The 57671-nt window shown below is 69.2% G+C and carries 49 protein-coding genes (1 of these 49 running past the window's edge); 27 read left to right on the forward strand and 22 right to left on the reverse strand.

Features of this window, described 5'->3' with window-relative positions:
- Positions 1-614: 614 nt before the first annotated feature.
- Together AS029_RS07940 and AS029_RS07945 are read right to left on the reverse strand one after the other, a co-directional pair.
- Positions 615-2381: an ATP-binding protein gene (locus AS029_RS07940; RefSeq protein ID WP_058232070.1), complete on the reverse strand. Its 1767-nt coding sequence runs from the start codon at positions 2379-2381 to the stop codon at positions 615-617.
- A gap of 77 nt (positions 2382-2458) precedes the next feature.
- Positions 2459-3106, reverse strand: a complete 648-nt coding sequence (locus AS029_RS07945; RefSeq protein WP_058232071.1) for a Maf family protein — start codon at positions 3104-3106, stop codon at positions 2459-2461.
- A 201-nt stretch (positions 3107-3307) separates the two neighbouring features.
- On the opposite strand from AS029_RS07945, the gene AS029_RS07950 reads away from it, so the two are divergent.
- From AS029_RS07950 to AS029_RS07965, 4 genes are read left to right on the forward strand one after another with little or no spacing between them, the layout of a single operon-like run.
- Entirely contained in the window at positions 3308-4567 is a 1260-nt protein-coding gene (locus AS029_RS07950) for a class I SAM-dependent RNA methyltransferase (protein ID WP_058232072.1), read from the forward strand.
- Positions 4568-4625: 58 nt separating this feature from the next.
- A complete protein-coding gene (locus AS029_RS07955) occupies positions 4626-5294 on the forward strand; it encodes a response regulator transcription factor (protein ID WP_058232455.1) in 669 nt (222 codons plus the stop codon).
- Positions 5287-6543 (forward strand): sensor histidine kinase, encoded by a 1257-nt coding sequence (locus tag AS029_RS07960; protein ID WP_175456642.1) that lies wholly within the window; start codon positions 5287-5289, stop codon positions 6541-6543. Before AS029_RS07955 ends, AS029_RS07960 begins: the two co-directional genes overlap by 8 nt.
- The gene (locus AS029_RS07965; protein WP_082642224.1) at positions 6540-7574 is read left to right on the forward strand and encodes a hypothetical protein; all 1035 of its coding nucleotides are present in this window, start codon (positions 6540-6542) and stop codon (positions 7572-7574) included. Before AS029_RS07960 ends, AS029_RS07965 begins: the two co-directional genes overlap by 4 nt.
- A 297-nt stretch (positions 7575-7871) precedes the next feature.
- On the opposite strand, the gene AS029_RS07970 is transcribed toward AS029_RS07965, so the two are convergent.
- Both AS029_RS07970 and AS029_RS07975 read right to left on the reverse strand, forming a co-directional pair.
- A complete protein-coding gene (locus tag AS029_RS07970) occupies positions 7872-8108 on the reverse strand; it encodes an acyl-CoA carboxylase epsilon subunit (RefSeq protein ID WP_058232073.1) in 237 nt (78 codons plus the stop codon).
- A complete protein-coding gene (locus AS029_RS07975) occupies positions 8105-9694 on the reverse strand; it encodes an acyl-CoA carboxylase subunit beta (protein ID WP_058232074.1) in 1590 nt (529 codons plus the stop codon). The genes AS029_RS07970 and AS029_RS07975 overlap by 4 nt, the downstream gene beginning before the upstream one ends.
- Positions 9695-9841: 147 nt before the next feature.
- On the opposite strand from AS029_RS07975, the gene AS029_RS07980 reads away from it, so the two are divergent.
- The 11 genes from AS029_RS07980 (at position 9842) to AS029_RS08030 (ending at position 22501) form a co-directional block, all read left to right on the forward strand.
- Positions 9842-10624: a biotin--[acetyl-CoA-carboxylase] ligase gene (locus AS029_RS07980; protein WP_058232075.1), complete on the forward strand. Its 783-nt coding sequence runs from the start codon at positions 9842-9844 to the stop codon at positions 10622-10624.
- A 58-nt stretch (positions 10625-10682) separates the two neighbouring features.
- Positions 10683-11237: a PH domain-containing protein gene (locus tag AS029_RS07985; protein ID WP_058232076.1), complete on the forward strand. Its 555-nt coding sequence runs from the start codon at positions 10683-10685 to the stop codon at positions 11235-11237.
- Between the two features lie 291 nt (positions 11238-11528).
- Positions 11529-12662 carry a 5-(carboxyamino)imidazole ribonucleotide synthase gene (locus AS029_RS07990; protein WP_058232077.1) on the forward strand — a complete coding sequence of 378 codons (1134 nt, stop codon included), beginning with the start codon at positions 11529-11531 and terminating at the stop codon, positions 12660-12662.
- A gap of 101 nt (positions 12663-12763) precedes the next feature.
- Entirely contained in the window at positions 12764-13231 is a 468-nt protein-coding gene (purE, locus tag AS029_RS07995) for a 5-(carboxyamino)imidazole ribonucleotide mutase (RefSeq protein WP_058232458.1), read from the forward strand.
- Positions 13228-14691, forward strand: coding sequence for an LCP family protein (locus AS029_RS08000; RefSeq protein ID WP_058232078.1), 1464 nt, complete (start codon positions 13228-13230; stop codon positions 14689-14691). Before purE ends, AS029_RS08000 begins: the two co-directional genes overlap by 4 nt.
- Entirely contained in the window at positions 14688-15791 is a 1104-nt protein-coding gene (locus AS029_RS08005; protein ID WP_058232079.1) for a glycosyltransferase, read from the forward strand. The genes AS029_RS08000 and AS029_RS08005 overlap by 4 nt, the downstream gene beginning before the upstream one ends.
- 42 nt (positions 15792-15833) lie before the next feature.
- A complete protein-coding gene (locus AS029_RS08010; protein ID WP_058232080.1) occupies positions 15834-16784 on the forward strand; it encodes a glycosyltransferase in 951 nt (316 codons plus the stop codon).
- A 127-nt stretch (positions 16785-16911) separates the two neighbouring features.
- Entirely contained in the window at positions 16912-19092 is a 2181-nt protein-coding gene (locus tag AS029_RS08015) for a glycosyltransferase family protein (protein WP_167345247.1), read from the forward strand.
- A 10-nt stretch (positions 19093-19102) separates the two neighbouring features.
- Positions 19103-20341 carry a glycosyltransferase family 9 protein gene (locus AS029_RS08020; RefSeq protein WP_167345248.1) on the forward strand — a complete coding sequence of 413 codons (1239 nt, stop codon included), beginning with the start codon at positions 19103-19105 and terminating at the stop codon, positions 20339-20341.
- A gap of 62 nt (positions 20342-20403) precedes the next feature.
- The gene (locus tag AS029_RS08025) at positions 20404-21888 is read left to right on the forward strand and encodes a PfkB family carbohydrate kinase (protein WP_058232083.1); all 1485 of its coding nucleotides are present in this window, start codon (positions 20404-20406) and stop codon (positions 21886-21888) included.
- A gap of 31 nt (positions 21889-21919) precedes the next feature.
- On the forward strand, positions 21920-22501 hold the full coding sequence (locus AS029_RS08030) for a D-sedoheptulose-7-phosphate isomerase (RefSeq protein ID WP_058232084.1): 582 nt from the start codon (positions 21920-21922) through the stop codon (positions 22499-22501).
- Here the strand turns inward: AS029_RS08030 and AS029_RS08035 are convergent.
- Entirely contained in the window at positions 22458-23081 is a 624-nt protein-coding gene (locus AS029_RS08035; protein WP_167345249.1) for a D-glycero-alpha-D-manno-heptose-1,7-bisphosphate 7-phosphatase, read from the reverse strand. The two genes, AS029_RS08030 and AS029_RS08035, sit on opposite strands and share 44 nt — an antisense overlap.
- Before the next feature lie 58 nt (positions 23082-23139).
- Here AS029_RS08035 and AS029_RS17780 point away from each other — a divergent pair, with 58 nt between their 5' ends.
- From AS029_RS17780 to AS029_RS08070, 7 genes are all read left to right on the forward strand, one after another.
- Positions 23140-24588, forward strand: coding sequence for an LGFP repeat-containing protein (locus AS029_RS17780; protein ID WP_058232086.1), 1449 nt, complete (start codon positions 23140-23142; stop codon positions 24586-24588).
- A 117-nt stretch (positions 24589-24705) separates the two neighbouring features.
- The gene (locus tag AS029_RS08045) at positions 24706-25224 is read left to right on the forward strand and encodes a hypothetical protein (RefSeq protein ID WP_139168067.1); all 519 of its coding nucleotides are present in this window, start codon (positions 24706-24708) and stop codon (positions 25222-25224) included.
- On the forward strand, positions 25221-27887 hold the full coding sequence (locus AS029_RS08050) for an LGFP repeat-containing protein (protein WP_058232088.1): 2667 nt from the start codon (positions 25221-25223) through the stop codon (positions 27885-27887). Before AS029_RS08045 ends, AS029_RS08050 begins: the two co-directional genes overlap by 4 nt.
- A gap of 225 nt (positions 27888-28112) precedes the next feature.
- A complete protein-coding gene (locus AS029_RS08055) occupies positions 28113-28379 on the forward strand; it encodes a hypothetical protein (protein ID WP_058232089.1) in 267 nt (88 codons plus the stop codon).
- Positions 28376-29500, forward strand: coding sequence for a glycosyltransferase family 2 protein (locus AS029_RS08060; protein WP_058232090.1), 1125 nt, complete (start codon positions 28376-28378; stop codon positions 29498-29500). Before AS029_RS08055 ends, AS029_RS08060 begins: the two co-directional genes overlap by 4 nt.
- Positions 29497-30741, forward strand: a complete 1245-nt coding sequence (locus tag AS029_RS08065) for an acyltransferase family protein (protein WP_058232091.1) — start codon at positions 29497-29499, stop codon at positions 30739-30741. The genes AS029_RS08060 and AS029_RS08065 overlap by 4 nt, the downstream gene beginning before the upstream one ends.
- 9 nt (positions 30742-30750) lie before the next feature.
- Positions 30751-31614 carry an NAD-dependent epimerase/dehydratase family protein gene (locus AS029_RS08070; protein WP_058232092.1) on the forward strand — a complete coding sequence of 288 codons (864 nt, stop codon included), beginning with the start codon at positions 30751-30753 and terminating at the stop codon, positions 31612-31614.
- A gap of 42 nt (positions 31615-31656) precedes the next feature.
- On the opposite strand, the gene AS029_RS08075 is transcribed toward AS029_RS08070, so the two are convergent.
- From AS029_RS08075 to AS029_RS08140, 14 genes are all read right to left on the reverse strand, one after another.
- Positions 31657-32886 (reverse strand): ABC transporter ATP-binding protein, encoded by a 1230-nt coding sequence (locus AS029_RS08075; RefSeq protein WP_058232093.1) that lies wholly within the window; start codon positions 32884-32886, stop codon positions 31657-31659.
- A gap of 4 nt (positions 32887-32890) precedes the next feature.
- A complete protein-coding gene (locus tag AS029_RS08080) occupies positions 32891-33802 on the reverse strand; it encodes an ABC transporter permease (protein WP_058232094.1) in 912 nt (303 codons plus the stop codon).
- A 91-nt stretch (positions 33803-33893) separates the two neighbouring features.
- The gene (locus AS029_RS08085) at positions 33894-35294 is read right to left on the reverse strand and encodes a sugar nucleotide-binding protein (RefSeq protein ID WP_058232459.1); all 1401 of its coding nucleotides are present in this window, start codon (positions 35292-35294) and stop codon (positions 33894-33896) included.
- Between the two features lie 5 nt (positions 35295-35299).
- Positions 35300-36298 (reverse strand): dTDP-glucose 4,6-dehydratase, encoded by a 999-nt coding sequence (gene rfbB / locus AS029_RS08090; RefSeq protein ID WP_058232095.1) that lies wholly within the window; start codon positions 36296-36298, stop codon positions 35300-35302.
- Positions 36298-37167, reverse strand: coding sequence for a glucose-1-phosphate thymidylyltransferase RfbA (gene rfbA, locus AS029_RS08095; protein WP_058232096.1), 870 nt, complete (start codon positions 37165-37167; stop codon positions 36298-36300). Before rfbA ends, rfbB begins: the two co-directional genes overlap by 1 nt.
- A 93-nt stretch (positions 37168-37260) precedes the next feature.
- Positions 37261-38394 carry an NAD-dependent epimerase/dehydratase family protein gene (locus tag AS029_RS08100; RefSeq protein WP_058232097.1) on the reverse strand — a complete coding sequence of 378 codons (1134 nt, stop codon included), beginning with the start codon at positions 38392-38394 and terminating at the stop codon, positions 37261-37263.
- A 4-nt stretch (positions 38395-38398) separates the two neighbouring features.
- A complete protein-coding gene (locus tag AS029_RS08105) occupies positions 38399-39340 on the reverse strand; it encodes a UDP-glucuronic acid decarboxylase family protein (protein WP_058232098.1) in 942 nt (313 codons plus the stop codon).
- A 49-nt stretch (positions 39341-39389) separates the two neighbouring features.
- Positions 39390-40271, reverse strand: coding sequence for a glycosyltransferase family 2 protein (locus AS029_RS08110; RefSeq protein ID WP_058232099.1), 882 nt, complete (start codon positions 40269-40271; stop codon positions 39390-39392).
- A 38-nt stretch (positions 40272-40309) separates the two neighbouring features.
- Positions 40310-41371 (reverse strand): glycosyltransferase family 4 protein, encoded by a 1062-nt coding sequence (locus tag AS029_RS08115; protein WP_058232100.1) that lies wholly within the window; start codon positions 41369-41371, stop codon positions 40310-40312.
- A gap of 25 nt (positions 41372-41396) precedes the next feature.
- A complete protein-coding gene (locus AS029_RS08120) occupies positions 41397-42638 on the reverse strand; it encodes a lipopolysaccharide biosynthesis protein (protein WP_058232101.1) in 1242 nt (413 codons plus the stop codon).
- Entirely contained in the window at positions 42635-43771 is a 1137-nt protein-coding gene (locus AS029_RS08125; RefSeq protein ID WP_058232102.1) for a glycosyltransferase family 4 protein, read from the reverse strand. Before AS029_RS08125 ends, AS029_RS08120 begins: the two co-directional genes overlap by 4 nt.
- Positions 43771-44967 (reverse strand): glycosyltransferase family 2 protein, encoded by a 1197-nt coding sequence (locus AS029_RS08130; protein ID WP_228375910.1) that lies wholly within the window; start codon positions 44965-44967, stop codon positions 43771-43773. The genes AS029_RS08125 and AS029_RS08130 overlap by 1 nt, the downstream gene beginning before the upstream one ends.
- Complete coding sequence (locus AS029_RS08135; protein ID WP_058232103.1) at positions 44964-46160, reverse strand: glycosyltransferase family 4 protein; 1197 nt, start codon at positions 46158-46160, stop codon at positions 44964-44966. Before AS029_RS08135 ends, AS029_RS08130 begins: the two co-directional genes overlap by 4 nt.
- Before the next feature lies 1 nt (position 46161).
- Positions 46162-48078 (reverse strand): DUF6541 family protein, encoded by a 1917-nt coding sequence (locus AS029_RS08140; RefSeq protein WP_058232104.1) that lies wholly within the window; start codon positions 48076-48078, stop codon positions 46162-46164.
- 164 nt (positions 48079-48242) lie between these two features.
- On the opposite strand from AS029_RS08140, the gene glf reads away from it, so the two are divergent.
- Together glf and AS029_RS08150 are read left to right on the forward strand one after the other, a co-directional pair.
- Complete coding sequence (gene glf / locus AS029_RS08145) at positions 48243-49379, forward strand: UDP-galactopyranose mutase (RefSeq protein ID WP_058232105.1); 1137 nt, start codon at positions 48243-48245, stop codon at positions 49377-49379.
- 7 nt (positions 49380-49386) lie between these two features.
- Positions 49387-51426, forward strand: coding sequence for an acyltransferase family protein (locus tag AS029_RS08150; RefSeq protein ID WP_167345250.1), 2040 nt, complete (start codon positions 49387-49389; stop codon positions 51424-51426).
- 50 nt (positions 51427-51476) lie between these two features.
- Here AS029_RS08150 and AS029_RS08155 read toward each other — a convergent pair whose 3' ends face one another.
- The 3 genes from AS029_RS08155 to AS029_RS08165 all read right to left on the reverse strand — a co-directional run bounded on the left by AS029_RS08155 (position 51477) and on the right by AS029_RS08165 (position 55833).
- On the reverse strand, positions 51477-52439 hold the full coding sequence (locus AS029_RS08155) for a glycosyltransferase family 2 protein (RefSeq protein WP_058232106.1): 963 nt from the start codon (positions 52437-52439) through the stop codon (positions 51477-51479).
- On the reverse strand, positions 52436-54349 hold the full coding sequence (locus AS029_RS08160; protein ID WP_058232107.1) for a glycosyltransferase: 1914 nt from the start codon (positions 54347-54349) through the stop codon (positions 52436-52438). The genes AS029_RS08155 and AS029_RS08160 overlap by 4 nt, the downstream gene beginning before the upstream one ends.
- Before the next feature lie 92 nt (positions 54350-54441).
- Entirely contained in the window at positions 54442-55833 is a 1392-nt protein-coding gene (locus AS029_RS08165; RefSeq protein WP_058232108.1) for an O-antigen ligase family protein, read from the reverse strand.
- A gap of 62 nt (positions 55834-55895) precedes the next feature.
- On the opposite strand from AS029_RS08165, the gene manA reads away from it, so the two are divergent.
- From manA to AS029_RS08180, 3 genes are all read left to right on the forward strand, one after another.
- Positions 55896-57059 (forward strand): mannose-6-phosphate isomerase, class I, encoded by a 1164-nt coding sequence (gene manA / locus AS029_RS08170; RefSeq protein WP_058232109.1) that lies wholly within the window; start codon positions 55896-55898, stop codon positions 57057-57059.
- 144 nt (positions 57060-57203) lie between these two features.
- Entirely contained in the window at positions 57204-57527 is a 324-nt protein-coding gene (locus AS029_RS08175) for a WhiB family transcriptional regulator (RefSeq protein WP_058232110.1), read from the forward strand.
- Between the two features lie 79 nt (positions 57528-57606).
- Positions 57607-57671, forward strand: partial view of a glycosyltransferase gene (locus tag AS029_RS08180; protein ID WP_058232111.1) — the beginning only. Its footprint extends 2779 nt past the window's final position; 65 of the gene's 2844 nt are visible here — the first part of the coding sequence; the start codon lies at positions 57607-57609; its stop codon lies beyond the right edge, outside the window.

Here is a 57671-nt window from a genome sequence, read left to right on the forward strand (position 1 = left end):
TCGTCGTGCCGTGTGTTCGTGTGGATGCCGTTTCTCGCTGCCGTCGGACCGCCGCATGGCAGCGCCTCGCCGCGCCTGACGGTCGCGCTGCTGACGGGCCGGCCCGCCGGAGCGTCTCGATGCACGGTTCGGTCGCGCCGCGCGGCTGTGCCCTGCGTGGGCTACCGAGAAACGCGTTTCGCGTCGAGAAACGCCTCGTCGCGGTGTTTGCTCGTGCGGATGCCGTTTCTCACGGCTGACGGGCCGGCCCGCCGGAGCGTCTCGATGCACGGTTCGGTCGCGCCGCGCGGCTGTGCCGTGCGGGGGCTGCCGAGAAACGCGTTTCGCGTCGAGAAACGCCTCGTCGCGGTGTTTGCTCGTGCGGATGCCGTTTCTCACCGCGCCACCGCGCCTCCGCGCACCGCGCCTCCGCGCACCGCGCCTCCGCGCCACGGCGCCTCCGCGCCTCCGCGCCACAGCACCCACCGCCACCGCACCCACCGCCACCGCACCCACCGCCACCGCACCCCCCGGCACACCGCCACCGCACCCGCGCGACAGTCGCCGTGCCCCCGCCGCGAACGACGGCGCCGCACCCCCGGAGGGATGCGGCGCCGGAACGTGAGTGGAACGCGTCAGTTGATGAGGAGCAGCTGGTGACCCGCAGAAACCGTGGTGCCCGGGTTGGCGTCGATGCCGGCGATCGTGCCGTCTTTGTGCGCCTGGATGGGCTGCTCCATCTTCATCGCCTCGAGCACGACGACGAGGTCGCCCTTGACGACCTGCTGGCCCTCCTCGACCGCGACCTTGACGATCGTGGCCTGCATGGGCGACTTCACCGCGTCGCCGGTGGCGCCGGCAGCGGGGGAGGAGCCGTGCGCACGGCGAGACGGGGGAGCGGCGGCCGGACGACCCACCTGCGGCGTCGCGGCGGTGATGCGGTCGGGCAGGCTCACCTCGAGGCGCTTGCCGGCGACCTCGACCACCACGGTGTGGCGGCCGGGAGCGGCGGCGGGCGCCTCGAGCTCGCCGTCCCACGCGGGGATGTCGTTGACGAACTCGGTCTCGATCCAGCGCGTGAAGACGCCGAAGTCGCCGTCCTCGGCGGTGAAGGCGGGGTCGCGAACGACCTTGCGGTGGAAGGGCAGCACGGTGGGCATGCCCGCGACCTCGAACTCGTCGAGCGCACGGCGCGAGCGCTCGAGCGCCTCGGCGCGGTCGCGGCCGGTGACGATGATCTTCGCCAGCAGCGAGTCGAAGGCGCCCGAGACGCTGTCGCCGGCGGTCACGCCGGAGTCGAGGCGGATGCCGGGACCGCCGAACGTCTTGAACACGTGGATGGGGCCGGGCTGCGGCAGGAAGCCCCGGCCCGGGTCTTCGCCGTTGATGCGGAACTCGATCGAGTGGCCGACGGGGGCGGGGTCGTCGTAGCCGAGCTCTTCGCCCTCGGCGAGGCGGAACTGCTCGCGCACGAGGTCGAGGCCGGTCACCTCTTCGGAGACCGGGTGCTCCACCTGCAGGCGGGTGTTGACCTCGAGGAACGAGATGGTGCCGTCGGCGCCGATGAGGAATTCGCACGTGCCCGCACCGACGTAGCCGACCTCCTTGAGGATGGCCTTGGATGCCGAGTACAGCACCGCGTTCTGCTCGTCGCTCAGGAAGGGGGCCGGGGCCTCTTCGACGAGCTTCTGGTGACGACGCTGCAGCGAGCAATCGCGCGTGGAGACGACGACGACGTTGCCCGCGGCATCCGCGAGGCACTGCGTCTCGACGTGGCGCGGCTTGTCGAGGTACTTCTCGACGAAGCACTCGCCGCGGCCGAAGGCGGCGACGGCCTCGCGGGTGGCCGACTCGAACATCTCTGCGACCTCGCCGAGTTCGCGTGCGACCTTGAGGCCGCGTCCGCCGCCGCCGTACGCGGCCTTGATGGCGATGGGCAGGCCCACCTCCTCGGCGAAGGCGATGACCTCGTCGGCCCCCGAGACGGGGCCGGGGGTGCCGGGGGCGAGGGGGGCGCCGACCTTCTCGGCGACGTGGCGGGCGGTCACCTTGTCGCCGAGCGCTTCGATCGCCTCGGGGGAGGGGCCGATCCACACCAGGCCCGCGGCGGTCACCGCGCGGGCGAAGTCGGCGTTCTCGGCGAGGAAGCCGTATCCGGGGTGCACCGCGTCGGCCCCGGAGCGGCGGGCCACCGACAGGATCTTCTCGATCGACAGGTAGGTCTCGGCGCTGGTCGCACCGTCGAGCGCGTACGCCTCGTCGGCGAGGCGGGTGTGCAGGGCGTCACGGTCTTGATCGGCGTAGACGGCGACGGACGCCTTGCCCGAGTCACGGGCGGCGCGGATGACACGGACGGCGATTTCGCCGCGGTTGGCGACAAGGACCTTGGCGATCTTCGGCATCCTCCCAGCCTAGCGAGGGCACCTGCCCGCCTTTTGACGACCCTCCACAAGAAAAGTCGAAAAACGTGTGCGAAACCCTACGGGCGGTTCCACAGGGCCGTCCACGAGCCCCCGAGCTCTCGAACGAGTCGGCGCACGGTCGACAGCGACATGCCCACGACCGTCGAGGGTTCGCCCTCGACCCGCTCGATGAACGCGCCACCGAGGCTGTCGACCGTGAAGGCTCCCGCCACCAGCAGCGGTTCGCCGCTGGCGACGTAGTCGGCGATCTCCTGCTCGTCGACGTCGGCCGCGAAGGTCACCGACGCCTCGGCGACGGAATGGGCCTCGCGCGGCTCGGTGCCGGGCGAGAGGCGGAACACGCTGTGGCCCGAGTGCAGGATGCCGGTGCGCCCGCGCATGTCGCGCCACCGGGCCGTGGCCGCCTCCGGCGTGTACGGCTTGCCGAGGATGTCGTCGCCGAGCGCGAACATCGAGTCGCCGCCGATGACGAAACCGTCGAAGTCCGGCTCCTCGGCGTGCAGGCGTCGCGCGACGTCCTCGGCCTTGCGCCGCGCGAGCAGCAGCACGTGCTCGGCGGCCGGCAGCCTACGCCCCTCGGCCCTCTCGACCTCGGCGATCACGGCCTCCTCGTCGACCCGGGGTGCCTGCGCCTCGGGTTCGATTCCCGCCTGGCGCAGCAGCATGAGACGAGCCGGAGAGGTGGATGCCAAGCACACGCGCATGCGCCCACGCTACCCACGCGGGGGTGGCGTCGTGGCGTCCGGACCCTTCGACGGGCTCAGGGTCCTTGGCCGGCGAGGTGGCTGAGCCTGTCGAGTCACCGGGCTGTGACGGGGTCACGGACCCTTCGGGCGGGCTCAGGGTCCTCTTCTGCAGGGGCGTCGCCCCGGCGCTCTCCCGGCCGCATGTGTCAGGCTCGGGGGATGCACCACGGCGACCTCATCGAACTCGACATCACCGGCATCGCCCACGGCGGTGTGTTCGTCGGGCGGCACGAGGGCCGCGTGGTGTTCGTGCCCGACACGTTGCCCGGCGAGCGCATCCGCGCCCGGCTGACCGAGACGCGCAAGAAGTCGTTCTGGCGCGCCGACGCGGTCGAGGTGCTCCAGGCCGCGCCCGAGCGGCGCCCCCACGTCTGGCGTGCGGCGGCAATCGAGGTCGACCCCGCCCAGCGCGTGGGCGGTGCGGAGTTCGGGCACATCGAGCTCGCGCACCAGCGGTCGCTGAAGGAGCGCGTCATCCGCGAGGCGATCGAGCGGGTGGGCCGGCTCGATCTGCCGGTCGATGTGCGTCCAGCGGGCGGATCGGACGACGCCGAGTCGGCCGACGGCACCGGGTGGCGCACCCGCGTGAGCCTGCACGTCGACGGTGAAGGACGGGTCGGCGCGTACGCCGCCCGCTCCCACCGCGTCGTCGAAGCCCCGGATCTGCCGCTCGCGACCGACGCGGTCGCCCGCTCCGCGGCGGAGGTGCGCGCGGGTGCGCAGCCGGGCCGCATCGATCTCGTGCAGCCCGCCGACGGACGCGTGCGCGTGCTGCCGCGCCCCGAGGGCGCACGGTCGCACGGAAACCCCGAGGTGGTGGAGGAACGCGTCGGCGACCGCGTGTTCCGCGTCGACGCCGGTGGTTTCTGGCAGGTGCACCGTCTCGCCGCGCGCACGCTGACCTCCCTCGTCTCGGCCGAGCTCACGGCATCCGTGGGCGGACTCGACCCCGAGGCGACCCACCTCGATCTGTACGGCGGTGTCGGGCTGTTCGCCGCGACACTCGGCGACCTGGGCGGGAGCGGAACGCGGGTGGTGAGCGTGGAGTCCGACCCGCGTGCCACCGAGCACGCCGGCGAGAACCTGGCGGAGTGGGTGGGCGCGCGCGCCGAGACGGCCCGCGTCGACCGTTTCGTCTCGCGTCTGGGCGCGGAGGCGTCCGCCCGGGAGCGGGAGCGTCTCGCTCGCGGCGTGGTCCTGCTCGACCCGCCCCGCGCCGGCGCCGGAGCGGATGTGGTGGCAGGCATCGCGGCGCTCGCGCCGTCCGCGATCGTTTACGTCGCGTGCGACCCCGTCGCCCTGGCCCGTGACCTCGCGACCTTCGCCGAGCTCGGCTACCGCGCGCACGACGGCGTCCGCGGGCTCGACCTGTTCCCGAACTCCCACCACGTGGAAGCCGTGGCGGTCCTCCGACGCTGACATCCACAGGTGCAGGAATCTCCCGCATCCGGGCGCACGGCGCGGATACGATGTGGTGATGACCCGCGTCGCACTCATCGATGACCACGAGTCGGTCCGGCTCGGGTTGGAGGCGGCACTCGCCCGCACCGAGTCGACCGAGGTCGTGTTCTCCGGGGCCAACGTCGCGGCATACCTGACTTGGCGTCAGGCGGCGGTGGCATCTCCCGCTGACGTGGTCGTGCTCGATCTGACACTCGGCGACGGCACGACGGTGTCCGAGAACGTCGACCGCGTGGTCCGCGACGGCTCCAGCGTCATCATCCACAGCGTCGCCGACCGTCCGGCGGCCGTGCGCGAGGCGCTCGCCGCCGGGGCGGCGGGCATCGTCAGCAAGTCGTCGCCGACCCACGAGGTGTTGGGCGCCATCGGCACCGTCGCGCGCGGGGAGCTGCTCGACAACGTCGAGTGGGCCAGCGCGGTCGAAGGCGATCGCGAGTTCGCCAGCGCCCAGTTGTCGGCTCGAGAACGCGAGGTGCTGAGACTGTACGCGGCGGGTCTGCCGTTGAAGGCCGTGGCCGAGCGGCTCGGTGTCGCGTATTCCACCGCCAAAGAGAACATCACCCGGGTGCGGGTGAAGTACGTCGAGGTGGGGCGACCGGCTCCCACGAAGGTCGACCTGCTGCGCCGTGCCATGGAAGACGGCATCCTGCACGACGCTCCCGACGGCGCCCCGCGGCATGACTGAGACCGGGAGGTCGGTGCTCGACGAGGCGTGGGGGCGCATCCCGCAGTCGCGCGAGACACAGGTCGACCAGGGCTCGTTCACCCAGACGCGCATCGAACGCGTCATCCACCTCATCGCCGGTTGCGGTTCGCTGGTGCTGGGCGCGCAGGCTTTCACCGCGGCTCTCGGCTCGTCGGGCGAGGCGGCGGGGTGGCACGTGCCGCTCACGGCGGCGATCTTCGTGCCGCTCGCTGCCATGATCGTCGCGTGCCTGGTCGGCCGGCTCACGCGCGTGTTCGCGGGGATCTTCGCGGTCGTGTTCGTGGTGACGTTGTGCGCGTGGCCGGTGGCGACCGCGGCGGGGCCGACGCCGGCGCCGACCGAGGATCCCTGGATCTTCTACCTCGTGAACGTGGCGACCGTGGCCAGCATCGTCGCCTTTCCGCTCGTGCTGCAGATCGTCTGGACGGTGGCGACGCCCATCCTCTACGGCGTCGTCCGCCTGTTGCAGGTCCAGGCCGACGGGGCCTTCGTCGCGACGATCGCGCTCGACGTGTCGTTCGCCCTCATCCTCGGCAGCGTCCTGCTCACCCTCGGCTGGATGTACCGGTCCATCGCGTCGAACGTCGATCAGGCGCGCGCGGCCGCCGTTGCCAGCTACGCGTCGGCGGCGGCGACGGCGGCGACCGAGAACGAGCGCGTCGCGGTGGCCGCGCTCATGCACGACAGCGTGCTGGGTGCTCTGCTCGCGGCCGAGCGGGCGTCGACCCCGCGTGAGCGCACTCTCGCCGTCAGTATGGCGCGCGAAGCGCTCACCCGACTGGCCAACGCCGAGAAAGACCCGCTGGAAGGCAGTGACGAACCTGTCCCGGCCTCCCGGCTCGCTGATGAGATCGAGTCCGCCGCCGACGAGATGGGCGTGCAGGTGCGCGTCAGCCGACAGCTCGAAGAGGGGACGCCACGCGTGCCCGGTCGGGTGGCCCGCGCACTCGTCCTCGCCGCGCTCCAGGCCGTCGCCAATGCCGTCCAGCATGCCGACGCCCAGGGGCTCGCGGTGCAGTTGACCGGGTCGGCGTCCCCGGGCGGCGTGGCGGTTCGCGTCCGCGACAGCGGCGCGGGCTTCGACGTCTCCGCCATCGCGCCCGATCGACTCGGCATCCGGGGGTCGATCCACGCCCGCCTCGCGGCCGTCGGCGGGCACAGCGAGATCGAGTCCCACTCGGGCGGCACCACCGTCACCCTCGAGTGGGAGAGCGGGGACCGTTGGTGACCGTCCGCGCCATCCTGTCGTGCTTGGGCGTCGCTCTGACGGCGTACCTGGCGGCGCGAGGTCTCATATGGACGTCGCCCGACACCGTCGAGCGCGGCTGGCTCCTCGTTCTCGCGCTCGCGATCTATCTGCCGGTGACGTGGTTGTGGATCTTCGCCGTCGACGTCCGCGGTCAGCCGAAGGCGGCTTCGGGCACCCCGACGCCCCGGGCGCCGGGGTGGCAGGTGGTGCTCGCTCTGATCACCACCGTCGTCGTGTCGAACATCACCTTCCTCGCCGTCACCGACGAGGGGCGCACGCAGCCGTTCGTGACATGGGTGATCGGCGCGATCGGGGCGCTGATGATGATCGTCATGGCTCGTCGACGCCCGGTGGCGGCGTGGACGGGAATCGCGCTGCTCACCGTCGCGACGTCATTGTGGCTCGGACCCGTGCAGGCTCTCAACCTCGGCCTGGTGGGGTCCATCGTGTGGGTGGCCGCAGCGCAGCTGGTGGTCTTCGCGCTCGACCGGGCGGCGCGCGATGCCGAACGGCTGTCCGAGCTGCAGCAGGCGGCGTCGGCGTGGCAGGCGTCGCAGAGCGGGCGCCAGCGCGAACGCCGCCTGCACGTGCAGCGTGCGCTGCAGACGGCCGGACCGATCCTGTCGCGCACCATCGAGAACGGGGGCAACCTGCGCCCGTCCGACAAAGAGGCCGCCCGGCGCGCAGAGGCCCGTCTGCGCGACGAACTGCGCGGCAACCGTCTGCTCGACGACGACGTGCGCAACGAGATCGAGGCCGCCCGCTGTCGGGGGGCGGCCATCAGCCTCTTCGACGAGGGCGGGCTCGACGGTCTCAGCGCCGACGACCTCACCGCGGTGCGCCGCGAGCTGGCGGCGATCGTGCGCGAGTCGGTGTCGGACCGCCTGATCATCCGTACCTCGCCCGACGAAGAGATCGCGGTCACCGTCGTGGGCCGTTCGAGCGGCGAAGATGCCGCGGGTGACGACGACCACGTCGACCTGTTCCGCGAGATCCGCCGCCCGCGCTGACGCGCCGTCACGCGACGTGCGCGACATCGCCTGCGCCGGCACCCTGCCCGCAACGGCCCGCGAAGCCGCGCCGGCGTTCGCCCTGTCGGCCGCGCGGTGCCCGCGCCGAGAAAGTCATGAGGGGTGAGAGGCGGCGATACGCCAGCCCCTCACCCCTGGCGAACGGTTACCCGAAAACCGTTCGCAAGGCCGGAACCGGCTCGGAGGGAGCGGCCCGGCCGAACGCATGATGCGTTCCAGCTCCTCCAGTATGAGAGAAGTGCGAACCGCCGTCTGTAGGTATTTCGGGGGACAGCTTCAGCCCGTGAAGCCGTTCCAGCCGGCGGCGCGGTTGAGAGGCGCACGCAGGCCGCGGGCATCGAGCTCCCATCGCGATCGCACGGGCTCGTCCGTCGCGGTCGCGGCGGCGACCTCGCGGGCGTACTCCTCGCTGACGACGACGATGGCCGCGGCCAGCTCCTCCTCGGTGGGCGCCCCGCGCACCACCTCCACCACGACCGGCGGAAGCTCCCGGGCGTCGTCGGCGCCGGTCACAGCGGGATGTTCCCGTGCTTCTTGGCGGGCAGGCTCGCGCGCTTGTTGCGCAGCGCCCGCAGGGCCTTGGCGATCGAGACGCGCGTCTGCGCGGGCTCGATGATGCCGTCGAGCTCGCCGCGCTCGGCGGCGAGGAAGGGGGATGCCACGTTGTAGGTGTACTCGTTCGCCAGACGCGTGCGCACCGCGGCGACGTCTTCGCCCGCCTCCTCGGCGCGCTTGATCTCGCCGCGGTAGAGGATGTTGACGGCCCCCTGACCGCCCATGACGGCGATCTCGGCCGTGGGCCAGGCGAGGTTGATGTCGGCGCCGAGCTGCTTGGACCCCATGACGATGTAGGCGCCGCCGTAGGCCTTGCGCAGGATCACGGTGACCAGCGGAACGGTCGCCTCCGCGTAGGCATACAGCAGCTTCGCGCCGCGGCGGATGACACCGGTCCACTCCTGGTCGGTGCCGGGGAGGTAGCCGGGAACATCGACGAGGGTCACGATCGGCACCGAGAACGCGTCGCAGAAGCGCACGAAGCGGCTGGCCTTCTCGCCGGCGTCGATGTTGAGCGTCCCGGCCATCTGCGAAGGCTGGTTGGCGATGATGCCGACGGTGCGGCCTTCGATCCGACCGAAGCCGATGACGATGTTGGGCGCGAACAGCGGCTGCACCTCGAGGAACTCCGCGGCATCCACGATCCCGTCGATCACGGTGTGGATGTCGTACGGCTGGTTCGGCGAGTCGGGGATGACCGTGTTCAGCGAGCGGTCGGCATCCGTCGTCTCGAACTCGAAGGGCGTGTCGTAGACGGGGATCTCGGCGAGGTTGTTGTCGGGGAGGTAGCTGATGAGGCCGCGCGCGTAGTCGATCGCGTCGTCTTCGTCGTCGGCGAGGTAGTGGGCGACGCCCGAGCGGGTGTTGTGCGTGTGGGCACCGCCGAGCTCTTCCATGCCGACGTCTTCTCCGGTGACGGTCTTGATCACGTCGGGGCCGGTGACGAACATCTGGCTGGTCTTGTCGACCATGATCACGAAGTCGGTGAGGGCGGGGGAGTAGACCGCGCCACCGGCTGCCGGACCCATGATGATCGAGATCTGGGGGATGACACCGGATGCCGCGGTGTTCAGCCGGAAGATCTCGCCGTACTTGCCGAGGGCGACCACGCCCTCCTGGATGCGCGCCCCACCCGAGTCGAGGATGCCGATGATCGGGATGCCGCTGCGAAGCGCCAGCTCCATGACCTTGATGATCTTGTCGCCGGCGACCTCGCCGAGGGAACCGCCGAAGGTGGAGAAGTCCTGCGCGTAGACCGCGACGTTGCGCCCGTGGATCGTGCCGGTGCCGGTGACGACCGAGTCGCCGTAGGGGCGGGACTTGTCCATGCCGAAGGCCGTTGTGCGGTGGCGGACGTACTCGTCGAGTTCGACGAACGAGCCCGGGTCGACCAGCATCTCGAGGCGCTCGCGGGCGGTGAGCTTGCCCTTCGCGTGCTGTTTGGTGCGCGCGGCGGCTTCGGCGTCGACGACCGCCTCCTGGAACCTGTTGCGCAGGTCCGCGATCTTGCCGGCGGTCGTGTAGAGATCGGGCTGGTCGGTCACCCTCCCACCCTAGCGACCGCACCGGCGCGGGCGTTGGAGGGTGCGCACAAGTGAACGGCCGAGCGGCTGTGGCATCCGTCCAGCAGTCGGCATCCCTCGTCCCCGCAACCGGATGCCATCCCCGAGCGCATTCCCTAGGGTGTGGGCATGCCGATCCCCGAAGCCGGATACCCGCGCACCGCCGCCCACAGTCCCCGCGTCCAGGTGGTCGAGACCACCGAGTCCACGAACGCCGACGTCGTCGCCGCGGTCACGGCCGATCCCGCTGGATGGCCGCACCTCTCGGTGCTGATCACCGATGACCAGCGCGCGGGGCGCGGCCGCCTCGACCGCTCGTGGACCGCTCCGGCCGGCACCGCGCTCGCCGTGTCGGTGGTCGTCGACGCCACGATGATCCCGCCCGCCCAGCGGGGCTGGATCCCGCTCGTCGCGGGGGCCGCCATGACGCGCGCCGTCAACCACCAGCTCTCCGGCCACGGCGGCACGGCCGAGCTGAAGTGGCCGAACGACGTGCTCGTCGACGGCGGCAAGATCTGCGGCATCCTCGCCGAGGTCGTGCCCGCCTCGACCGACACCGTGGTCGTCGGGGCGGGCGTCAACACCCGTATGAGTCGCGCCGATCTCCCCGTCTCCACCGCGACGTCGTTCGCCGCGATCGGGGCCGAGTGCGACGACGATCGCCTTCTGGCCGACTTCATCGACGATCTCGCCAAAACCCTCGCGCGCGTGGCGCACGACGACGTCGACCGTGTGCACCGCGAGATCGAGAAGCTCTGCGCCACCGTCGGCCGCGAGGTCACCGTGTCGTTGCCCGACGGCTCCACCCTGCAGGGGACGGCCGCCCGTCTCGACGCGGAGGGCCGCCTGGTCGTCGAGGCCGGCACCATCGAGACGGTCGTGTCGGCCGGCGACGTCGTGCACGTGCGCTGACGCCGCCCCTCCGCGTGGCACCGGTGGCGCGCCGCGGTCGCATCGCACAATGGGAGGCATGAGCCAGCCCTCGACCCCCCTCGGACGCCCGCGCATGCCGGCGCCGGGGGCGGCTGCGCCCGAGCTGCGGATCGCGCGGCTCCGCTCGCACGCGCGACGGCTGGGGTGGTCGGCGCTCGTGCTGATCGGCGTCTCCGGGGCCACGGCGTACTTCTACGACAATCTGCCGGCGCCGTACGAGAACTGGATGCTGCTGACGACCGCCGGCGTGCTCGTGCTGCTGCTCGTCGTGCTTCCGTTCTTCGTCTGGCTGTCGCGCACGTGGACGATAACGACCCGGCGGGTCATCGAGCGCTCCGGACCCTTCGGCGCCCATCGCCGTGAGATCTCGCACGTGCGCGGCTACGCGATCCAGTTGCGTCGCGGCATCCTGCAGCGCATGTGGGGAGCGGGCACCCTCACCCTCTCGAACGGGGTGGAGCCCGCGCTGCGGCTGAAGAACATCCCGAACGCCGTACTCGTGCACGAGACGCTCGTCGATCAGGTCGAGGTCAATCAGATCCTCGCCCACCGCGATTCGCAGACATTCGGTTCCGGCTCCGTCGGCCTTTGACGCGGACTCATGTCCCCCCGACGGAGGTGGCTGAGCTCATCGGAGCCACCGGCGTCCGGGGTCCCGGTGTCATCGACGTGCTGAAGGACCTCCGGTCGCGTCGAGGTGGCTGAGCCCGTCGAAGCCCTCGGTGTCCGAGGGAGTCCCGGTCCCACCGGCGAGCTCAGGGGCCTCCGGTCGCGTCGAGGTGGCTGAGCCCGTCGAAGCCACCGGGACCCCCGGGTACCCGCCCGCCCCGGCTCGCATCCCCGCGAGACCCCCGACAGAATGGATGCCGACGGAAGGAGCGGCATGGCGCTGCGAGTCGGAGTGGTCGGTGGCGGACAGCTGGCGCGGATGATGATCGCGCCCGCCGTCGAGCTGGGTGTCGGGATCCGCGTTCTCGCGGAGGACGAGGGCATGTCGGCGGCGCTCGCCGCGACCGCCGTCGGCGACTACCGCGACGCCGACACCGTGCTGGCGTTCGCGCGCGACGTCGATGTCATCACCTTCGACCACGAGCACGTGCCGCAAGACGTGCTCGCCGCCCTCGTCGCCGCCGGTGTCGCCGTGCATCCGGGTCCGGCTCCGCTCGGCGTGGCGCAGGACAAGCTCGTCATGCGCGCGAAGATGGCCGAACTGGGCCTGCCGCAGCCCGATTGGGCGGCCGTGGCCGACGCCACCGAGCTGCAGGCGTTCCTCGACGCACACGGCGGTCGGGCCGTGGTCAAGACCCCGCGCGGCGGGTACGACGGCAAGGGCGTCCGGGTCGTCTCGGCGGCCACCGAGGCCGACGACTGGTTCGCCGCTCTCGGCGAGGACGGCAACGGCGGGGCCCTGCTGGCGGAGGAGCTTGTCGACTTCACGCGCGAGCTCGCGCAACAGGTGGCGCGGCGACCGTCGGGCGAGGTCCGGGCGTACCCGGTCGTCGAGACCGTGCAGCGCGGCGGCGTGTGCGCCGAGGTGATCGCCCCGGCGCCCCGCGCCGACGAGCGTGTGCAGCGTGTGACCGCGCAGATCGGCGTCGCCGTGGCCGAGGGCCTGGGGGTCACCGGCATGCTCGCGGTGGAGCTCTTCGAGACCGCCGACGAGCGCATCCTCATCAACGAACTCGCCATGCGCCCCCACAACAGCGGCCACTGGACGCAAGACGGCGCCGTCACGAGCCAGTTCGAGCAGCACCTACGCGCCGTGCTCGATCTGCCCCTCGGGTCGACCGATGCCATCGCCGACTGGTCGGTCATGATCAACGTGCTGGGCGGTCCCGCCGAGGGCGGCCTCGAAGACCGCTTCGCCGCGGCGATGGCGGCGCACCCCTCCGCCAAGATCCACACCTACGGCAAAGCGCCGCGCCCGGGACGCAAGGTCGGGCACGTCAACGTCGTCGGCGACGATCTCGACGAGATCGTCTACGAGGCCCGGGGAGCCGCGTCGTTCTTCGACTGAGCATGTCGCGTGCCGTTCCGCGATCTTCCAGCGAGCGCCCCTAGCCTGGACCGGTGACCCGGCCGCTGCATTCTTCCGAGACGCCCGTGGTCGGCGTCGTCATGGGCTCCGACTCCGATTGGCGCGTGATGAACGCCGCCAGCGAGGTGCTGACCGAGTTCGGCATCCCGCACGAGGTCGAGGTGGTCTCCGCCCACCGCACGCCCGACAAGCTCGTCCGATACGGTCGCGAGGCGCGCGGCCGCGGTCTGCGCGCGATCATCGCCGGCGCGGGCGGTGCCGCGCACCTGCCGGGCATGCTGGCATCCGTCACCGCCCTCCCCGTCATCGGCGTGCCGGTGCAGCTGGCGACGCTCGACGGCATGGACTCGCTGTTGAGCATCGTGCAGATGCCCGCGGGCATTCCCGTGGCGACCGTGTCGATCAACGGCGCGAAGAACGCGGGCCTGCTCGCCGCGCGGATCCTCGGCAGTGCCGACGCCGCGCTCGCCGACAGCGTGGAGGCCTACGCGCGCGACCTGGAGGCGCAGGTCGAAGAGAAGAATCGGCGCCTCAAGGACTCCCTGTGACACTCATCGCGGCTCGGCCGGGTGTGCAGGCCCGGGCCATCGAGTCACATCCGCTGCGTAATCCCGACGCCGGTTCGCCCGAGGTCATGACGCGTCGCGGGTGGTGGCTCGTCGTGCTCAACTTCCTCATTCCCGGGTCGGCGCAGATCCTCGCCGGCAGTCGCCGTCTCGGACGGTTCGGCCTCGGCGCGACGCTGGCGATGTGGACGCTGCTCGCGATCGCCGCGTTGGCGGGACTGCTCTGGCCGACGGGACTGTTCACCGTGGTGACCGGCTCGTTCCTGCCCGACTTCCTGGCGGCCGTCCGGCCGGTGCCGCTGACCCTCGTGCAGATCGCGCTCTTCGCGTACATCGGCCTGTGGATCGTGCTCACCGTCGACACCCTCCGCCTCGTGCGTCTCGTGCGGGTCGGACCGCTCGCGCGGGTCGCGATGGCGATCGTGGCCGTGGTCCTGCTGTTCTTCTCGGGATCGGGCGCCGCCTGGGCCGCCGGGATCGCGGGCAGCACGCGCGACGCCCTCTCATCGCTGTTCGCCCAGTCGGGGCCCGTCGTCCCGCCCTCCGACGGGTACTACAACATCCTCCTGCTCGGCGCGGACTCCGGCGAGGGACGCGACTCGATGCGTTTCGACAGCATCTCGGTGGTGTCGATCAACGCCGACACCGGGGCGACGACCATCACCGGCATCCCGCGCGACATGCCGCACTTCCCGTTCGCGCCCGGCCCGATGCAGGACAGATACCCCGACGGTCACACGGGGTACGCCGATCCGACCTGCGGCTGGGGCAGCGGTATCAACCAGCTGAAGACCGAGGTCGAGGTCTGCCAGGACGGCGACGCGCTGTACCCCGACGCGAAAGCGAATGACTCCGAGCCCGGCATCGAGGCGACGAAGGATGCCGCGGAGGGCATCCTCGGCATCCAGATCCCGTACTACGTGCTCATCGACATGAAGGGCTTCGCCGAGATGATCGACGCGCTCGGCGGCGTCGACATCACCGTGCAGGAGCGCCTCCCGAAGGGCGGGCCCGCGTACGACGGCCAGCCCGTCGACGACTGGGCCTTCGGCTGGATCGAGCCCGGACAGCAGCACATGGACGGCGACACCGCGCAGTGGTACGCCCGGTCGCGCTACACGACGAGCGACTTCGATCGCATGCGGCGCCAGCGCGAGCTGCAGGAAGCGGTCCTCGCGCAGTTCACCCCGCAGGTCGTGCTGACGCGCTTCCAGGAGGTGGCGAAGTCGACCACCAGCCTCGTCCAAACCGATCTGCCGCAGTCGCTCATCGCTCCCACGCTCGTCGACCTCGCGCTCAAGGCCAAGGACCAGACCATCAACACCCTCGAACTCACCCCCGCGGGCGGGGTCGATGAATTCGACCCCGACTACGCCCAGGTGCAGCAGATGGTGCGTGACGCGCTGCACCCGGCCTCCGAGACGGAGGCGCCGGCATCATGACCGTTTCCCTGCGCGTCGTCCTCGACCAGTTGGTGGCCCCGACGTCGCCCGATCTCGCCGAGGCGTCGGCATCGCTCACCGAAGCCCTCATCGCCACCGCCCCGCGCGGTTGCGACGTCTCGGCCATCGTGCCGGCGCCCGGCATCCCCGACACCGCCGCGGTCGCGGGGCTCAGTTCCGAGACGCGGCTCGCGGTGCGCCGGCGCGAGCTCGCGGCATCCTGGCAGCTCGGTGTCGCCCCCGGCATCGGCAGGGGGCTCATCCACTCGCCGACGGCGTTGGCCCCGCTCGTTCGCCACGACCGCGTCAACGAGACGCACCAGATCGTCGTGACGCTGTGGGAGCTTCGCGCCTGGGAGACCCCGGAGGAGCTGCCGAAGGCCGAGATCCTCGCGTGCCGCGCTCTGCTCGCGCGCGTGACCAAGCACGCCGACGCCGTCGTCGTGCCCACGCACGCGATGGCCGAACGTCTCGCCGAGGTCGCCAAGAGCAAGCTGTCGAAGAAGGTGCGCGTCATCGGCGGCGCGCCCGCGGCCGGTATGCGCGTGCCCTCGGATGCCGTGGGGCGCCTCCGTGCGCTCGATCTGCCGTCGTCGTTCCTCGTGCTCGCCGGGGGAGCGGCACCCTCCGACGGGCTGGCCGCCGCCTTCGCCGCCGTCGTCGCCGCAAAGTGGGAGGGCGAGGTCGTCGTCCTCGATGTGCCCGAGGGTGAGGAGCCGGCGGTCGCCGACATCGCCGCAGCCTCCGGCCTCGCCGAAGGCCGCGTGCACAGCCGTGGGGCGCTCGACCGGTGGGATCGCGCGGCCGTGCTCTCGCACGCGTCGGTGTTCGTCACGGCGTGCGGCCGGACCGACTGGCCGTGGCGCGCGGTCGACGCGCTCGCCGTCGGCGTGCCCATCGTCGCCGTCGACACCGCGGTGCACCGCGAGGTGCTCGCCGACGCCGCCGCCTTCGCGCCCGCCGAGGATCTCGGAAACGCGCTGGCGCGTGCGCTGGGGGAGGACGCCGAGCGCCTGCGCGTGCTCGCCGGCGACCGTGCGAAGGGCTTCGCCTGGAACGCCGCCGCCGATCGCGTGTGGGCTCTGCACGCGGAGCTGTGAGGCTCGCGGGCGGGCGCACATCGCGGCCCTAAGCTCGACACCATGACTGAACGCGTCGGGATCGTCGTCCGCACCCGGCAGCGACCGGAGTTCCTGCGGCGCGCGCTGGCCGACATCCGGGCGCAGTCGTTCGGCGACGTCCGCGTCGTCGTCGTGAACGACGGAGGAGACGTCGCCGAGGTCGAGGGAGTCGTGGTCGCCTCCGGCCTCGACGCGGCGGCGGTTCACCATATCGCTCCGGGCGACGGGGGCCGCTGCATCGCGGCGAACGTCGGCGTCCGCGACGCGGGCACCGAGTACGTCGTGCTGCACGACGACGACGACCGCTGGCATCCGGAGTTCCTGGCGCGCACCGTCGCATGGCTCGACGCCCACCCTGCCGACCTGGCGGTGGCCGTGCCCACGGAGATCATCTACGAAGAGCAGCGCGAGGGCTCGTGGACCGAGGTCGGGCGGGCTCCGTTCTGGGCCGGCATGCAACGCATCTCGCTGACGGAGATGCTGAGTGTGAACCGCGCGGTGCCCATCTCCGTGCTCTACCGTCGCTCCCTCCACGACGACGTCGGATGGTACGACGAGACCCTCGACGCCGTGGAGGACTGGGACCTCTATCTGCGCATCCTTCGTCGCGGCGACATCGCTTTCCTCCCCGGCGAGGCGCTCGCGTTCTGGACGCAGAGACCGGATGCCACCGGCCTCGACGCCAACAGCATGTTCGCACTGACCGAGGAGCACAGGGTCGACGACGCGCGCGTGCGCGACCGGGCGCTCTCGGAATGGGTGCGGCGTGAGGGCGCAGGCATGCCGCTCTACATGGCATCGCTGCACGCGGAGACCATCGCGCACATCGACGAGACGGTGGAGCGCGCCGTCCGCCGCTTGCGCGCTGAGATCGCGTCGGACAATCGGGTCGAGATCGACGCGCATCAGCCCCTGTGGTCACGGGTGCGCCGGATCCGTCGGCTCCTCGGGAGGCGTTCGGGGCGCGCCTAGAATCGGTGGAATGCGCCGTGCGATAAGGAGCCGTGTCCGTCGTCTGCGAGGGTCGCGGGTGCTCGGTCCCGTCGTCCGCTCCGTCGATCGCCTCTGGTGGGCTCGGACCATCGCACGCTCGGCTGTCGTGGACAGTGAGTTCTATGCCGCGCAGCTCGGGCTGCGGCGGCTCCCGCGGTCTCTGGTCATCGCGCACTACGTCGTGAGCGGGTTCCGCCGCGGAATGAGCCTGAACCCGCTCTTCGACGACATCGTCGCCGGCGGCGAGCTCCCCGAAGTCATGCGGGTTCCGGCCCTCTACGCATACCTCCTGAGCGAACGCGAGACGGTGCGTATTCACCCGTGGTGGGATGCCGAGGAGCATGGGCGCACCGTCGGTGGCCCCGCTCTCGAGCATGTGTGGGCACATCGCGACGAGCTCATCCGTCTGCGTGTCGCCGGTCGGGAGGCGTCCCTGACGGTCTCCGAGGTGCGCCGACTCGCGATTGCCTCCGCTCGATCGTGGCGTCGTCACCGGGTCGCGCGAGCCGCGACACCGTCTCCGACGGCGACGGGACTCGTGCGGCCGGTGCAAGCGCGTGATCGCAGGTACGCCCGCAAGGTCGAGCAGGCGGCTGCCCGCGCGGCCGGGCCGCGCCGGGAGAGCGTCGTCGTCCCGCTCGTCGGAGTGGATTCCGCGCAATGGGTGTCCGCTCATCTGTTGACGCGTGTCGTCCCCGAAGTGGTCCTGCACGGTCACCCACGCCGTGCCCCCTGGACGCGGGTGCTGGGCGAAGCGGCCACGGTGCTGCCCGCGACGACCATCGTGGCACTCGACCCCCGCGCCGAGTTCACCGACGCCGAGGTCGACGCTCTGCTCGAAGCCGTCGACGAGGATCACGCTGTCATGCCCGCTCACCGTTCGCAGGACGGCACCGTGCACGGCATCGGAGGAGCGGAGACGGGGGGACGCTCGCCGTGGGGCATCCTCTCGCACCACCCCGTGGACGACCTCGACGCGCTGGAAGCCGTCGTCACGGTTCCGCTCCTTCACGGCCGGAGTGTCGCGTTGCGCCGACGCGCACTGCTCGACGTGCTCGAAGGAGACGCACCGGATACCACGGCGGCCTTCGCCCGATCGCTTCGCACGCGCGTCGGCATGCGTGTGCTCACCTCTCTGCGGCCCGTCTTCGACGAGCCGTTGCACGTGTTCGACGAGAAGACACCCGGTCCGCGCGGCGGGGGCGGACAGCAGGATCGAGACGCGGCATCCGTGTTCCTGGATGCCGCCGGCTACGACGTCCTCACATGGCGCCCGGCCGCCGACGGCACCGTCGAGCCGCGTCTGCAATGGCGTCGGCCCCACCCCGGGGCGGAGCGGTGGGCCATCAAGATCTGCGCTCCCGCGGGTCGTCAGGGGGCCGTCTGGGGCGATATGCACTTCGCGCGCGGCCTCGCGTCGGCCCTCCGTCGCCGTGGGCACACGGTGGTCATCGACGCGTTCGACGCGCGGGGGCGGCGCACGGCGTACCTGGACGATGTGAACGTCGTCGTGCGTGGCCCGTACCGCATCGACCCCCTGCCGACGGGCGTGAATCTGCAGTGGATCATCAGCCACCCGGACGAGATCACGCGCGCGGAGATGGCGGGCTTCGACAGAGTATTCGCAGCGTCGGAGAGGTGGTCCCGGCTGGTCCGGCAGCGCTGGGGCATCCCCGTGACGCCCCTTCTCGAAGCGACCGACACGGATCTGTTCCATCCGAGCGGTGTCCAGCGAACCGACGAGATCGTCTTCGTCGGGACCGCTCGGGGTATCGCGCGGCCGAGTGTCGTCGCTCCACTTCGGGCCGGGATACCGGTGCGCGTCTACGGACCGGACTGGAGACCCTTCATCTCGCAATCCGCCATCGCCGCGCGTACCCTCAGCCACGCCGACCTGCCGCGGCGATACGAGTCCGCCGCCATCGTCTTGAACGACCAGTGGCCGGCCATGAGACAGCACGGGTTCATCGCCATGCGTCCGTTCGACGTGATGGCTGTCGGCGGACGGGTCATCTCCGAGGATGTCGACGGGATCGAAGAGGTGTTCGGCGGGGCGGTGCTGACGTACCGCGATGAAGAGCACCTCGTCGAGATGCTCCGCGCGGACCCCGACGAGATCTTCCCCGACGCCACGACCATGGCGCGCATCTCGGAGCGCGTGCGGCGTGAGCATTCGTTCGACGCACGCGCCACGGTCCTCGAAGAGGCGGCTGCCGCTCACCGGCGACCGGTGGCCACCCGTGATCGCGGACGCCCGTCACAGGATGGACGGGATGCCGCCCTCTAAGCTCGACTCCGTGCGTTCACTCCTCCGACGGGTCGTCTGGCAGATCAACGCGATCCGCCACCGTGATCCGCTCTCCCCGGCTGTTTTCGTCCGCCTCTTCGGCGCGCGCCGCCGACGCTCCTGGGATCCGACGGTGCGACCGCGCCGCATCGTGGTGCTTCGCAGCGACGAGATCGGCGACACCACGACCAGCCTCGCGCTGTTCGCCGCGATCCGAGAGCAGTGGCCTCAGGCGACCGTGCACTTCGTGGTCAAGCCCGGCCCCGCCACGATGTTCCACGCCACGCCGACGGTCGATCGCGTCATCGAGTGGACGCCGATCACCGAGGGATCCGCCCTCAAGCGCCAGATTCTGACCGCGAGGCAGGCCCTGCGCCGCTTCGGTCTGCGCGGATACGACCTCGCCATCCTGCCGCGATGGGACTTCGACGACACCCCGATCCGTTACCTCGCGGTGGCTTCGCGGGCTCGGTCCGTCGTGGGCTTCGCGCCCGTGCCCGATCGTGAACCGGTCTGGTTCGGTCCGCAGGATCAGCTGCTGACCGACGTCATCTCACGGGGCACCACCCCGCGCCTGACCGTCGGCCAGCTGCAGCGCGTGGCCGAATACCTGGGCCTGCCGTGGCGGGAGCACAGGCAGCCGCCCATCGGGAACGCTCTCTTCGACACCTCCGACCTGCGGGCGGCCACAGAGAAGGCGGCACTGGACGACACCTCCGGAATCGTGGTCGGGCTGGGCATCGGCGCCCGCGATGCGAAGCGGCAGTGGCCCGTCGAGGACCTCGCCGAGGTCATGCAACGCGTGGCCGCCGACCGCCCCGTCGCCGTCCAGATCCTGGGCGGCGGCGTCGACACGGACCGCGCGCAGCAGCTCGTGGCCCTCCTCCGCGACCACGGCATCCCCGCCGTCGACCTCGCGGGCAGACTCAGCTTGAGCGAGAGCGCCGCCGCGATCTCACGCTCCGACCTGTTCATCGGCAACGATTCCGGCCTGCAGCACATCTCCAGCAGCCTCGAGGTGCCGACGGTCGTGGTGACGTGCCACCCCGCGACCGGCTCGCCGTGGAGTGACAACGCGCCCGAGCGCTTCGGTCCGTGGTCGGCGCGCAGCGCCCTGCTCCAGCCCGCCCGCCCTGCCGAGGGATGCAGCGACGAGTGCATCTCGCGCGAGGCTCACTGCATCCGCGCGGTGCGTCCCGACGAGGTCACCGAGGCCGTCGAAGGCCTCCTCCGGGAACCGCTCGCCTGAGTCCGTTACGCTCGTTCGGTCCGGCCGCCCTCGGTCCGCTCGCCCACGTCTGGAAAACACCTATGTCAGCACTGCCGTCGATCACCCCGCAACACATCCTCGGCTTCGAGGGCGCACGGGTGGTCGTGATCGGCGACGCCATGCTGGACCGCTACGTCGCGGGTGCCGTCGATCGCATCTCGCCCGAGGCGCCCATCCCCGTCCTGCGGGTACGTCGCGACCACAGCGTCGCCGGGGGCGCGGCGAATGCCGCGATGAACATCGCCGCCCTGGGTGTGCAGACCACCCTCGTCGCCGCGTGGGCCGACGATCAGGCGGGTCGCGAGCTCGGACGGCTTCTCTCCGAAGCCGGGGTCTCGGCTTCGCCGGTGCGGCGCGGCGCAGCGCCGACCATCGAGAAGCTGCGCGTCGTCGCGGGAATGCAGCAGATCGTCCGCGTGGACCGCGAAGATCTCGAGCCTCTCGACGCCCCAGGTGTCGACGCCGCGGTCGAGGCCGTTCGCACGGCACTCGGCGACGATCCCTCCCGGGCCGCCATCGTCCTGTCGGACTACGCCAAAGGCCTGCTCGGCGACGATCTCGTCGCCCGCGTGATCGATCTGGCTCGGGGGCACGGCATCCCGGTCGTCGTGGATCCGAAGTCCGCCGACATCCGCAAGTACCGCGGTGCGACCATCGTCAAGCCGAACTTCTCCGAGGCGCTGCACATGTCGGGCCTCCACGCCGACGCGCCGGACGAGGGGATCCTCGACGTCATCGCCGACCGCCTGCTCGTCGACGGCATCGAGTCCCTCGCGGTCTCACTCTCCGCCGTCGGCGTCGAGGTGATCGAGGCCTCGGCGCGCACCCGCATCCCGACCCGTGCGCGGCTGGTCGCCGACGTCTCCGGGGCCGGCGACTCGATGATCGCGGGCATCGCCGCGGGACTCGCCTCGGGGCTCACGACGCTCCAGGCCGTGCAGGTGGGCAACATGGCCGCCGGAATCGCCTGTGGACGGCCCGGGACGGCCGTCGTCTCCAGCGCCGACCTCTTGAACGAGCTGCTCGTGGCCTCGTCGCCGGAGGAGCGCCCCGGCACCATCGAGGACTGGGATGAGCTCGCCCGACTCGTCGCCGTCGAGAAGGATGCGGGCAAGACGGTCGTCTTCGCCAACGGCGTGTTCGACCTCCTGCACGCGGGACACGTGGCGCTTCTGCGCGAGGCGAGATCGCTGGGCGACGTGCTGGTCGTGGGGGTGAACTCCGATGAGTCGACAGCGCGCCTCAAAGGGCCCACGCGACCGCTGCAACCACAAGGCGACCGGATGAGTGTGCTCGAGGCGGTGCGCTACGTGGACTTCGTGACCGTCTTCGGAGAAGACACGCCACGCGAGCTCATCCGCACCATCCGTCCCGACGTCATCGTCAAGGGTTCCGACTACCGCCCCGATCAGGTCGTCGGCGGGGAGGACGCCAGGGCCTGGGGTGGTCGCGTGCACATCGTCAATCTGCTCGACGGGGTGTCCACCACTCGTCTGTCGCAGGGCCAGCAGGTACGGCGCGGCTGACGCCGCGGACGACCCGAACGAAGGAGAACCCATGGGCATCCTGCAGGACAACCTCCGTGAGAACGCGCATCGCATGTCGGCGCTGGCCGACGATGCGGCATTCGGTTCGGCGTTCGACCGCGCGGCTGAGATCATGACGACCTCGCTGCGGGCCGGCGGCACGCTCCTGGCGTGCGGCAACGGTGGATCGATGACGAACGCCCAGCACTTCGCGGAAGAGCTGACGGGACGTTTCCGAGGGAACCGTCCCCCTCTGCGAGCGATGGCCATCTCGGATCCGTCGCACCTCACCTGCGTCGCCAACGACTACGGCTACGAGTTCGTCTTCTCGAAGTTCGTCGAGGCCTTCGCTCGACCGGGTGACGTGCTTCTCGCCCTGTCGACGAGTGGGAAGTCGCCGAACGTCCTGCGCGCGGCCGAGGCGATGAAGACCGCGGGCGGCCTCGTCGTCGCGTCGTCCGCGACGGCGTCGTCGCCCCTCGGTGCGCTGGCCGACGTCGTCATCGAACTCGGCGCCAGCCGGTGGGCCGATCGCGTGCAGGAATCCGAGCTCGTCGTCATCCACTCGCTCATGCAGGCGATCGAGGACGACTTCGGCTACTCGGCGGAGTGATGCCGAGCGCTAGCCTCACGTCGGCGGCGAATGCCGCCAGGCTCGGCGAGGTGAGATCGGCCGCGGGATCCGCGGTGGGGGACACGCGAACCGTCGCGCCCCCACCGGTGCGTCGCGCGAGACGCCGACCCATCTCCACGTCGGAGTCCGTGTCGCCGATCATGACCGACAGCGTGCCATCCAGGTCGGGATTCGCGGCGAGGTAGGAAGTCGCCATTCCCGGTGACGGTTTGCGGCACTCGCACCCTTGCGCGTCGAGATGCGGGCAGAACTGGATGGCATCGATGCGCCCGCCGGCCGCCGACACCTCCTCGCGCATGCGCGTGTGGACGGCATTGAGGTCCGCTTCGCTCATCAGACCTTTGCCGACCCCCTGCTGATTGGTGACGACGACGATGCGCGGTGCCCACCGGGCGAGCATCCTCAGGGCATCGAGCACACCGGGCTCGAAGTGGAACTCGTCCCACGTGCGGACGTAGCCGCCCATGATGCGTGTGTTGATGACCCCGTCGCGGTCGAGGAAGAGGGTCCAGGATCGACCTTCGCGTTCTGCCACCATCTCCCGAACGCCGATCGTCACGGCAAAGACGGTATCAGGCGTCGCGATCGGTCGGACACGCTTCCGATACCGTGAGCGCATGCACCCTCAGGTCCTTCTGCGTTCGGCGCGCGTCGCCCCGGTTCTGGTCATCGCCATCGCCCTCTCGGTGTTCGGGGGGACGCCCGCGTCCGCCGCCACCGCGACCGAGCCGTCACCGACCACCTCGCCGGTCGTCTCGAACCCCACGTCGGACGCCGGAGGCGGCGGGGTCGCGAGCGCTGGCCTCGAGTCCGACGAGGGCGAATCCGGCGCAGGTGACGTCGCGGGATCGGACGAAGGCGACGGCGTCGTGTCAGACGTCGACACTGCGGCGCCGTTGACGGTGCACCCGTGGTTCCGCGACAAGTACGAGGAGCTGGGCGGTGCGGACGGTCCACTCGGCGATCCCGTCGCGGACATGGTGTGCCAGTCCACATCGTGCTGGCAGGAGTTCGTCGGCGGTGTGTTGACCTCGGACGGTACCGAGATCGTGAGCCTGTCGACGGCGTACGTCTCCACGTGGCTGAAAGAAGGGGGGCCGGACGGTTACCTCGGGCTGGTCGCGGGCGGCGAATCCTGCTTCGGGAGCTATTGCGTGACGCCGTTCGACGGCGGGGTCATCCGATGGATTCCGGACATCGGAGTCGAGCCCATCGCCGTGGACCCCTGGTTCCAGGACGAATGGCACCGGCTCGGCGATGTGACAGGGTCCATCGGTTCGCCGACCTCGACGATGCAGTGTCAGTCGTCGTCATGTTGGCAGGAGTTCACGGGGGGCGTTCTGACCTCGGACGGGAGCGGGATCGTGAGCCTGTCCACCGCCTACGTCTCGACCTGGCTGGCCTGGGGCGGACCCGACGGCGATCTGGGTCTGGTGAGCGGCGGCGAATCCTGCTTCGGTGATTACTGCGAGGCTCCCTTCACCGGAGGAGTACTGATCTGGGTGCCGTCCAAGGGGGTGTTCCCGGTCGCGGAAGCGTGGTTCTACCCGGCGTGGGAGGCGCGTGGAGGTGCGCGCGGATCCCTCGGGTTGCCGATGGATGCCATGCAGTGTCAGGCGTCCGCGTGCTACCAGGTCTTCGAAGGGGGAACGCTCACGTCGTCGACGAACGGCGTGGTCGCGTTGTCGACCGCGTACGTCAGTACCTGGCTCGCCAACGGCGGTCCCGATGGCCCGCTGGGGCTCATCACCGGCGCGGAGGCCTGCCACGGGACGTACTGCCAGGTCCCCTTCCAGAACGGGCTGCTCGTATGGCAACCGGGATCGGGTGTACGGATGCTGCTCGGCCAGGAGGCTGAGGAATGGACGAAGGCCCACGCGCCCGTGACGCCTCCTCCGTCCACGACGCCTCCGGCCGTCGGAAACCCGGGTGACTCCAAGAACTGCTCGGACTTCGCGACCCAGGCGCAGGCGCAGGAATGGTTCGACCGGTACTTTCCCCAGTACGGCGATGTCGCACGACTCGATCAGGACGACGACGGGCGTGCGTGCGAATCGCTCCCGTGAATGAATCGATAGGTCGAGCAGGGCGAATACAAAGTCAGTGCACCGTGTCGCCACCGCGTGTATCGACGAACTGTTGATACTGGAGAAATGAATCCCCCAAGGTCAGGGTGGTCGACGATGAGCAGCCGTCGACGACGGAGCTTTTCCGCGGCATCCGTGCTCATTCTCGCGGTTGTCGTGAGCGGCTGCGCGACGCCCGGCGGCGGGGCTGCGTCGCCCGTGGCGACGGAGACATCGGTCTCCGCCAGCGCGACGCCGACACCCGCGCCGACGCAGTCCGACGTACCGGAGGTCGCTCCGACGCCCACCGGTGAGCCGATACCGAACCCGGTTCCCACGGTGACGGGCTCGGCCTCCGTCACGATCGTGAACTGGCACGGCGATGGACGCATCCTGTCGGCATCGGGACTCGTCACGGGCGCGCAGCAGACCGATGGACGGTGCACGCTGACCGCGACATCATCGAGCGGGCAGGTGCTCACCGGGGAGGTAGAGGCACAGTCGACACCGGCCGCCATCAACTGCGGCCTCATCGACATCCCCGCACCGACGGGAAGTTGGCAGCTGGTCCTGTCGTATCGGGACGGCGACGATCTCCTATCGTCCGCGCCGGTCACGGTCGAACAGCCGAGATGATTCGTCCGCGGTCCTCCCTCCCGGCCGTCGTCATCGCCATCATCGCGATGGTCGTCGGTCTCCTGCCGGTGCTCGCGCCTCCGGTCGGAACAGCCGCCACCGCCGCGGACGCACGGAACTTCCAGGACGGATTCCTCATCACGGACGGCAACTTCCTGAATGCCGCCTCCATGAACGCCGAAGAGATCCAGGCTTTCCTGAACGGTAAGGTGACCTCGTGTCGGGGCACGAACGGGATGCCGTGCCTCAAGGACTACACGGCGCAGTCCACCCCGGTACTTGCGGCTGACACGTACTGTGGCGCGTACCCCGGCGGCACGATGAGCGCCTCGCGCATGATCGCCGAGGTGTCGTTGGCGTGCGGGATCAGCCCGAAGGTCCTGCTGGTCATGCTGCAGAAAGAGCAGGGCCTGGTCACCGACACCTCGCCCACTCCGCGGCAGTACTCGGCCGCGCTCGGGCAGGGCTGTCCGGATGGCGCCGCGTGCGATCCGCAGTACGCCGGCTTCTTCTACCAGGTCTACGGCGCGGCCCGTCAGTTCCAGATTTATCTGAAGAACCCCCGCTGGTACGCGTACCAGCTCGGCTGGAACAACATCCTGTACCAGGCCACACCGCCCGACAACGACCGTGTGTGCGGCACCAAACGCGTCAACATCACGAACGACGCCACGCGAGCGCTGTACATCTACACGCCCTACACGCCGAATCAGGCTGCGCTGAACAATCTGTACGGCACGGGGGACTTCTGCTCGGCGTACGGGAACCGCAACTTCTGGCGCCTGTTCACGGATTGGTTCGGCGACCCGACGGCGGACCCCGTGAAAGGGGAGTACGCCCGCGTCTGGGCATCCCTGGGTGGATCCGGCGGCCTGCTGGGCCCGCCCACCTCGGCCGAGCAATGCTTCGGCCGGTGGTGCCAGCAGTCGTTCCGCAACGGAACCATCTTCTGGTTCCCCGGACGAGGAGTCTTCGGAGTCCCCACCATCATCGAGTCGATGTGGCGGAACCTGGGCTTCATCGACGGCGTGGTCGGAATGCCCACAGGAGCCCCGGTGTGCGAAGGCGATCTGACCTGCGTGCAGTCCTTCGACGGCGGTCTCCTCGCCGCCGATCGCGTGGGAGGGAACCTCGTCGGTCGGAGCGTCGAATCCGCATGGACGGCGTCCGGCGGCATCAAGCTGGGTGGCGCTCGCGGACCCGAGGTCTGTACGGGCAGCCGATGCGCACAGACGTTCGCGCATGGAGCGCTCTTCTCCGGGGGCACCGCGACCGCGGTGACAGAGCCCATCTTCACCGCCTGGACGGCCGCCGGCGGGAGTTCCGGGAGCCTCGGATTCCCCTCCGCGAATGCGGATTGCGTACCGGCCGGGTGTACGCAACGGTTCGCCGGCGGCCTCATCGCCTCCGGACGCGACCACGCCGAGGTGGTCCCGGAGCCGATCGCCACGAAATACCTCGGCGTGGGCGGCCCGGCCGCGGTCGGTGGTCCGGTCGCACCGCAGGTGTGCGGCGGCGGCTTCTGCAACCAGGAATTCGAAACGGCCAGAATCGATACCTCCGCGCAGGGGACCTTCATCACCATGCAGTGGTTCTTCGGTGCCTGGAAGGCCGAGAACTTCGAGAAGGGTCGTCTGGGAAGACCTTCGTCGGACATGGTGTGTATCCCGCGGACGTGTTATCAGCCGTTCGCGGGGGGCACGCTCTCGGGTACACCTTTCGGCGGGGTACTTCCGGTCTACGGGGCCTACCGCGACTTCTGGATGGCTTCAGGTGGGCCGACGGGCACGTTCGGGCTGCCGACCACCGCGGAGATCTGCAACGGGCGCAACTGCACCCAGTCGTTTGAAACCGGAACGATCGCGTGGACGCCCACGTATGGCATGGTGCCGGTGACCGGGCGGTTCCTCGCGCCGTGGCGTCAGTCGGGCGGGGGGTCCGGGCCGCTGGGAGCACCGCGTTCGGCCTCGTCCTGTACGGGCGCCGTCTGTTCGCAGCAGTTCCAGGGTGGTGTCCTCACCTCGACACCGAAGGGTGCGATCGTGCCCGTCACGGGCGAGTACAACGACGTCTGGATCCGGACAGGGGGTGCCTCCGGGCAGCTGGGTCTTCCTACGGCGGGTGAAACCTGCAACGGGCATGACTGTTCCCAGCCCTTCGAGAAGGGCGTCATCGTCTGGACGCCGGCTCACGGTGCCATCGTTGTCTCCGGGTGGTTCGTCGCTCCGTGGCAGGCGAACGGCGCCGGTCAGGGCAGGTTGGGGGCACCCATCGCCGAAATGGTCTGCATCCCTCAGACGTGCTACCAAGCATTCGAAGGAGGCACGCTTTCTGGCTCACCGTCGGCTGGGGTCATCCCGGTCTGGGGTGCGTACCGCGACGTGTGGATGGCGTCCGGCGGACCGTCCGGCGCTCTGGGACTGCCGATCCGCGCCGAGGCGTGCTTCGGGAACTATTGCGAGACGCCGTTCGAAAAGGGAACCATCATCTGGCGGCCATCCGTGGGAGCGATCGACGTCATGCCCCCCGTCTACGCCCGGTGGGTCGACTCCGGCGGAGCATCGGGTCGCTACGGGTTGCCGCTGCAGAAGGCCTCGACGACCAATGCGACCGTCTCGCAGCGGTTCGAAAAAGGGACCATCTCCGTCGGCGGTGCGCGCTGATGGCGAGGTGGCGGCGCGGGATGCGCAGGACGCCGGATGGTAACCTGTGGTCCGATGTGGGCCTTCTCCGCCGGCTGATCCGTCGGCGCGTCGATCCGCTCATCGTGCCGGTGTTCGGCTGCCCGTCCGAACACACTGGTCCTGTCCTGTGCGGCAGCATGCCGGAGAGTGAGGCCTGGTCCCTGTGCGGTGCCGTCGGGCTGGCAAACGAGAGAGGTGTTGGCGGTGGGGCCAAACAATGAGCTGACGCAGGACACGGTGGCATCCGTATCGCTGGAGCGCGCGCTGCAGGACGCGGAGGTCGCGAACCGCCGGGTCATCGAGCTCACGCGAAGCTTGCTCGAGCGGGAGGATCAGATCGCGAAGTTGCAGATCGAGATCGTCTCGTTGAAGCAGATGCTCGACCCCCGTCGGAAGATGGAGCACGTCTTCCGTAAGAATCACGCGCTGTATGTCGTCGCACGTCGCGCTCGGAGGATGATGGGGCAGTGACCTCGGCCCGCCCCCGCATTCTTCTCGCCGTCACGTTCTACAATGGACGCGACTTCGCCCGACGCACCTTCGAGTCCATCGCTCGCGTCGACCGAGATGGTTTCGACCTCGATGTCCTCGTGCTCGACGACTGCAGCCCCGAGCCCGGCTTCAGTGCGTTCCTCGAAGATCTTGCGCGCGAATTCGGAGCGGTGTTCTACCGCTCCCCCCGCAACCTCGGTATCCCGCGCAACGTGAATCTCGGCCTGGCGACGGCACAGCGTCTCGGGTACGACTACGTGATCATCTCCAACTCCGATGTGATCTATGCACGCAACTCGGTGCGCGTCCTTCTCGACGTCATCGCGAGTGCTCCCACGGCGGCATCCGCGACCGCCTGGTCCACCAATGTGGACCCTTACTCGCTTCCGAACGGGACCGAGCTCTTCGTCGAGTCCGCTGAGGTCACCGACATGATCGGCGAGGCGCTCGAACAGCGCTTCGGACTGGAGTCGCTCGACATCCCCGCCGGTATCTCGTTCGCAATGATCGTCCCCACGTCGGTCCTGCCGACGGTGGGACTCATGGATCCCGTCTTCGGCCGCGGGTACGGCGAGGAGTCCGACTGGTCCGCCCGGGCGACGAGCGCCGGGTACCGCCACCTGCTCGCGCAGGGGTCCTTCGTCTACCACGCGGGACGTGGTTCCACCCTCGCAGCGGGTGTCGTCTCTCAGAGCGAAGTGGCGGACTGGAGCAACCAGCACATCGTCAACCACCGTTCACCCATGTTCCGGTGGGCCGTAGACGCGTTCCTGCGCTCTGGGGTGCTCGAGGGGGCACAGATCGACGCCGTGGCCGCCCTCGTCGCAGCGGCGGCCGCCAAGGGCGGCTACGGCCTCATCGACCCCACCGTGGACTGGGTCGACCAGGACCCCAGCGTCGTCATGGTCGCCATCCGATCGCAGGCGTACGAGATGTGCACAGCTCACTGGTGCGGCTTCACGGTCGAGATCGACACCGACGGTCCGGACGTCCTCGGCGCGATTCGCGAGTTCTTCGCCGGGGCGGACCCCGTCTACACGAACATCCCGGACGCGACCTGGGACGGCGCCGCGGAGTTCGGCTACCCCGTTGGCGTGTGAACGGAGTGCGTAGTCTCGGCGACGCATTCGACCCGCGCAACAACTCCATCGGCTTCCTCCGCTGGCTGATGGCCTTCATGGTCATCTTCTCCCATGCGGGGCCAGTGGCCGGCATCTTCGGCGCCGTGGATGTCGGGGCGCAATGGGGTGCAGAGACATCGCTCGGCGGTGTCGCCGTCACCGGGTTCTTCTTCCTATCCGGAATGTTGATCACGCGAAGCATGGTGCGGTCGAGGTCGCCGTTCCGGTACCTATGGCACCGGGTCGTCCGAATCTTCCCGGCGTGGTTCCTGATTCTCGTCGTGACCGCATTCCTCCTGGCGCCGCTTGCATGGATCCATGCCGAAGGCACGATCCGGGGGTATCTGTCGTACCCGTTCGACTCGCCCTGGGACTACGTCTGGAACAACTTCACGCTGGTGCTCAACCAGTGGGCGATCGCAGGCACGGGCGCACAGACCCATGCCGTTCAGGTGGGCTACAACAGCTGGAACGGGTCGGCATGGACCCTGATGTACGAGTTCGCCTGCTACCTGGGCGTGCTCGCTCTCGGGGTGGTCGGCGCGCTCAGCGGGCGCGTCGTGGGGGCCGCCGTCGCGGCGGCCGTGCTCATGCTGAGTACCTTCCAGGCGCTGCACATCGGAGATCTCGCCGGGGCGATCCAGACGCTTTCCAATCCGCAGGTCCTTCAGCTCGCTGCGCCCTTCGCCTTCGGCACCATCGTGCAGCTGTTCATCGAGAAGGTGCCTCTCGACGACCGATTGGGCATCGCAATGCTCGTCGTCGCGGGGCTGTGCTGGTGGAGGGGCGGGTGGTTCCTTTTCGGGCAGTACGCCTTCGCCTACGGCCTCATCTGGTTCGGAACCCGGGTGAAGGGATTGGCCGGATGGGATCGGCACGCCGACCTCTCTTACGGCATCTACATCGCGGGATGGCCCGTCATGTTCCTGCTCGCCGAATACGGACTGCCCGCTTACTCCGGTGGTCTGTGGTACTTAGTGTGTGTGATCGTGCTGGTCCATCTCTACGCCTACTTGAGCTACATGATGATCGAGAAGCCCGCTCTCGACTTAAAGAACTGGATGCCTCGCTGGCTCGCTCGCGTGCGGGGTGTCGACGCGGTCGCGCCAGGAGGAGGCGGGCCCGGGCTTCTGCGGCGGACGCGATTCGTGCCGTTGTCCCTGCTGCTGCTGATCACCTTGGGGCTCGTTCTCGTCGGTGCTGCTCGAAACTGGGCTTAGGAGGTCCTCGTGGAAAGAACCGTCGTCATTACAGGTGCCGGAGGCTACGTCGGCCGCCACGTGACGAGCGCAGTCGCCGCCTTGGGGTACGAGCCGATCGCTCTGGTACGACGGCATCGACCGGGCGATTTCGACAGCTTGACACGGGTGGTCGAAGCCGACGTTCTCGAACCCACTTTCGACATCACATCCGTAGCGGCTCCCGACCGAATTGCAGCGGTCGTCCACCTGGCATGGCAGGACGGGTTCGTCCACAACGCTGCGTCTCACCTGGAGCGGCTGTCCGACCACTACCGATTCCTTACCTCCCTCCCGAAGGCCGGCATCGCACGCATCGCGGCGCTCGGCTCAATGCACGAGATCGGATACTGGGAGGGGGCCGTGACAGCGGAGACACCCACCAATCCGGTGACGCTATACGGCATCGCGAAGGACGCGCTCCGACGGTCCGCAATGCTGTCGATCGCAGACCGCGCCGCTTTCGCGTGGCTTCGGGCCTACTACATCCTCGGCGACGACCGTCGAAACAGCTCGATCTTTGCCAAGCTCCTCGAAGCGGCCGACCGCGGTGAGAAGGTGTTCCCATTCACCACCGGGAAGACGCTCTACGACTTCATCGACGTTTCGGAACTCGGGCGGCAGATCGCTGTCGCCGCTGTCTCTGACGGGGTCACGGGCGTCATCAACGTCGCGACCGGTCGACCGGAGTCGCTCGCGAGCCGGGTCGAGCGCTTCATCGACGAGAACGGTCTCGACATCACCCTGCAGTACGGCGCTTTCCCCGACCGCCCGTATGACTCGCCCGGCATCTGGGGTGACGCGACGCGCATCCGCGGCCTCATGGCCACGTCGCTTTTCGACGGACGCGCCTGATCGTTCTTCTCTCGGCACCCCTCGGCGACGAACCGGGGGGCGTCAGCGTGCGCCGGTGGCGGAGCCTTCGACGTCGATGCGGAGGTACCCCGTCGCCCGCGAGTCGAACTCGACGTTGAAGGATGTCGCCTGCATGATGTTGTGCAGATCGTTCCCGTTGCCATCGATGAGTGTGGCGTTGACAAAGTATTTCCCGCCGGCGAGCGGCGGGTCCTTCAAGACGAACGACACCTCCGTCTGCCCGACGATCGGCTTCACGGGGGTCTTGAGCCAATCCGTCCCCGTCACGAACATTTTGTGACCCATGTGGTCGTCGATCTGGATCCGGCACCCCCACGCGTCCAGACGCTGAGAGGCGAGGGTCAATCGAACCTCAAGGTTGTCTCCGGGCTGCAGCGCTTCACCGACAGCACGGCCAATGACCGTCGCGGTCACCTCACCGACGGATCCTTGAGGGCGTACGGCCGTCGGCTCCTTCGCGTCACGCTCAGCCACACGACGCTCTTCGAGCAGGTCGCGGAACCGCGCGACCGCCGTCGAGGGCTTTCCGTCGAAGATGACCTCGCCGTGATGCAGGAGCACCGCACGGCTGCAGAGCTCGACAACCTGATCGAGGGAGTGCGTCACCAGGATGATCGTGCGACCTTCCTTCTGGAAGTCGCGGATGCGATCCATGCACTTACGCTGGAACGCCTCGTCACCCACCGCCAGCACCTCGTCGACGAGGAGCACGTCAGGGTCCGTGTGGACGGCCACCGCGAATGCGAGTCGCACGTACATACCCGACGAGTAAAACTTCACCTGGGTGTCGATGAAGTCGCCGATGGCCGCGAATGCGACGATGTCGTCGAACTGCGCTTCGGTCTCTTCTCGGCTGAGGCCGAGCACCGAGGCATTGAGGAAGACGTTCTCGCGGCCTGTCAGGTCGGGGTGGAAGCCGGCGCCCAGTTCCAGGAGCGCCGCGAGGCGGCCGCGTTCCTCGACGGTGCCGGACGTCGGATCGACGATGCCGCCGATCACCTTCAGGAGGGTGCTCTTCCCCGACCCGTTGTGGCCGATCAGGCCGATGGTCTCACCGGCGTAGATGTCGAGGTCGACGTTCCGCAGCGCCCAGAATTCCTTCTTGTGTCGGCGTCCGGCGCGTCCGAGCGTGACGACCCTTTCCTTGATCGACGAGTCCTTGCGGATGGTGAACTTCTTCGATACGTCTCGTATGCGGGCGACTTCCGGGCGGATGACGTCATCCGCAGGGGCCGAGGGGGAAGGGTGCATGACGTCACAGCTCCTGGGCGAAGTTGCCCTGCAGGCGGATGAAGAGGCGGTGGCAGATCAGAAGAAGGACTGCACCGATGGCGAATGCGATTCCCATGCGCAGGAGCAGGTCCGAAGGCCACTCGGCAGAGTCGCCGGCGACCCAGAAGGCACGCTGGAAACCGAGAACCGCAAGGGTGAGCGGGTTGTTCGTGTAGATGTCGAGGACCGCCTGAGAAGGGATGAGCGTTTTCGCCATCTGCCACGAGTAGACGATCGGGCTCGCCCAGAACAGCAGCATCGTGATCACCTCGACCAGGTACTGCACGTCGCGAAGGTACACGTTCACAGCGCTGAAGAGCAGGCCGAACGCTGTGCCGTACACGACGATGAGAGCGACCGCCGGGATCGCATAGGCCAGCTGAGGATGGAAGGGAGGCTTCGCGACCAGCAGTGTCGCTGCGATGAGGACCAGAAGCTGGATGCCGAAATTGAACAGCGCTGATCCCACGCTCGCGAGAGGGAAGACCTCTCGTGGCAGGTAGACCTTCTTCACGAGCCCGGCATTCGCGAGGACGGAACCCGTGCCCCCGACGACGATCTCCGTGAAGAGCCCGATCGCGCACAGACCGGCGAAGATGTAGACGGCGAAATCGGGGATACTCCGTGCCGCCTGGAGGAACTGCCCCATCACGACGAAGTACACGGCGAGCTGGATGAGGGGCCGGATCAACGACCAGAAGAATCCGAGCGTGGAGTCTTTGTAACGTGCCTTCAGGTCGCGCCGCACCAGCAGGTTCAGCATTTCCCGGTGCGAGAAGATGGCGCGAACCGCACCCCACCACGCTCCACGGCCGGTGATTGCCCCCACCGGAGTGAGGGGGGTCGCGGCGAGACGCTCCAAACGGAGCGCGGCCTGTTCATTTGCACGTGACATCACCCTGATTCTACAGGGCCTACCTTCGGACCCCATGGGCGCGCGAGCGCCAACAGCGGCTGATGCGAGGTCCGTGCCGTTCCGAGGGTCTTTACGAGGACAGGTACTCTGCGAGGCGTTGCTGCCACGTCGCGCCCGGATCTGCCGTCTCGAGGACGCTATTGCGTGGTCTGCGCGAGACGGGTCCATCGGCGGCCGCGAAGTAGTCGTCGGTGCTGACCCCGGACACCCGATCGGGATCGTGTCCGGTGAGCCGGAACACCTCCCGGGCCACGTCGTACCACGAGGCCGGTTCGCCGCCGCTGGTCACATTGTGAACACCGATCGGCGCGCCGGAGCGCAGGAGGTGGGCGATGCGTGAGGCGACGTCGGAGGCGAGAGTGAGCCGGCCCGTCTGGTCGTCGACGACCTTGGGGTCGACGCCGCGTTCGGCGAGCCCGGCCATGGTGCGGACGAAGTTGCGGCCGTCGCCGATGACCCAGCTCGTGCGCACGATGTAGTGCCTCGGAACGACGGAGACGATCGCGTCGCCCGCGGCTTTGGTCTGCCCATAGACGCCGAGTGGTGACGCGACGTCGTCCGAGGTGTACGGGCCGGTCTTGTCGCCGTCGAAGACGTAATCACTCGACACGTGCACCAGGGTGATGCCGTTCGCCGTCGCGACGCGAGCCAGGGCGGCCACTGCCGTCACATTGGCCGACCACGCGTCACGGCGGCCCTCCGGCGTCTCCGCCTGATCCACGCTGGTATAGGCGGCGCTGTTGATGATGGTGCCGTAGTCGCGCCAGCGGCGCGCGGCATCCAGACCGGGCGCGGTGAGATCGAGGTCCTCGCGTGAGGCGTACTCGATCCAGGGATGATCACCGAACTCCGCGCGCAGCGCTCGTCCGAGTTGCCCATTGGCTCCCGTGATCAACATCTTCTTCGGCGGCATGGGCACGACATCCGCGAGACGCGGGTGCTCTTTGTCTTTCGCGCTGATCTCGACTTCGTCGAGCGGGATGGGCCAGTCGATCGACGCGGTCTCATCGGCCAGGTTCAGGAAGGTGTAGGTCGCATCCGGCGACCAGTGGTCGTTGACCAGGTAGGTGTACGCCGTATCGGGTTCGAGGGTTTGATAGGAATTGCCGACCCCACGGGGAACGAAGATCGCCGACGACGGGTCGAGCTCGGTCGTGAAGACAGCGCCGAAGGTGTCGCCTTCACGCAGGTCAACCCACGCGCCGAAGATCCGGCCCGTGGCGACCGACACGTACTTGTCCCAGGGCTCCGCGTGGATTCCGCGGGTGGTTCCCACCGCGTCGTTGAAGGAGATGTTGTTCTGCACCGGCCCGAAATCGGGGAGGTCGATCCCCGCGGCTGTCATCTTGGCGCGTTGCCAGTTCTCTTTGAACCAGCCCCTCGCGTCTCCGTGAACGGGCAGGTCGAGGACGACCAGACCGGGGATGGGTGTTCGTCGAACCGACAGGGTCTTTCCGAACTCGATGGACACCGAAGTCACTGACCCTTGCTCGCGTAGAAAGCCTCGACGCCGTCCTTGGTCGGCGCCCACCAGGCCTCGTTGGCTCGGTACCAGTCGATCGTGGCGGCGAGCCCCGACGCGAAATCGCCGTAGGTGGGCGTCCAGCCGAGCTCGCTGCGGAGTTTCGTCGAGTCGATCGCATAGCGCAGGTCGTGACCCGGGCGGTCGGTGACGAGGTCGTACGCGTCGGTGGGCCGACCCGTGAGCTGCAGAATGAGTTCGACGACGCTCTTGTTGTCTTTCTCGCCGTCCGCGCCGATGAGGTAGGTCTCACCGATGACGCCCTTGTCGAGGATGGTCAGCACCGCCGAGGAGTGGTCGTCTGCGTGGATCCAGTCGCGAACGTTCTCACCCTTGCCGTACAGCTTCGGACGAATTCCCCGCAGGACGTTCGTGATCTGGCGGGGGATGAACTTCTCGACGTGCTGGTACGGCCCGTAGTTGTTGGAGCAGTTGCTGATGGTGGCCTGCACTCCGAACGAGCGCACCCATGCCCGGACCAGCAGGTCGGAGCCGGCCTTCGTCGACGAGTAGGGAGACGAGGGGTTGTAGGGGGTCTGCTCGGTGAAACGGTCGGGGTCATCGAGCTCGAGGTCTCCGTACACCTCGTCGGTGGAGATGTGATGAAAGCGCGTCTCGTGACGACGCGCGGACTCCAGCAGGGTGTAAGTGCCGATGATGTTCGTGTCGAGGAACGGCCGTGGGTCATGCAGGGAGTTGTCGTTGTGCGACTCCGCCGCATAGTGCACGACCGCGTCGGCTGCGGCGACGAGGGGGTCGACGACCGCGGTGTCGGTGATGTCCCCCACCACCAGGCGAACCCGTTCTTCCGGCAGCCCGTCCAGGGACGCGCGATTGCCGGCGTAGGTCAGCTTGTCGAGGACGGTCACCGTGTGATCGGTGTGCGATAGGACGTGGTGGACGAAATTGGAACCGATGAAGCCCGCACCGCCGGTGACGAGAAGGTGTGACATCAGTGGCCTCTTTCCAAGATCTCGAGCAGGTACGAGCCGTACCCCGATTTGACCAGCGTGTTCGCCCGGTCGCGGAGTTCGGAGTCGGAGAGGAAGCCCTGCCGCCAGGCCACCTCTTCGGGGACACCGATCCGAAGGCCCGTGCGCCGCTCGATCGTCCGCACGTAGTCGGCGGCATCCGTCATCTGATCGAAAGTGCCGGTGTCCAACCACGCCGTGCCGCGGGGGAGTACCTCGACCTGCAGCTTGCCGCGTCGCAGGTACTCGGCGTTGATGTCGGTGATCTCGTACTCGCCGCGCGGTGAGGGCTGGAGGGTGCGGGCGATTTCGATCACGTCGTTGTCGTAGAAGTAGAGGCCCGGTACGGCGAAGTTGCTCTTGGGGTCGGTCGGCTTCTCTTCCAGCGAGATCGCCCGGCCCGCGCCGTCGAATTCGACGACGCCGTACGCGCGCGGCTCCGCCACCCAGTAGGCGAAGACTGCGCCGCCGTCGACGTTCTCGTAGCGCTTGAGCTGCGTTCCGAGGCCAGGACCGTAGAGCAGGTTGTCTCCGAGCACCAGCGCCACGTTGTCATCGCCGATGAAGTCGGCGCCGATGGTGAATGCCTGTGCCAACCCGTCCGGCGAGGGCTGCTCGGCGAAGGACAGCTGGATGCCGAACTGGGAGCCGTCACCGAGGAGACGCCGGAAGAAGGGCGCATCGTGGGGGGTCGTGATGATCAGGACGTCGCGGATCCCCGCGAGCATGAGCGTCGACAGCGGGTAGTACACCATCGGCTTGTCGTAGACCGGAATCAACTGCTTCGAGACGCCCAGTGTGATCGGGTGCAGACGTGTGCCCGATCCACCGGCGAGAATGATGCCCTTCACGCCCCTCATGCTGTCATATACCGGGACATGCTCCTGACGGAAGGAGGCGTCGAAGCGTCGGCCGGCGCACGAACCCTCGCCGACCGGAGGCGCTCACTTCAGCAGCCGACGTGCTGCCATCTCGTCGAGAGAGCGCTCGTACTCCCCGCCGCCGATGGGTTCGTCGGCCACCCATTCCACGAAACGACGGACGCCCTCGACGAAGGGGACGGAGGGTTCGAAACCGAGCACGTCTCGCAGCCGCGACGTATCGGCGACGTTGTGCCGGATGTCGCCCAATCGATACCGCCCCGAGACGGTCACCTCCACCTGTGCACCGAAGGCGGTGACGAGCGCGTCGACCACCTCGAGAACGGTCGTGGCCGCTCCCGAGCCGACGTTGAACACCCCGCCCGCCGCGGCGGGTTCCAGGGCGGCGAGCACCGTCGCCTCGACGACGTCGTCGATGTAGACGAAGTCGCGACTCTCTTGGCCGTCCTCGAACACGTCGATGCCCTTCCCCTGACGGATCAGGGTCGAGAAGATCGACAGGATCCCCGTATACGGGTTCGTGAGGGACTGGCCGGGGCCGAAGACGTTCTGGTAGCGGAGAGAGACAGGCTCGACGCCGATCGTCGGCGCGACGGTCATCACGAGGGATTCCTGCACCTGCTTCGTGATGCCGTACACGGACGAGGGGTGCAGCACGGCGTCCTCGGTGGTCGGGATGAGCTCGAGTTCTTCGCCGCTCGCGCCCCGTACGGCGAAATCGCCCTCCGCCATGGCCGTGTCGGATCGATGCGGGGGGTACACGACGGTCCCGTTCGCAGACCGGTAAGCGCCCTCGCCGTAAACGGATCGCGACGAGGCCACCACGACGCGCCGCACGCCGTGCGGTTCGTTCGTCAGGAGGTCCATGAGTTTGGCCGTTCCGCCGATGTTCGCCTCGACGTAACGGTCGATCTCGTACATCGACTGACCCGTCCCCGTCTCGGCGGCGAGGTGGATCACGGTGTCGACGTCCACGAGAGCCGCGCGCAGGTCATCGAGCGAGGTGACCGTTCCCCGCTGGACCTCGGCGACATCCGACACAGCGCGAAGCAGCGGGGAGGTCGTCTCGGGGTCGGGGCCGTGGACCTGGCTGATGAGTGCGTCCAAGACACGCACGCGGTGTCCCTCGGACACCAACCGCGCGGCTACCCGGCTGCCGATGAAGCCGGCGCCGCCCGTGATGAGTACGTGAGCCATGGAGTCAGTCTGCCAGCACCCCGCGGAAGTACTCGATCGTGCGCTCGAGACCGGGGCGCAGTGCGATCGTCGGCTCCCAGCCGAGTTCGCGGCGGGCCAGGTCGATATTGGGCTGCCGCTGCTTCGGGTCGTCCTGGGGGAGGGGGCGGTGCTCGATCTGCGACGAGCTGCCCGTGATCTCGAGCACCGCGTGGGCGAGCTCGAGCATGGTGAACTCGCCGGGGTTGCCGACGTTGATCGGGCCCGTCACACCGTGCTCCGTGTTCATGAGGCGCACCATGCCGTCGACGAGGTCGTCGACGAAGCAGAAGGAGCGGGTCTGCGATCCGTCGCCGTAGATCGTGATGGGCTCGCCGCGCAGCGCCTGCACGATGAAGTTCGACACCACGCGACCGTCATTGGGGTGCATGCGCGGACCGTAGGTGTTGAAGATGCGGATGACCTTGATCGAGAGGTCGTGCTGCCGGCGATAGTCGAAGAACAGCGTCTCGGCGGCGCGCTTCCCTTCGTCGTAGCACGAGCGGGTGCCGATGGGGTTCACGTTGCCCCAGTAGTCCTCGGTCTGCGGATGCACGGCGGGATCGCCGTACACCTCGGACGTGGACGCCTGCAGGATCGGGATGCGCAGGCGCTTCGCGAGGCCGAGCATGTTGATCGCACCCACGACGCTCGTCTTCGTCGTCTGCACGGGGTCGTGCTGGTAGTGCACCGGAGACGCCGGGCAGGCGAGGTTGTAGATCTGGTCCACCTCGACGTACAGCGGGAACGTCACGTCGTGCCGCATGAGCTCGAACCGCGGATTGTCGAAGAGGTGCTCGACGTTGCGGCGGGACCCCGTGAAGAAGTTGTCGACGCAGATGACCTCGTTGCCCTCGGCGAGGAGGCGTTCAGACAGATGGGACCCGATGAAGCCGGCACCGCCGGTGATCAGAACTCTCGATGACACTTCGTCACCTTATCAGCGGGCTTCTCGGGGGCCCGGGGGCGCCGCCGCGTCAACGGGTGGTCGATACCATGCGGGACTGTCCGAACGTGCGGCCCAGTCCTCCCTCCAGCCGGCCGAGGAACATCGGCCACCCGTCCAGGATCGTGATGGGCTTCGGGTTGCGAACACCGTAGAGCAGGCCCGCGACGGTGAACGCGGCGCGCCACCAGAGCGGATAGCCGTGCGTCGCGAACGCACGACCGGTGCCTCGTCCGTAGGCGCGCAGCTTGCGGCGGCGCTCGGCGTCGCTCAGTCCGAAACCGGTCGAGATCCCGTCGACGTGCACGGCGGCGGGGAGCCAGCGGAAGTCGCGGACGAGTCCCGGCTCGTGCGCCATCGCCCGCAGGAGCAGGTCGGTACCCTCCGCGACCTGCCACGGCGTCGCGGAGCCCGGGCCCATGTTCTCGTCGAAGCCGCCGATCGCGTCGAAGAGCGAGCGCCGCATCAAGATGCCCATCTCGATGACCGACCAGACGTTGTACTTGTCCAGCGGCGTCCCGGGTTCGGGAAGCGTGGTCTTCGGCCCCCGCTCGTCCCACGACGTGAAGCCGCCGGCCCGGAACGACGGGTCATCGACGGCGACGTGCAGCGCTTCGACGGTGCCCGCGGGGTAGGTGGTGTTGTCGTTGGGGAACGTGACGACGGCCTCCCCCGCCGGAAGCGCCGCGACACCGGTGTTGCGCCCCAGCGAAGCGCCACGGCCGGAAGAGGTGGCGGTGACCGCGACGCCCCGCTCGGCGAACTCGACGGCGAGGGCGGAGACCTCGTCCTGCGCCCCCTGAGCAACCAGCACCACGTGGTCACCGGGCTGCAGCTGGCCCTCCAGGGAGGTCAGGAGGGCGCGGAGGGGGTCGAGGCGCCCCAGGGTCGTCACGACGAAGCCGATGTTCACGCCTTCGATTCTGCCCGGGATGCCCGCGGTGCGCGGGATCAGCGCGCCTGCGCGGCGATGATCCCGTTCCAGGCGGCGGTCGTGGCATCCCAGGTGAATCGCTCGGCGTTCTCTCGACTGGCGCGCGAGAGCTCGGCCCGAAGGGCGGAGGATGCCGCGATCTCGGCCATGAGCGTGGCGAGCGCGTCGGGCCGGGTCGGCGAGAAGTAGCGGGCGGAGTCCCCGAGGATCTCGCGGTTTATCGGGATGTCGGAGGCGAGGACCGGCGCTCCCAGGCGCTGCGCTTCGAGCGGAGGGAGCCCGAAACCCTCGTGCAGGGAGGGCCAGACGAATGCGTCGGCCCGGGCGAACGCCTCGGCGAGCTCTTCGTCGCTCACCGGTCCGCTCCACACGAGGCGCCGGGGATCGATGCCCCTCTGCGCCGCGTAGGGCTCGAGCTCGGGGTCGAGCTTGCCCACGAACTCGACCTCGACCGCCGCGTCGGACGGCAGCAGCGCGAGGGCGTCGAGGACGGCCCGCGTGTTCTTCGCCGCCCCGTGACGGCCGAAGGCGACGAGGCGGGTGGGGGAGCCGGCATCCGAAGCCTTCTGCGGCGGAACGGGCAGGCTGTCGGCGCCCTCGTACACCACCTCGATGCGGGAGGCATCGACGCCGAAGCGCTCGGCGATCTCGCGCTGCGACGCGTGGCTGACCGTGACGAGGCGCTGCCCCGGCCGCAGCATTCCGTAGCGCACGGCGAGCTGCCACTGGAGGCGGAAGGGGAGGGTGAAGTCCTGCGGCCGGATGGCCGGGGCGATGTCGTGCAGCACCGTGATCTGTCGCCGGTAGAGCATCGGCGCGATGTTGGCGAAGTTCAGCAGCAGGGGAGAGCCGTGCCGACGGAGCCAGCGGGGCAGCTCCGCCTGCTCCCACGCGGGGCCGGCGAGTCGACCGACGGTCTCGGTGCGCACGCCCTCGACGCTCGAGGTGTCGGCGGACGCCGGAACCAGCAGGACGACATCGTCGCGCGATCGTGAGAGGTGGTGGGTCAGCTCCGTGGCGAAGCGACGCACTCCACCGAAGGAGTCGATCAGGAAGCGGCCGTTGATGGCGATGGTCATCGAGCGGTCCTTTCGGGGAGCCGGCTCACGGCGCGGCCTCGATGGGAGTGTGACGAAGGTCGTGGAGCACGCGGAGGCAGCGACGCGCGAGCAGGACAGCCGCTGCTCCCTCGGTGAAGGCGTAACCGAGGGCGGCGCCGACGGGTCCCCACGCGATACCGAGGCCGATCATGAGCGGGATGCCCACGACGGTGGCGATCAACGTCGCGCGCATGACGGCGGCGGCCTGCCCCGCGGGGAACAAGACGAGTCGGGCCACGGCCGTTCGCACCGAGAAGAAGAAGAAGACGAGACCCATGACCAGGAGGATGTCGAATGGCGCCGGCGCGGCCGGCAGGTACACGCTCGTCAGCCAGGGGCCGACGAGGGCGAGTCCCGCCCACCCCGCGAGCCCGGTGGCCGCGGCGAGTCCGATGGCGATCCGCATCCGTCGTCCGCGATGGGGGCCGTGTGCTTCACCGATCCAGGCCTGCAGCGCATTGGCGAGTGTCATCGGGATGAACTGGCCGAGCTTGAGCATCTTGTCGGCGGTGGCGTAACCGGCCGCGGCGGTGGGCATCGCCGTCACGTTGACGACGGGAGCGGGGACGCTGGAGTAGCCGCTCAGGCCGGCGTCGTTCAAGGCGACGGCGAGATTCGACCGCAGCAGTCGCGGCAGATCCCGGGGACGCGGCCAGGGACCCGGATGCCGGCGGAGCAGACGCAGCGTGAAGATGCTCGTCCCGACGAGGGTGACGAGGATCCCCGCCAGGGGATAGAGCACGACGACGCCCGTGGCGAGCACGAGGGCCGCGGCGGCGAGGTTGGCGAGCAGGCGCGGGGCTGCGTCGAAGATGACGATCGTCCGCGGGTCGCCGACGCCCGCGGAGAACCACGTGAACGACAGCGCGATGAGCGCGCCCTGCATCCCCATGAGGATGGTGAGCCACTCCGAGCCGGGGGTTGCGATGAGCCAGCACACGACCGCGAGGGCGGGCACGGCGATCATCGAGATGGTGACGCGCACGACGAGCGACTCGCGGTACAGCCGCGCACGCTCGGCGTCGTCGCCGGCGATCGAGATGAGCGCCGGGCCGATCGTGGCCCACCCCCATCCGATGGCGATCGCGGCGAACGTTCCGACCGACTCGCCGGCGATGGCGCTCGCCCAACCGCCCGGCCCGGCGATCTGGGTGACCGCCGGCAGCGCGATGATCGGCGACAGCGCGGCGATGGCCGGCACCAGGAGGAATCCCAGGAGCCGCCGCTTCATGGACGGGGAGCTCATGCGTGGGTCCGCCGGGTGGTGCTCATCTGCGCGTCGAGCTCGGCCGCGGTCGCGTCTGCCGCGTCGTCCCACGTGAACCCCGACGCCCAGGCGCGGGCTGTGGCGCGCGCATCGTCGGTCGGCGGGCTCGAAAGCGCGACGTCGATCGCGGCGCCGAAGGCGGCGGCATCCGTCGCATCGGCGTAACGCGCCGCGGTCCCGCCCACCTCGCGCAGGACGGCGACGTCGTTGGCGAGCACCGGGACGTTCCGCCGCAGGGCGTCGATGACGGGGAGCCCGAAACCCTCGACCAGCGACGGGCACACGTACAGTTCGGCGATCTGGAAGAGCGCTTCGAGCTGCTCGTCGCTCACCCAGCCAGGCAGAACGACGTCATCTTCGAGACCGAGACGGTCGACCTCGTCGGCGAGAGGGTCGGGCAACCGGCTCCCGGCGATGACAGTGAGCGGACGTTTCGTCGACGGCAGGTGGGCGAGAGCCTCGAGCAACCCGCGGAAATTCTTGTGCGGCATGCGATTGCCCACGCTGAGCACGACCGCGCGTCCGCTCGGCAGGGCGAGGGGCGTCAGGATGCCGCGGGGGTCGGTCACGGGGCGCGGATCGGCGCTGCCGTTGTGGACGACCGCGATGCGCTCGGACGCGACCCCGAGATGGCGTTCGATGCTGGCCGCCGCCGCGTGCGAGACCGTCAGCACGCGATCGGCCGTCTGAGCCGACCGGCGCATGAGCAGCGACGTGACCGCGCGCTGGGCGCGCTCTGCCAGCCCGCCCGGCACCTCGTCGTAGATGGCGTCGTGCACGGTGACGATGCGCGGCGTTCCCCGCAGGATCGGGCCGAAGTTCGCCGGGGCCCACACGAGGTCGGCGCGGCTGCGGCGGGCGACGGCCTCGGTGGCTGCGACGGCGCCCAACGCCCATGTCGCCGGGTCCGCCCCCACCCACGGGAGGGTACGGACGTGGCCGGGGAAGAAGTCCCGCACGACATCGGTGCCCACTCGACCCGTGATCGCGGCGAAGCGAGCACGCGGTAACCGTGTCGCCAGACGCGGCAGGAGTTCGCGGACGTACGTCTCGGTACCACCGCGCGAGCCGGTGAATCCGAGCAGATCGACGAGGACGCGTCGCTCGCCCATCAGCTCTCGATGACGGCTTCGGGGCGCTGCTCGCGCCGGGGCGTGGTGAGCACGCCCGAGAAGAAGCTCATCATCGCGGTCTGGAAGCCGAGGATGATCAAGAGAGCGCTGGGGACGGCGATACGTACGGCCTGCGCGGCGTTCTGCGCACCGAAGTCGAGGCTGCCCCACAGAGCGACCTGCACGATGCCGATGATGATGCCCAGGAAGAACAGCCCCACGCCGATGAGCAGACCGCGCTCCGCGGACCATTTCGCGACGATGCGCCGGTATCTCTCGCTCGTCGGCAGGAAACCCTCCTGGGTGGCGTAGAGCTTGGTCAACCAGAAGAACAGCAGCGACTGGAAGCCGATCACGCACAGGGCGCTCGCGTAGACCATCGTGGTCACGTCGAAGCCGACGCCGCCGATGTTGACCCCGCCGAAGGAGAGGACGCCGACGGCGATCGCACCGAGGAAGAAGGCGACCAGGCCCGGGTAGACGAAGAGCCAGCGCGGCGCGAAGAGCAGCAGGAAGCGGAGGTGGCGCCACCCGTCGTGCCAGCTGCGCAGGTGCGGCGGGCGCGAACGGCCGTCTTTCTTCAGCGTGGTGGGGACCTCTTCGATGCGGTAGCGCGCGAGCGAGGCGCGCACGACCATCTCGGAAGCGAACTCCATACCGGTGGTCTGCAGGTCGAGCGAGCGGATGCGGGCGCGGTTGAAACCACGGAGGCCGCAGTGGAAGTCCCGGATACCCGGGCGGAAGAAGAGCTCGCCGATGAAGGAGAGCACGGGGTTCCCGAGGTACTTGTGCAGCGGCGGCATGGCGCCGGGCGCGATGCCGCCGCGGAAGCGGTTGCCCATCACCAGGTCGGCGCCGGCGCGCAGACGCTCGACGAACGGCTCGAGGTTCTCGAAGTCGTAGCTGTCGTCGGCATCCGCCATGATGACGTACCGGCCGTGGGCGGTCTCGATTCCGTTGATCAGCGCCGCGCCGTAGCCGCGACGCGGGGCGTGCGAGACGCGGGCGCCGAGTCGCTCGGCGATGGCCTGGGAGCCGTCGGTGCTGCCGTTGTCGGAGATCAGAACCTCACCCCGGATGCCGCTGCGTTGGAGGAACCCCTGCGCCTTGCGGATGCAGACCTCCAGGGTCTCGGCCTCGTTCAGGCAGGGCATGAGGATCGTCAGTTCGACGTCCGTCGGGGCAGGAGTGCTCACGTGCGGTCTTCTTTCGTCTTCACCGGGGCGGGACTCGGCAGCGGCAGGGCCGAGAGAATGCCTTCCACGGTGCGGCGGATGGTGCGAGTGCCGAGGGCGGTGTCGTACCACGCGCGCGAGGTGCGGCGCAGATCGTCACCGCCGTCGGCGACGGCCCGGATGGCCCGGGCGAGATCGGTGGGGTCTGTGGTGGGCGAGACGACGCCGTTCACTCCGGCGTCGATGAGTTCGGTCGAGGCGTTGCCCTCATCGTCGACGAGGACGACAGGAGTGCCGTGAGCATTGGCCTCGACCACGACCAGACCGTACCCCTCGCGCCGCGACGGGTTCACCAGGCACACCGCGCCGTGCAGGAGCGCGTCGAGTTCGGCATCCGAGACGAAGCCCGGAAGATCGGTCCAGGCGTCGGCGCCGACGCGACTCACCTCCGCGCGGACGGCGTCGGAACTCGGGCCGGTGCCGAGGATCACGAGACGCAGATCGGTGACGCTCTCGCGCGCCGCGGCGACCGCCGCGGGAAGGACCTCGACACGCTTGTCGGGGATGTGCCGGCCGACGTAGAGCACGTAGGGCGGCGACGCGGCGGGCCCGGCCTCGGCGACCTCGACGGCGCCGTCGATGAGACCGGGACTGACCAGCGGCGGACGACGCAGCCCCTCCCGACGCAGACGGGTGGCGCTCAGCTGCGAGTGGCACGTCGCGAGCGGGGTGACGGCGATGGCGCCGCGCTGCAGAACCCAGGCGATCGTGCCGGTGAGCGCACCCGAGTACTCGACCCACTGCCGACGGTGCCACACCTCGAGGTAGTCGACGACGAGCTTCGTCCCCGAGCCCAGGAGCGCGAGTCGTGCAGCGAAGACGTTGAAGATCGGCAGGCCGCTGACGATGACGGCGGCGTAACGGCGCCGTCGCCGCAGGAGGGCGGTGAACAGTGCGGCGGCGTAACGGAGGGCGGCGGGGATGCGGCGGACCCCGCCCGCGTCGTAGAGCGAGAGGCGACGCGTGATCGGCAGAACGCGGAAGTGCTCTTCGATCGGGGTCGCGCCGTCCCACTGCACCGCCGTGAGGTAGTCGACGTCGAATCCCTCGCGACCGAGCACATCCGCCATGGCTCGGTACTGCCGCTCGCCGCCTCCCGTCGAATAGGGGAAGAGGCAGTCGTAGGCGACGGCGACCGTCGACGCACGGGTCACGTCAGCACCCCTCGATACGGAACAGGCGCGCGTCGGGGCCCTGCTCATCGACGAGGACGAGGTGGGTTCCCGGCGACAGGTCCTGGATGCCGCGGAAGGCTGCCGCCCCCGCGGGATCGATCACGTCTTGCGTCCCGAAGTCGAGCACGTAGTCGATGCCGAGCTGATCGACGGTCCGGCAGACGGCCGGGTCGGAGTCGATGTCGCGCAGATGCGCATTCAGGAACAGCAGTTCCGGCGAGGGATTGCCGAAGACGTGCTTCTGGGTCACCTGCCGGTCGGCGAAGGCGAGCGCGAGCGAAGCCCCGGTCCGAGGGCTGCCGGCGATGAGGGCATCCTCGGGTGTTTCGCTGTCGAGGCGCTCCAGCAGTGCCTCCTCGTCCGACGAGAGGATGAGCGAGCTGTCCGTGTACGCGTACGCCTCGCGGACCTGGTCGAGGGCCATGCGCACGTTCGGACCCGTCGCGACGGAGAAGAGCGCGAGAACTCCGAGCGCCGCTGCGCCGATCCCGACCCATCGAGGGGCCCGCTGGTGGCGCGCGGCGCGCCGGACCAGGTCGACGACGGTGATCGCGCCGAGAGTGGCCACCGGGATGGCCATCAGAGGAAGGAGGGCGGCGAGGCGGTTGGAGTCGTTGTACCAGGGGTTGGTCAGCAACTGGCGCAAGGGGCTGTCGATGCGCAACCCGGAGGCGATCGCGAACAGGGCGACGGCGACGGCGAACGGCGTGACGGCCGGGAGCCAACGCGAACGGCGGGCGACGGCGACGAATCCGACGATCAGCAGAATCGAGATCAGGGTGGTGGGGTTGTATCCGCGCGGTGAGACGAAGAGCCCCTCGCCCAAAGACTGCGACAGCTGCTGCCAGGGAGTCCATCCCGAGTGCTCCGCTCCCGTTCGGAACACCGTGAGGGTCACCGCCAGTGCGAGGCCGAAACCGACGACGGCCGCCGCGAGGAACAGGATCGATCGGCGCGTGCGTTCGATCGACGCCTTCACGGCGGCGGATGTGATGACGACCGCGGCTGCGAAGAACAGGAGACTGAGGAACGCGTTCGGATGCCCGAGGAACGTTCCTCCGGCCAGGAGGGCGACGAGCAGGGCGGAGCGCACCAGTGCGGGCGCACCCCGCTCCGGCAGCATCGTCACGACGGCGGCGAGGGCCGCGGGGATCATCGCGTACCCGACGAGATTCGGGTACAGCACGCCCCAGTTGAAGAACAGCGCCGGGAAGGCGCCGAAGCCCGTGGCGAGGGCGGCGGCGGTGACGTAGGCGGTCCGACGTTCGGCGAAGAACGCGCCGGCCAGTGCCATCACGGACGCGGGCCACAGGATCGAGACGATGGCGAGGTTCCCGCCGTTGACCGCGGCCGGGACCGCGGCGCCCGTCATCTCGGCACCGAGAGTCGTCAGCGCGTGCCACGCGTTCGGGTAGAAGCCGATGTCGGAGGTCGACCCGATCTGGAAGGGCGACGCGCTGCCGTTCTGCAGAGCCGAGGCGATGGCATTCAGGTGGACGATGTTGTCGAAACGCTGCGCGATGTTCCCTGGCGCGCCGAAGGCCCGCGCGAAGTTGACGGCATTGGCGACGGCGGCGAGGGCCAGGGCGACGAGGACGAACAGGCCTGTGCGGGGTGCGGGCGGGCGCGGGTCCGCGGTCGCGCGACGGCGGAGGAGGAGGCCGATACCGGCCACGACGAGCGTGACCAGGGCGAGAGGGATCAGGCCCCAGCTCAGCCCGACGAGGGGCGCCACCGACGCGGCGACAGCCGCGATCGTGGCCGAGATCGCCGGTGCGAGCAGCAGGCGTTGGGGGCTTCGCCATCCCCACCCGGCGACGATGACCGACGCACCCGGGAGGATCAGGACCAGTGCGACGACGAGGTACGCCGGAACCGCGCTGATCCACTCACTCATACGATTTCTTCTCCGTCTGCGGTCATTTCGACACGCCATCGTATCGGACCGTCTCTGCGGGCCCGCTGGACGGGGTCACCGGAGCTCGGAGACGGCGCGGGTAGTATCGAGCGGACGTTTCTCTCGGGGGTGAGCCCCGGCATCCGACTCGAAAGCCCTCTCTCATGGATCTCCTCATCGTCGGCTCGGGCTTCTTCGGCCTCACCATCGCCGAGCGTGCCGCGGCCGCGGGTCGCAAGGTCACCGTCATCGACCGTCGTCATCACATCGGCGGCAACGCCTACTCGGCGGACGAACCCGAGACCGGCATCGAGGTGCACCAGTACGGTGCGCACCTCTTCCACACGTCGAACCCGACGGTGTGGGAGTACGTCAACCGCTTCACGAAGTTCACGAACTACGTCCACCGCGTCTACACGACGCACAAGAACGTCGTGTTCCCCCTGCCGATCAACCTCGGCACCATCAACCAGTTCTTCCAGGCGGCCTACACGCCCGACCAGGCGAAGGCGCTCGTGCAGGAGCTGGCGGGGGAGTTCGACGCGAAGGATGCCGCGAACCTCGAGGAGAAGGGCATCGCGCTCATCGGCCGCCCTCTCTACGAGGCGTTCATCCGCGACTACACGGCGAAGCAGTGGCAGACCGACCCGAAAGATCTGCCGGCCGAGGTGATCTCGCGTCTGCCCGTGCGCTACACCTACGACAACCGCTACTTCAACGACACGTGGGAGGGGCTCCCCGTCGACGGGTACACCGCGTGGCTGGAGCGCATGGCCGATCACCCGAACATCGAGGTGAAGCTGTCGACCGATTACTTCGACGAGTCGCAGCCGCTGAACAAGAAAGACACCGTCGGCCAGGTGCCCGTGGTCTACACCGGGCCCGTCGACCGCTACTTCGACTACGCCGAGGGCGAGCTGTCGTGGCGCACACTCGACTTCGAGCAGGAGGTGCTGCCTATCGGCGACTTCCAGGGCACCAGCGTGATGAACTACGCCGACGCCGACGTGCCCTACACGCGCATCCACGAGTTCAAGCACTTCCACCCCGAGCGCGCCGACCGGTACCCGACCGACAAGACGGTCGTGGTGCGCGAGTACTCCCGCTTCGCCACGCGCGCGGACGAGCCGTACTACCCCGTGAACACCGCCGACGACCGCGCCGGCCTGCTCGCCTACCGCGAGCTGGCCAAGGGCGAGCGCGACGTGCACTTCGGCGGGCGCCTCGGCACCTACCAGTACCTCGACATGCACATGGCGATCGGTGCGGCGCTGTCGATGTGGAACAACCAGCTCGCGTGACTCCCTCGTGCGTCTGACTCTCGGGTCAAGGCCCCTGTCGGGGAACGCTGACCGGGCCGACGAGGGACGCTGGGCGTACCGGCCCGACATCGACGGACTGCGCGCCCTGGCCATCCTGCTGGTGGTCTCGTACCACGTGTGGTTCGGACGGGTGTCGGGTGGGGTCGACGTCTTCCTCATGCTGTCGGCCTTCTTCCTGACCCGTGGCTTCGTCCGCAGGATGGCGGGGCCCACGCCCGTACGCCCGGCGACGCACATGCTGGGTGTCTTCCGCCGGTTGCTGCCGGCGGCCGCGGTGACCCTCGTCGGCGTCCTGGTCGTGGTGTGGGCGGCGTATCCCGAGACGACGTGGCGCCCGGTGTGGGAGCAGACCTGGGCATCGCTCACCTACTCCCAGAACTGGCTGCTGGCGGCGGATGCCGTGGACTACTACGCGCGCACCGAGATGCCGAGTCCGCTGCAGCATTTCTGGTCGATGTCGGTTCAGGGGCAGGCCTTCGCGCTGTGGATCGTGCTGCTCGGCCTGTGCCAGGTCGTCGTCCGTCGGCGGGGGCTGTCGCCGGACCGCGTCGTCGGCACCGTGTTCGGGGCGGTGTTCGCGCTCTCGTTCGTCTACTCGGTGATCCGCACGGCGACCGCGCAGCAGGTGGCGTACTTCGACACGGGCGCCCGGCTGTGGGAGTTCGCCGCCGGATCGCTGCTCGTCGTCGCTCTGCCGCACCTGCGCCTCGGGGTGGCGTTGCGAGCCGTCGTCGGGTGGGCCGGGCTGGCGGGATTGCTCGTGCTCGGTATGGTCCTGGACGTGCGCGGGGGCTTCCCCGGCTTCCTGGCGCTGTGGCCGGTGCTGTGCGCGGCGGCCATCGTCGCCTCGGGAACGGGCGAGAACCGCTTCGGACCCGCCCGGCTTCTGGCATCCCGCCCCGTGCGTGCCTTCGGTCGCGACGCCTACGCGCTCTACCTCGTGCACTGGCCGATCCTGGTGACGTTCATGGTCGTGAACGATCGCACCGAGATCGGACTCGTGGGCGGCCTCGGAATCGTCGTGCTGTCCCTGATGCTGGCGCGGGCGCTGACATGGGCCGTCGACCGGCCAGTGCGAGCGTGGCGGCGCAACGACGCATCGCCTCTCGTGCCCGTCGCCGTGCTCACCGCGGCCGCCGTGGTGGTCGCGGTGCCGGTGGGCGCATGGCAGACGACCACGTGGCTGCACGAACGCGAGGTCGAGGCGCGCGCCCAGGTCATGAATCCGGGCGCCGCGGTGCTGCGTGATCCGGCGCTGGCGGAGATTCCCGCCGATGCGCCGATGCTCCCGCTGGCGACGCTGCTCGACGCCGAGTGGACGCAACTCGGACGGGAGTGCACGGGCGACTGGGCAACCGACGCCGAGGAGCTGATCGGCACCTGCTCCGAGACGGCTCACACGGCGCGTGCGCGCCGCACGATCGCGGTGATCGGCGACTCGCACGCGCAGCAGATCACGGCGGCGTTGCTGCCGGCGGCCGAGACGAACGGATGGGGCGTCGTCCACCTCATCAAGGGCGGATGCTCGATGGGCCTCGACGAACCCGGCATGGACGAGCGCTGCGAGGGCTGGCGCGAGGCGGCGATCGGGCTGGTCGAGCGGGTGAAGCCCGACGCGGTCATGACCGTCGTGACCCGGTCCGACGCGGGCGAGGACGACGAGAAGGTCCGCCCCGGTGTCGACCGATTCGTCGACCGGATGCAGGCGGCGGGGATCGACGTGCTCGCCGTGCGAGACAACCCCCGCTTCGCATTCGACATGTTCGGGTGCGTCGTGGATGCTGCCGACCCGATCGACTGCGCCGTGCCCCGTTCGGCTTCTCTCGCCGACAGCAACCCCGCGGACGCCCTCGCGCGCCCAGGCGTGAGCCTGCTCGACCTCACGCCGTGGATCTGCCCCGACGACCTGTGCGTGGGCGTGATCGGCAACGTCGCGGTGTACCGCGACGACAACCACTTGACGCGCATCTACGCGCGCACGCTCGGACCGTCGATGGCCGAGCAGCTTCCGGCGCAGCTGGGCTGATCAGCGACGGCCACCTCGCGGATCGAGCGAGAGCGGCAGCCCGCGACGCATCAGCCGACGGGCTGCGTCTCCAGCGGCGGCATGGGCGTCCATGAGCCGTCGCGCGAGATCACGCGTCCGTCGCGGAGTCCGCGGAACAGGTGGCTCGTGCCGCTGATCTTGCGTTCCACGACGACGAGGCGGATCAGTTCCTTGACGAAGGTCAGCGCCGTTCCCGCGGTGAAGGGCAGCGCGCGGTAGACGCCGAGCGCCCGGTAGTACTTCTGCAGGTAGGCGCGGTTGCGCATGATGTAGTACCGGTAGGCGTCGCTCGAGGCGTTCATGTGACGGATGCCCATGTCCCACTGCTTGATCTCGCGGGTGCGGCGCAGCACGAACTCATTGACGATGACCGACGGCGTCTCGCGGGATGCGAGCCAGCCGTAGAGCTGGTCGTCCCAGTAGATAAAGAAGCGGGGATCGGGCAGGCCGATCTTCGCGACGATGTCGCGGTGGATGAACATGCCCTCGAAGCATCCCGAGTTCATGGGCTTGAAACCCGACTCGTCGAATGCTGCGGGGGCATAGGGGATCGGGATCGCCATCGACTCGGCGATGCGGTACTGCCAGTAGAACTCGCTGCCGTCGTAGTCGTAGCGGCGGCCCTGGATGCTGCGGAACCGCGGGGCCCACGCGCCCATGCGGGCGAGCCCGTCGGTGACGACCTCGACGTCGTCGTCCATGAGCCAGATCCACTCGGAGCCGAGCTCGTAGGCGACGCGCATGCCCTCGCTGAAACCGCCCGATCCGCCGGTGTTCGTCTCGAGGCGGCGGTAGACCAGCTCGGTGGGGAGGCGGTCGCGGAAGGATTCGACGACCTGCGTCGTGTCATCGGTGGAGGCGTTGTCGATGATCACCAGGTGCCCGGGTGCCGGCGACATCCGCTCGATACTCTCGAGCAGACGTGTGAGCAGGTGCGTGCGGTTGTAGGTGACGACCACGATCGTGGCGGTCGCGGGATCGAAGGCAGTCATGAGAGCTCCTCGAACGTCGCGCGCCACTGTCGCTCGGAGACGAGGTCGGGCAGCGCCTGGCGATACTGGCGGGACAGGCGCGGCCACTCCCGCTGCAGACGGCGGTGCAGACGCCAGCTGTCCACGAGCATGCGGCGGAACATCGCCCGATCGCGCGTGTAGATGTTCTTGCCGGAGCCGTCGGCGGCGCTCACCAGGGCACTGTCGTACTGCGGAACGCGCCACCAGTTCGCGTCGCCCTTGCCGAACTCGACCTCGGGTTGAGCGATGTTCTCAGGCTTCGGCGTGTGGAGCCAGTGCGACAGGAGCGTGCGTACCGTGAAGGTGCGCAGGGCGATTCCCGTCGGGCTGTCGTACTGGTGCTGCTTCAACCGCTTGAAGACCTGTCGGCCCCGCCGGGATCGCAGGGGGACGCCCGAGTCCTTGTGGATCGTCGTCTCCGGGTGCTTCTTGGCCACCGCGCGCGCGTCGGGCATGGCCGTGGCGAGGTTCGCGCGCATGTGATCCGGTCCCGACAGCACGTCGCGCAACGCACGCAACCGCAGCTCCACGGGGTAGTACTGCATCATCATCAGGTGCTTCAGGTCGACGCGACGGCTGTGTCGGATGAGCGTGCCGCCCCGCGGTGAGCGCGAATGCAGCAGCCCCGCCACGATGCGGTTGCGCGCGTGGAAGTACGCCTGCCAGTCGATCGAATCGTCTTTACCGACCCATGACACGTGCCACAGCGCGACGCCGGGCATCGAGACGGTGGGGTAGCCGGCATCCCGAGCCCGGACGCAGAACTCGGCGTCATCCCATTTGATGAAGGCCGGGAGCGACAGGCCGATCTCGCGCAGGATGCTGGTGGGGATGAGGCACATCCACCACCCGTTGTAATCGGCATCGAGCCGCATGTGCAGCAGGGGCGACTGGCGGAGGTTCGCGACGCTGAAATCGTGGGGAAGGCGCTCCTGGAAGAGCGCCCGCCACATGAACGGCGCGTCGTCGACGACCTCGGCCCAGGCGTGGAGCTTCGGACGGTCGAGCAGGTCGAACATGTGGGCGCCGACGATGGTGGGGACCGATGCGTAGCGGCCGAACACCACCGACCGGCGGATCGACTCGGGCTCGATGCGCACGTCGTCGTCGAGGAGCTGGACGAAGTCGCTGCCCTCGCGTGCCAGGGTCTCGATCATCGCGCGGGCGAAGCCTCCGGATCCGCCGAGGTTGGGCTGCCGGATGATCTGCAGCGTCTCGCCGAGCCGCTCCGCCACCGTGGGGTAGGCGTCCTGCGCTTCGACGAGGTCGGTGCCCTGGTCGATGATGAAGACGCGGTCGACGACGTCGAGCACGTCGGGGGCGTCGGCCAGGGCCCCGAGTGTCTCGACGCAGTAGTCGGGCTTGTTGTACGTGGTGATGCCGATGCTGGCCCTGCCGTCGCGGACCGGTTCGTGCTCGGTCGTCCACTCCGCGCCCTCGAACGTGGCGTCGGAGCGATCGGCGGCGATGTCGAACCAGATCCAGCCGCCGTCGCTGTACTGATCGAGCACGAGGTCGAAAGCGGTGGCCGTGTTCTCGCCCCGCACCTCCCGCGTGTCGAGGCGCTGCTTGGTGCCGCCGCCGTTCGAGCGGTAGACGAGGACCGTGGCATCCCCCGACGTGCGCACGGTCAGGCGCACCTGGCGCACACCCGTCCAGTGCTGCCAGTACGACGCCGGGAACGCGTTGAAGTACGTGCCGAACGACACCCGGCGGCCGGCGACGATGCGCGCGCGGCGACGGTCGAGGATGTTGGCCAGCTGCGCGACGTTGGTGACCCGCACCGGCTCCTCGTCGATCGTCGACCAGGTCTCGGGATCGACGTACAGCGGGAGGAGGTCGGGATCGCGGTCGAGAGGAAGGACGGCGTTCTGCAGGGTGTACGTCACGAAGGGGTCTTTCGTCTAGGAGCCGCGGCCGCGGACGGCCAGCGGGAAGTCTACCCGGCGTGTCTGCGCACCCCCGGTGGCCGCCGGGGCCTCTACCTCTGCCGCTCGCCGCCCTCGACCGACGCGCTGATCTCGCCGGGGCCGTGACCGACGAAGGGCGTCTGCTTGATCTTGGAGCCGAACAGGATGACGAACATCCAGCCCCACAGCATCAACGGGGCGGACTCCGTGAGGCCCTGCACCACCAGCAACGCGCCGATCAGGGTCGGCAGCAGTGTCAGCGGTGAGTACGGCCGGTCGTCGCGCAGGTCCCAGCGGGGGCGATCGACGGCGAAGAACCACGAGCGCCAGAGGAAGGCGAGGAAGACCAGGACCAGCAGGACGACGCCGACGGCGCCGAGTTGCAGGAACGCGTCGAGCCAGACACTGTGCGCCTGCACGACCGTGCGTCCGTGGTCGACGATCCACCCGTCGATGAGCGGCTCCGTCGGCACCCAGGGCGTCGAGAACCCCCACCCGGCGAGCGGTCGCTGCTGTGCACGTTCGGCCACGTCGGCCCAGATGCCCTCGCGGCCGAGCAGGTCGGCCCCGCGGCCGAGCACGCCGAACACCGTCTCGCGACCGAGCCAGAGCGCGGCGCCCCCGCCCAGGCCGATCGCCGCGTAGAGCAGGTACCAGCGGGTGCGTTCGCCGGGGCGCCGGGCCGTGCGCATGAGCAGCACGGTGCCCAGGACGAGGGCCACGAACGCCGCGGCGATGAACGCGGTCGGCGAGCCCGCCCGCACGAACAGGAATCCCGCGAGCACGGTCCAGATGATGAGAAGCACACGGCGCGGGGCGCCGGCGGCCATCCGCACGCCGAAGACGATGATCGCCAGCAGCATGACGGCGGCCAGCAGGTTCGCGTTGCCGAAGATGCCCTGGATGCGCCCCCCGTCGAACAGGTTGTCGCGCGACCAGTAGAGGACCGGGTCCATGCGCTCGGCGGGCACGACGAACCCGGGCAGGAGGGGGCCGCGCACCAGCAGCGACACCGCCACCTCGAAGACGAGCGAGAGTCCCACGACCCACTTCGCCGCGTCGGTCACCGCTCGCACGACGTCGCGCCAGGTGAGCACGGCGCCCACGAACAGCCCCTGGAACGTGGTGATGACGAGAAGCAGCAAGGTGAGCACGGATGCCAGGGGCCAGGCGCTCCAGGCGATCGACGCCGTCGCCCAGGCGACGTAGCCGAATGCGATCCACGGCAGACGGCTGACCGACACCGGCGGTCGCGTGACGACCCAGACGACCGCGGAGACCACGGCCGAGGCCACGGCGACGACCGCCGCGACGACGGCGCCCGCGGCATTGACCAGGCCGACACCGCCGAGCGCGAGGACGATGACGAAGACGCACCACGCCCGCAGCAGCAGGTGCCCGGTCGTCTCCCGCGGCGGTGCGGTCGGAAGGGCCGACACGGGGTGGTTCGTGTACATCGCCATGATGCGTTCAGGCTACCGCTCGGCATCCGGAGGCGTTCGGCGGCCCCACTAGGCTGACGCCCGTGCTTGTTGCGATCTCGAACACGCCCCGCGACTACGCCTGGGGCAGCCCGACACTCATCGCCGATCTCGAGGGACGCGAGCCCACCGGCGCCCCCGAGGCGGAGATCTGGTTCGGCGATCATCCCGGCTCTCCCGCCGAGGTGCACGACGGTACCGAGCGCACGCTCGACGCGTGGCTGCCCGCCACGGCCCGCGAGCACGACGTGCCCGCGAAGCTCCCGTACCTGCTGAAGCTCCTCGCGGCGGGCGCACCGCTGTCGATCCAGGTGCACCCCTCCAAGGAGCAGGCTGTCGAGGGCTTCGCCCGCGAAGAGGAGGCCGGGGTCGCGCGCGACGCGGGGTCGCGCAATTACAAGGACGACAACCACAAGCCCGAGGTGATCGTCGCCCTCAGCGACACCTTCACCGCGCTCGCGGGTCTGCGCGACATCGCGCGGACGCGGGCGCTCGTCGACGCCCTCGGCGACGCGCCGGCGGTCACGACGCTCCGCGCCCACCTGTCGGTGGACGACGCCTCCGAGGCGCTGCGTGCGACCATCGGCTGGCTCCTCGGCGAGGCCGACGCGGCCGAGATCGCGCAGATCGTGGATGCCGCGGCATCCACCGATTCCGCCGCGTTCGCGGCCGAGCTCGAGCTGACGCGGTCGCTGCACACCGCGTACCCGGCCGACCCCGGCATCGTGGTCGCCCTTCTGATGAACCTCGTGACCCTGCGCCGGGGGGAGGCGATCTTCGTCCCCGCGGGTGTGCTGCACGCGTACGTCGAGGGGCTCGGGGTCGAGATCATGGCGGCGAGCGACAACGTGCTGCGCGGCGGGCTCACGCCCAAGCACATCGACGTGGCCGAACTGCTCGCGCTCGTCGACTTCCGCCCGGCTGAGCCGCCCTATCTGCGTCCCACGACGGCGGGGGAGGGCGCCGAGGTCTTCGCCCCGGGCATCGCCGACTTCGCGCTGGGCCACCTCGTGCCGGGCGCCTCTTCGCAGCTCGATCTGCGGGGCGTCTCGATCGCGCTCGGCGTCGCCGGATCCGCGACGTTGACCGGCGCCTCGGGCGAGAGCGTGACGCTCGCGCCCGGTCAGGCCGCACTCGTCACCCCCGACGAGTCGCCGTTGACGAGCGACGGCGCCGGTGAGGTCTTCGTCGCGATGCCGGGGGCCTGACCGCGACACGCCGTGGCGCGGCCTGAAGGTTCACGTCGCCCTTGAGGGTTTACGATCCGCGACTTGACCAATCCGAATCACACGGGTGTAATTATCTCTACGCGCAGGCCGCGTCATGGGGGCTCGAACGAGGGGGAGGATGATATGGCGACGTCGCAGTACCGGTCCGGTGTTCCGGACAACTGGTTCGTAGACCCGGTCGACCTCGGCGTTCCCGGGGTGCGTCGCGACATCGACGCCACCGAAGAGAACACCCTCGCGTGGCAGACCGATGCGCTGTGCTCGCAGACCGACCCCGAGGCGTTCTTCCCCGAGAAGGGCGGCTCCACGCGCGATGCCAAGCGCATCTGCACCTCGTGCGACGTCAAGAGCGAATGCCTCGAGTACGCGTTGCAGAACGACGAGCGTTTCGGCATCTGGGGCGGTCTGAGCGAGCGGGAGCGCCGCAAGCTCAAGCGTCGCGCCTGATCCGCGCGGCTGAGCGATCCGCCCGCCGACGGCGCGGCGTCCGCGATCGCTCGGAGGCGGACTTAGGCTGATCGGCGTCATGCCCGACCGTGTACACGCCATCCTCGTCGTGCGTCCTGAAGGACGCACCCCCGCGGCGAACCA

This window comes from Microbacterium enclense, assembly GCF_001456955.1.
GTDB lineage: Bacteria > Actinomycetota > Actinomycetes > Actinomycetales > Microbacteriaceae > Microbacterium > Microbacterium enclense.

Excerpts from the sequence above, each read along its gene's own strand:
- AS029_RS07955 (WP_058232455.1), top strand. The coding sequence starts at position 4,626 with ATGACCCGCGTCGCACTCATCGATGACCACGAGTCGGTCCGGCTCGGG.
- AS029_RS07990 (WP_058232077.1), top strand. The coding sequence starts at position 11,529 with ATGGCGCTGCGAGTCGGAGTGGTCGGTGGCGGACAGCTGGCGCGGATG.
- AS029_RS08165 (WP_058232108.1), bottom strand. The coding sequence starts at position 55,833 with ATGGCGATGTACACGAACCACCCCGTGTCGGCCCTTCCGACCGCACCG.
- AS029_RS08100 (WP_058232097.1), bottom strand. The coding sequence starts at position 38,394 with ATGGCTCACGTACTCATCACGGGCGGCGCCGGCTTCATCGGCAGCCGG.
- AS029_RS08030 (WP_058232084.1), top strand. The coding sequence starts at position 21,920 with ATGGGCATCCTGCAGGACAACCTCCGTGAGAACGCGCATCGCATGTCG.
- AS029_RS08050 (WP_058232088.1), top strand. The coding sequence starts at position 25,221 with ATGATTCGTCCGCGGTCCTCCCTCCCGGCCGTCGTCATCGCCATCATC.
- AS029_RS07980 (WP_058232075.1), top strand. The coding sequence starts at position 9,842 with ATGCCGATCCCCGAAGCCGGATACCCGCGCACCGCCGCCCACAGTCCC.
- AS029_RS08125 (WP_058232102.1), bottom strand. The coding sequence starts at position 43,771 with ATGGGCGAGCGACGCGTCCTCGTCGATCTGCTCGGATTCACCGGCTCG.
- AS029_RS08120 (WP_058232101.1), bottom strand. The coding sequence starts at position 42,638 with ATGAGCTCCCCGTCCATGAAGCGGCGGCTCCTGGGATTCCTCCTGGTG.
- glf (WP_058232105.1), top strand. The coding sequence starts at position 48,243 with ATGGATCTCCTCATCGTCGGCTCGGGCTTCTTCGGCCTCACCATCGCC.
- AS029_RS08075 (WP_058232093.1), bottom strand. The coding sequence starts at position 32,886 with ATGCACCCTTCCCCCTCGGCCCCTGCGGATGACGTCATCCGCCCGGAA.
- AS029_RS08175 (WP_058232110.1), top strand. The coding sequence starts at position 57,204 with ATGGCGACGTCGCAGTACCGGTCCGGTGTTCCGGACAACTGGTTCGTA.
- AS029_RS07950 (WP_058232072.1), top strand. The coding sequence starts at position 3,308 with ATGCACCACGGCGACCTCATCGAACTCGACATCACCGGCATCGCCCAC.
- AS029_RS08045 (WP_139168067.1), top strand. The coding sequence starts at position 24,706 with ATGAGCAGCCGTCGACGACGGAGCTTTTCCGCGGCATCCGTGCTCATT.
- AS029_RS07945 (WP_058232071.1), bottom strand. The coding sequence starts at position 3,106 with ATGCGCGTGTGCTTGGCATCCACCTCTCCGGCTCGTCTCATGCTGCTG.
- AS029_RS08115 (WP_058232100.1), bottom strand. The coding sequence starts at position 41,371 with ATGACCATCGCCATCAACGGCCGCTTCCTGATCGACTCCTTCGGTGGA.
- AS029_RS08155 (WP_058232106.1), bottom strand. The coding sequence starts at position 52,439 with ATGACTGCCTTCGATCCCGCGACCGCCACGATCGTGGTCGTCACCTAC.
- AS029_RS08010 (WP_058232080.1), top strand. The coding sequence starts at position 15,834 with ATGACTGAACGCGTCGGGATCGTCGTCCGCACCCGGCAGCGACCGGAG.
- AS029_RS07985 (WP_058232076.1), top strand. The coding sequence starts at position 10,683 with ATGAGCCAGCCCTCGACCCCCCTCGGACGCCCGCGCATGCCGGCGCCG.
- AS029_RS08080 (WP_058232094.1), bottom strand. The coding sequence starts at position 33,802 with ATGTCACGTGCAAATGAACAGGCCGCGCTCCGTTTGGAGCGTCTCGCC.
- purE (WP_058232458.1), top strand. The coding sequence starts at position 12,764 with ATGGGCTCCGACTCCGATTGGCGCGTGATGAACGCCGCCAGCGAGGTG.
- rfbB (WP_058232095.1), bottom strand. The coding sequence starts at position 36,298 with ATGTCACACCTTCTCGTCACCGGCGGTGCGGGCTTCATCGGTTCCAAT.
- AS029_RS07940 (WP_058232070.1), bottom strand. The coding sequence starts at position 2,381 with ATGCCGAAGATCGCCAAGGTCCTTGTCGCCAACCGCGGCGAAATCGCC.
- AS029_RS07960 (WP_175456642.1), top strand. The coding sequence starts at position 5,287 with ATGACTGAGACCGGGAGGTCGGTGCTCGACGAGGCGTGGGGGCGCATC.
- AS029_RS17780 (WP_058232086.1), top strand. The coding sequence starts at position 23,140 with ATGCACCCTCAGGTCCTTCTGCGTTCGGCGCGCGTCGCCCCGGTTCTG.
- AS029_RS08140 (WP_058232104.1), bottom strand. The coding sequence starts at position 48,078 with ATGAGTGAGTGGATCAGCGCGGTTCCGGCGTACCTCGTCGTCGCACTG.
- AS029_RS08025 (WP_058232083.1), top strand. The coding sequence starts at position 20,404 with ATGTCAGCACTGCCGTCGATCACCCCGCAACACATCCTCGGCTTCGAG.
- AS029_RS08005 (WP_058232079.1), top strand. The coding sequence starts at position 14,688 with ATGACCGTTTCCCTGCGCGTCGTCCTCGACCAGTTGGTGGCCCCGACG.